50 protein-coding genes and 1 tRNA gene (1 of these 51 cut by a window edge) are annotated in these 57480 nt (G+C 72.5%); 21 read left to right on the top strand and 30 right to left on the bottom strand.

All coding sequences use genetic code 11. The annotated features are described in order from the left end of the window. Positions 1-3819: the 5' portion of a beta-ketoacyl synthase N-terminal-like domain-containing protein gene (locus QSK21_RS16635; RefSeq protein ID WP_285696775.1), read on the bottom strand. The gene continues 501 nt to the left of window position 1, outside the view; 3819 of the gene's 4320 nt are visible here — the first part of the coding sequence; the start codon lies at positions 3817-3819; its stop codon lies beyond the left edge, outside the window. Next, positions 3816-10553 carry a type I polyketide synthase gene (locus tag QSK21_RS16630; protein WP_285696774.1) on the bottom strand — a complete coding sequence of 2246 codons (6738 nt, stop codon included), beginning with the start codon at positions 10551-10553 and terminating at the stop codon, positions 3816-3818. The genes QSK21_RS16635 and QSK21_RS16630 overlap by 4 nt, the downstream gene beginning before the upstream one ends. Positions 10554-10837: 284 nt before the next feature. Here QSK21_RS16630 and QSK21_RS16625 point away from each other — a divergent pair, with 284 nt between their 5' ends. Then, on the top strand, positions 10838-11293 hold the full coding sequence (locus tag QSK21_RS16625; protein WP_285696772.1) for a universal stress protein: 456 nt from the start codon (positions 10838-10840) through the stop codon (positions 11291-11293). A gap of 26 nt (positions 11294-11319) precedes the next feature. Here the strand turns inward: QSK21_RS16625 and QSK21_RS16620 are convergent, their stop codons facing one another. Together QSK21_RS16620 and QSK21_RS16615 are read right to left on the bottom strand one after the other, a co-directional pair. Then, positions 11320-11886: a hypothetical protein gene (locus tag QSK21_RS16620; protein ID WP_285696770.1), complete on the bottom strand. Its 567-nt coding sequence runs from the start codon at positions 11884-11886 to the stop codon at positions 11320-11322. A 138-nt stretch (positions 11887-12024) separates the two neighbouring features. After that, positions 12025-12321, bottom strand: coding sequence for a hypothetical protein (locus QSK21_RS16615; RefSeq protein ID WP_285696769.1), 297 nt, complete (start codon positions 12319-12321; stop codon positions 12025-12027). Positions 12322-12518: 197 nt separating this feature from the next. Here QSK21_RS16615 and QSK21_RS16610 point away from each other — a divergent pair, with 197 nt between their 5' ends. Then, positions 12519-12890 carry a DUF2203 domain-containing protein gene (locus QSK21_RS16610; RefSeq protein WP_285696767.1) on the top strand — a complete coding sequence of 124 codons (372 nt, stop codon included), beginning with the start codon at positions 12519-12521 and terminating at the stop codon, positions 12888-12890. An 85-nt stretch (positions 12891-12975) separates the two neighbouring features. On the opposite strand, the gene glnII is transcribed toward QSK21_RS16610, so the two are convergent. The 6 genes from glnII to QSK21_RS16580 form a co-directional block, all read right to left on the bottom strand. Continuing rightward, a complete protein-coding gene (glnII, locus tag QSK21_RS16605) occupies positions 12976-13989 on the bottom strand; it encodes a glutamine synthetase (protein ID WP_285696765.1) in 1014 nt (337 codons plus the stop codon). 185 nt (positions 13990-14174) lie between these two features. After that, positions 14175-14246 (bottom strand) — tRNA-Val (locus QSK21_RS16600). A 63-nt stretch (positions 14247-14309) separates the two neighbouring features. Next, entirely contained in the window at positions 14310-15221 is a 912-nt protein-coding gene (locus tag QSK21_RS16595) for a proteasome assembly chaperone family protein (protein ID WP_285696763.1), read from the bottom strand. 88 nt (positions 15222-15309) lie between these two features. Next, positions 15310-16275 carry a CbbX protein gene (gene cbbX / locus QSK21_RS16590; protein WP_285696760.1) on the bottom strand — a complete coding sequence of 322 codons (966 nt, stop codon included), beginning with the start codon at positions 16273-16275 and terminating at the stop codon, positions 15310-15312. Then, positions 16272-16691, bottom strand: coding sequence for a ribulose bisphosphate carboxylase small subunit (locus QSK21_RS16585; RefSeq protein WP_285696759.1), 420 nt, complete (start codon positions 16689-16691; stop codon positions 16272-16274). Before QSK21_RS16585 ends, cbbX begins: the two co-directional genes overlap by 4 nt. Next, positions 16691-18124: a form I ribulose bisphosphate carboxylase large subunit gene (locus QSK21_RS16580; protein WP_285696758.1), complete on the bottom strand. Its 1434-nt coding sequence runs from the start codon at positions 18122-18124 to the stop codon at positions 16691-16693. Before QSK21_RS16580 ends, QSK21_RS16585 begins: the two co-directional genes overlap by 1 nt. Before the next feature lie 105 nt (positions 18125-18229). Between QSK21_RS16580 and QSK21_RS16575 the strand changes: the two genes are divergently transcribed. Next, complete coding sequence (locus QSK21_RS16575) at positions 18230-19102, top strand: LysR substrate-binding domain-containing protein (RefSeq protein WP_285696757.1); 873 nt, start codon at positions 18230-18232, stop codon at positions 19100-19102. On the opposite strand, the gene QSK21_RS16570 is transcribed toward QSK21_RS16575, so the two are convergent. Beyond that, a complete protein-coding gene (locus QSK21_RS16570) occupies positions 19099-19254 on the bottom strand; it encodes a hypothetical protein (protein WP_285696756.1) in 156 nt (51 codons plus the stop codon). The two genes, QSK21_RS16575 and QSK21_RS16570, sit on opposite strands and share 4 nt — an antisense overlap. A gap of 78 nt (positions 19255-19332) precedes the next feature. On the opposite strand from QSK21_RS16570, the gene QSK21_RS16565 reads away from it, so the two are divergent. Together QSK21_RS16565 and QSK21_RS16560 are read left to right on the top strand one after the other, a co-directional pair. Beyond that, entirely contained in the window at positions 19333-20250 is a 918-nt protein-coding gene (locus QSK21_RS16565) for a helix-turn-helix domain-containing protein (RefSeq protein WP_285696755.1), read from the top strand. Positions 20251-20329: 79 nt separating this feature from the next. Next, positions 20330-21520: a saccharopine dehydrogenase family protein gene (locus tag QSK21_RS16560; RefSeq protein WP_285696752.1), complete on the top strand. Its 1191-nt coding sequence runs from the start codon at positions 20330-20332 to the stop codon at positions 21518-21520. Here QSK21_RS16560 and QSK21_RS16555 read toward each other — a convergent pair. Both QSK21_RS16555 and QSK21_RS16550 read right to left on the bottom strand, forming a co-directional pair. Continuing rightward, positions 21486-22640, bottom strand: a complete 1155-nt coding sequence (locus tag QSK21_RS16555) for a GAF domain-containing sensor histidine kinase (RefSeq protein WP_285696751.1) — start codon at positions 22638-22640, stop codon at positions 21486-21488. The two genes, QSK21_RS16560 and QSK21_RS16555, sit on opposite strands and share 35 nt — an antisense overlap. Continuing rightward, positions 22637-23293 (bottom strand): response regulator, encoded by a 657-nt coding sequence (locus tag QSK21_RS16550; protein ID WP_285696749.1) that lies wholly within the window; start codon positions 23291-23293, stop codon positions 22637-22639. Before QSK21_RS16550 ends, QSK21_RS16555 begins: the two co-directional genes overlap by 4 nt. A 159-nt stretch (positions 23294-23452) precedes the next feature. Between QSK21_RS16550 and QSK21_RS16545 the strand changes: the two genes are divergently transcribed. Further along, positions 23453-24418, top strand: a complete 966-nt coding sequence (locus QSK21_RS16545; RefSeq protein ID WP_285696747.1) for a phosphoribulokinase — start codon at positions 23453-23455, stop codon at positions 24416-24418. A gap of 188 nt (positions 24419-24606) precedes the next feature. Here the strand turns inward: QSK21_RS16545 and QSK21_RS16540 are convergent, their stop codons facing one another. The 6 genes from QSK21_RS16540 to QSK21_RS16515 form a co-directional block, all read right to left on the bottom strand. Further along, positions 24607-25722 carry a potassium channel family protein gene (locus tag QSK21_RS16540; protein ID WP_285696746.1) on the bottom strand — a complete coding sequence of 372 codons (1116 nt, stop codon included), beginning with the start codon at positions 25720-25722 and terminating at the stop codon, positions 24607-24609. A 193-nt stretch (positions 25723-25915) separates the two neighbouring features. Next, the gene (locus QSK21_RS16535; RefSeq protein WP_285696745.1) at positions 25916-26272 is read right to left on the bottom strand and encodes a hypothetical protein; all 357 of its coding nucleotides are present in this window, start codon (positions 26270-26272) and stop codon (positions 25916-25918) included. Between the two features lie 74 nt (positions 26273-26346). Continuing rightward, positions 26347-26826, bottom strand: coding sequence for a peroxiredoxin (locus tag QSK21_RS16530; protein WP_285696743.1), 480 nt, complete (start codon positions 26824-26826; stop codon positions 26347-26349). Positions 26827-27128: 302 nt separating this feature from the next. Continuing rightward, positions 27129-27557 carry a DUF3052 domain-containing protein gene (locus QSK21_RS16525; protein WP_285696741.1) on the bottom strand — a complete coding sequence of 143 codons (429 nt, stop codon included), beginning with the start codon at positions 27555-27557 and terminating at the stop codon, positions 27129-27131. Positions 27558-27762: 205 nt separating this feature from the next. Continuing rightward, entirely contained in the window at positions 27763-28170 is a 408-nt protein-coding gene (locus QSK21_RS16520) for a secondary thiamine-phosphate synthase enzyme YjbQ (RefSeq protein ID WP_285696740.1), read from the bottom strand. A 168-nt stretch (positions 28171-28338) separates the two neighbouring features. Further along, a complete protein-coding gene (locus tag QSK21_RS16515) occupies positions 28339-28551 on the bottom strand; it encodes a DUF1918 domain-containing protein (RefSeq protein WP_285696813.1) in 213 nt (70 codons plus the stop codon). Between the two features lie 345 nt (positions 28552-28896). Here QSK21_RS16515 and aceE point away from each other — a divergent pair, with 345 nt between their 5' ends. Continuing rightward, positions 28897-31683: a pyruvate dehydrogenase (acetyl-transferring), homodimeric type gene (gene aceE, locus QSK21_RS16510; protein WP_352231286.1), complete on the top strand. Its 2787-nt coding sequence runs from the start codon at positions 28897-28899 to the stop codon at positions 31681-31683. A 512-nt stretch (positions 31684-32195) separates the two neighbouring features. Here aceE and QSK21_RS16505 read toward each other — a convergent pair. From QSK21_RS16505 to QSK21_RS16495, 3 genes are all read right to left on the bottom strand, one after another. After that, the gene (locus QSK21_RS16505) at positions 32196-32573 is read right to left on the bottom strand and encodes a VOC family protein (RefSeq protein WP_285696739.1); all 378 of its coding nucleotides are present in this window, start codon (positions 32571-32573) and stop codon (positions 32196-32198) included. Positions 32574-32790: 217 nt separating this feature from the next. Continuing rightward, a complete protein-coding gene (locus tag QSK21_RS16500) occupies positions 32791-33495 on the bottom strand; it encodes a helix-turn-helix transcriptional regulator (protein WP_285696738.1) in 705 nt (234 codons plus the stop codon). A 37-nt stretch (positions 33496-33532) separates the two neighbouring features. Next, positions 33533-34480, bottom strand: a complete 948-nt coding sequence (locus tag QSK21_RS16495; protein WP_285696737.1) for an alpha/beta fold hydrolase — start codon at positions 34478-34480, stop codon at positions 33533-33535. Positions 34481-34616: 136 nt separating this feature from the next. Between QSK21_RS16495 and QSK21_RS16490 the strand changes: the two genes are divergently transcribed. Continuing rightward, the gene (locus QSK21_RS16490) at positions 34617-35408 is read left to right on the top strand and encodes a 3-hydroxybutyrate dehydrogenase (protein ID WP_285696735.1); all 792 of its coding nucleotides are present in this window, start codon (positions 34617-34619) and stop codon (positions 35406-35408) included. 22 nt (positions 35409-35430) lie between these two features. Beyond that, positions 35431-37311, top strand: a complete 1881-nt coding sequence (locus tag QSK21_RS16485) for a helix-turn-helix domain-containing protein (protein ID WP_285696734.1) — start codon at positions 35431-35433, stop codon at positions 37309-37311. 79 nt (positions 37312-37390) lie between these two features. Here the strand turns inward: QSK21_RS16485 and QSK21_RS16480 are convergent, their stop codons facing one another. From QSK21_RS16480 to QSK21_RS16460, 5 genes are all read right to left on the bottom strand, one after another. Beyond that, complete coding sequence (locus tag QSK21_RS16480; RefSeq protein ID WP_285696732.1) at positions 37391-38386, bottom strand: branched-chain amino acid ABC transporter permease; 996 nt, start codon at positions 38384-38386, stop codon at positions 37391-37393. Continuing rightward, positions 38383-39246, bottom strand: a complete 864-nt coding sequence (locus QSK21_RS16475; protein WP_285696731.1) for a branched-chain amino acid ABC transporter permease — start codon at positions 39244-39246, stop codon at positions 38383-38385. Before QSK21_RS16475 ends, QSK21_RS16480 begins: the two co-directional genes overlap by 4 nt. Before the next feature lie 9 nt (positions 39247-39255). Continuing rightward, positions 39256-40494 carry an ABC transporter substrate-binding protein gene (locus QSK21_RS16470; protein WP_285696730.1) on the bottom strand — a complete coding sequence of 413 codons (1239 nt, stop codon included), beginning with the start codon at positions 40492-40494 and terminating at the stop codon, positions 39256-39258. Between the two features lie 71 nt (positions 40495-40565). Continuing rightward, positions 40566-41258: an ABC transporter ATP-binding protein gene (locus tag QSK21_RS16465; RefSeq protein WP_285696729.1), complete on the bottom strand. Its 693-nt coding sequence runs from the start codon at positions 41256-41258 to the stop codon at positions 40566-40568. Continuing rightward, the gene (locus QSK21_RS16460) at positions 41245-42027 is read right to left on the bottom strand and encodes an ABC transporter ATP-binding protein (protein ID WP_285696728.1); all 783 of its coding nucleotides are present in this window, start codon (positions 42025-42027) and stop codon (positions 41245-41247) included. The genes QSK21_RS16465 and QSK21_RS16460 overlap by 14 nt, the downstream gene beginning before the upstream one ends. A gap of 297 nt (positions 42028-42324) precedes the next feature. Between QSK21_RS16460 and QSK21_RS16455 the strand changes: the two genes are divergently transcribed. After that, positions 42325-43713, top strand: coding sequence for a tannase/feruloyl esterase family alpha/beta hydrolase (locus QSK21_RS16455; protein ID WP_285696726.1), 1389 nt, complete (start codon positions 42325-42327; stop codon positions 43711-43713). 6 nt (positions 43714-43719) lie between these two features. Here the strand turns inward: QSK21_RS16455 and QSK21_RS16450 are convergent, their stop codons facing one another. Next, the gene (locus QSK21_RS16450; protein ID WP_285696725.1) at positions 43720-44541 is read right to left on the bottom strand and encodes a helix-turn-helix transcriptional regulator; all 822 of its coding nucleotides are present in this window, start codon (positions 44539-44541) and stop codon (positions 43720-43722) included. Positions 44542-44625: 84 nt separating this feature from the next. Between QSK21_RS16450 and QSK21_RS16445 the strand changes: the two genes are divergently transcribed. After that, on the top strand, positions 44626-45042 hold the full coding sequence (locus tag QSK21_RS16445) for a DUF2000 family protein (RefSeq protein ID WP_285696724.1): 417 nt from the start codon (positions 44626-44628) through the stop codon (positions 45040-45042). A gap of 22 nt (positions 45043-45064) precedes the next feature. On the opposite strand, the gene QSK21_RS16440 is transcribed toward QSK21_RS16445, so the two are convergent. Together QSK21_RS16440 and QSK21_RS16435 are read right to left on the bottom strand one after the other, a co-directional pair. Beyond that, on the bottom strand, positions 45065-46309 hold the full coding sequence (locus QSK21_RS16440; protein WP_285696723.1) for a hypothetical protein: 1245 nt from the start codon (positions 46307-46309) through the stop codon (positions 45065-45067). Between the two features lie 20 nt (positions 46310-46329). Continuing rightward, complete coding sequence (locus QSK21_RS16435; RefSeq protein WP_285696722.1) at positions 46330-47391, bottom strand: PHP domain-containing protein; 1062 nt, start codon at positions 47389-47391, stop codon at positions 46330-46332. 83 nt (positions 47392-47474) lie between these two features. On the opposite strand from QSK21_RS16435, the gene QSK21_RS16430 reads away from it, so the two are divergent. The 10 genes from QSK21_RS16430 to fabF all read left to right on the top strand — a co-directional run bounded on the left by QSK21_RS16430 (position 47475) and on the right by fabF (position 56967). After that, positions 47475-48764 carry a sensor histidine kinase gene (locus tag QSK21_RS16430; RefSeq protein ID WP_285696721.1) on the top strand — a complete coding sequence of 430 codons (1290 nt, stop codon included), beginning with the start codon at positions 47475-47477 and terminating at the stop codon, positions 48762-48764. After that, positions 48761-49471, top strand: coding sequence for a response regulator transcription factor (locus tag QSK21_RS16425; RefSeq protein WP_285696720.1), 711 nt, complete (start codon positions 48761-48763; stop codon positions 49469-49471). The genes QSK21_RS16430 and QSK21_RS16425 overlap by 4 nt, the downstream gene beginning before the upstream one ends. A 120-nt stretch (positions 49472-49591) precedes the next feature. Continuing rightward, positions 49592-50572 (top strand): alpha/beta hydrolase, encoded by a 981-nt coding sequence (locus QSK21_RS16420; RefSeq protein WP_285696718.1) that lies wholly within the window; start codon positions 49592-49594, stop codon positions 50570-50572. Next, entirely contained in the window at positions 50547-51785 is a 1239-nt protein-coding gene (locus QSK21_RS16415; RefSeq protein WP_285696717.1) for an acyltransferase family protein, read from the top strand. Before QSK21_RS16420 ends, QSK21_RS16415 begins: the two co-directional genes overlap by 26 nt. A gap of 41 nt (positions 51786-51826) precedes the next feature. Further along, positions 51827-52060: a hypothetical protein gene (locus tag QSK21_RS16410; protein WP_285696715.1), complete on the top strand. Its 234-nt coding sequence runs from the start codon at positions 51827-51829 to the stop codon at positions 52058-52060. Positions 52061-52169: 109 nt separating this feature from the next. After that, complete coding sequence (locus QSK21_RS16405; RefSeq protein ID WP_285696714.1) at positions 52170-53351, top strand: PucR family transcriptional regulator; 1182 nt, start codon at positions 52170-52172, stop codon at positions 53349-53351. Between the two features lie 90 nt (positions 53352-53441). Beyond that, entirely contained in the window at positions 53442-54359 is a 918-nt protein-coding gene (locus QSK21_RS16400) for an ACP S-malonyltransferase (RefSeq protein WP_285696713.1), read from the top strand. Next, positions 54356-55318, top strand: a complete 963-nt coding sequence (locus QSK21_RS16395) for a beta-ketoacyl-ACP synthase III (protein WP_285696712.1) — start codon at positions 54356-54358, stop codon at positions 55316-55318. Before QSK21_RS16400 ends, QSK21_RS16395 begins: the two co-directional genes overlap by 4 nt. Before the next feature lie 35 nt (positions 55319-55353). After that, positions 55354-55605, top strand: coding sequence for an acyl carrier protein (locus QSK21_RS16390; RefSeq protein ID WP_285696711.1), 252 nt, complete (start codon positions 55354-55356; stop codon positions 55603-55605). Positions 55606-55674: 69 nt separating this feature from the next. Beyond that, a complete protein-coding gene (gene fabF / locus QSK21_RS16385; protein ID WP_285696709.1) occupies positions 55675-56967 on the top strand; it encodes a beta-ketoacyl-ACP synthase II in 1293 nt (430 codons plus the stop codon). Positions 56968-57480: the final 513 nt, after the last annotated feature.

The following is a 57480-nucleotide window of genomic DNA, read 5'->3' as shown; positions in this document are numbered from 1 at the left end:
TCCGTCCCAGTGCCGGCGCGCCAGGCACCAGCCGCCCGGCTGCGGCTCGCCGACGCCGGACAGCTCGGGGGTCAGTTGCATGCGCCAGGTCGCCTCGTCGGTGGTGAAGCGGCGCGCGGTCCAGCCTTCGACGCGTCCCCACAGGGCGCCGCCGGGCACCCGGACCAGCTCGATGTCGTAGGTGACGCCCGTCTCGGACATGGTCCGGTTCCAGACGGTGGCCTCCAGGCGGTCGCCCTCCGGAGGGGGCGGCCCGTAGAGGGTGACGCGCCCGATGCCCGTGGGGAACACCGTCTGGTCCTTCTCGCCGTAGACCTGGATCCAGTGCCCGCACAGTTGCCCGGCGCCGTCCAGCACGGCCCCGGGCGCGCCGGACGAGGTCACCACGCCGCGCAGCCCGTCGCAGGCCATCGCGGTGATCTCCGAGACGCTCTGGAAGCGCGGCCCCTGGAACATCCAGCGCTCCCCGTAGAGCTGCCGGGCGGTGACCGGTGGCGGCCCCTCCCCGTCCAGCGGCGGGCGGTCGTCCAGGCGGCGGAGCGGGACGGCGGGGTAGCGCTCGGCGAGCAGGACGGTCCCGTCGGCGTGCCCGCGGATCGACACCCGCACCCGCCTCGGCCCGCCGTCCGGGCCGCTTCCGTTCTCGTCCCGGACGAGGTGAGCGTGGATGGAGGCCGTCGAGGGAGGGCAGGCCACCACCCACTTCGGCGCCCGCACGTCCTCGTACCCCACGACCACCAGTTCGGGCAGCAGTTCCCGCGCCGTCTCCGCCATCACCTCCAGAAGCGTGGCCAGCGGCACCACCGGGAAGCGGTCCGACATTTCGGGCCATCCGGCGGGCTGCTCGATGACGCAGTGGTCGGCGAGGTAGGGCATCGCGTCCAGGGAGAACGTGCGGGTCGTCGTCAGCTCCTCTTCGGCCACCGGCGCGGGGTCCGCGATCCGCGGGTCGGTGCCCGTGCCACGGCCCGAGCCGTAGGCGTCCACCACGCTCTGCGCCCCGGCCGTGGCCTCGCGGAGCAGCGCGTCCAGCTCGGCCATGACGGGATCGTGGGAGGGAAGTCCGGGCCGGCGTTCCTCACCGCCGGACGCGCCCTCCAGGTTCAGCGGCGGCACGGCGCCGTCCAGGCGGACCAGCGGCGTGCCCAGGTCGAGCCGGACCCCGGTCGGCCCCCGGTGGCCGTCGCCACGGCCGACCGTGGCGGACGGCGGGGCGCCGTACCCCTCCGCCCACAGCGCCGCCACCACCCGGCGGAGCTGCCCCATCCCGTCGCGTTTGGGGACGTTCACGGCGAGCGCCAGATGGTCGCGGTCGCCCAGCCTGTCGCCGGTGAACCCGGGCAGGCTGCCGGGTCCGACCTGCACGAACGCGCGGACACCCGTCCCGTACAGCTCCTCCACCAGCTCGCTGAACCGCACCGGCTCCACCAGATGCCGGACGATCAGGTCGCGCACCGCGTCCGGGTCGGAGGGGAACGGGGCCGCCGTGGTCGCCGACCACACGGGCACGCGCGGTTCGCGGACGGCCAGCGCGCCGAGCGAGCGCCGCGCGGCCCCCAGGTACGGGACGGCCAGCGCCGTGTGGAAACCGGAGCGGAAGGGCAGTTCCTGGCCGATCACGCCCTCGGCCGCGAGCCGCCCCAGCACCTCGCGCACCGCGCCCGGCGGCCCGCAGATCACCGACTGGTGCGGGCAGTTGTCGTGGCTCACCGCGACGCCCGAGCCGTCCCCGATGATCTCCTGTGCGCGGTCGGCGCCGCAGCCGAGCGCCGCGTACACCGCGTCGGGACCACCGTCCGGGCCGTGGTCGAGCGCGGCGGCGGCCACCGCGGCCATGCCCTCGGGCGAGCACAGGCCCGCCACGATCATCGCGGTCCACTCGCCGACGCCGTGCCCGGCGGTCACGTCGGGCTCGATGCCGAGCCTGGTCAGCGCCTCGGCCAGCAGCCGGCCGGTCGCGATCACGTCGGTGGCGTGGCCGTACGGGTCGAGGCGCCCGGTGAGGCGGGGCGGGTCCAGCCCGAACCGCCGCGCGATGTCGTCGATCTTCGGCTCGAAGGCCGGCTCGAACCCGGGGAACAGGAAGGCGGTGCGCGCGCCGCGCCCGCCGCCGAGCAGGGGACGCGGAGTGAACCAGATGTCGCTGCGGCCCCGCCACGGGGTGCCGCGCGCCACGACGGCGCGTGCCAGGTCCACCTTGCGGGCCGTGGGCTCGACGATCGCCACCCGGCACGGCCCCTCCGACACGGCCGTGGACGGCGGCGCGCCGCGCTCGGCGACCTCGGCGAGCAGCTCGCCGAGCGCGTCCGGCGAGTCGGCGGACAACCGCAGCACGGCCTCGGTGTCGAACGCGGGCTGGACGACGGTGCGAGCCCGGACCCGCGACGACGTCCGGTGCTCTTCCAGGACGACGTGCGCGTTCGTCCCTCCGAAGCCGAAGGCGTTCACGACCGCGCGGCGCGGCATGCCACCCGGCGGCGCCTCCCACTCCGCGGCCTTGCGCACGAGGCGCAACCCCGTCCCCGACAGCGCGGGATGCGGATCCTCGATGTGCAGGGTCGGCGGCAGGACGCCGTCGCGCAGCGCGCAGGCCGCCTTGATCAGCCCGGCGATCCCGGCGGCGGGCATCGCGTGCCCGATCATCGACTTGACCGTGCCCAGCCACAGCGGCGGGCCGCCGGGCGCCGCGGCATCGGCGAAGACGCGGCGGAGCGTGGCGAGCTCGGCCTCGTCCCCCGCGGGCGTCGCGCTCCCGTGCGCCTCGACCAGCCCGGCCGCGCCCGGCGCGGACGGGTCGAGCCCGGCGTCCCGCCAGGCCCGTTCAAGGGCGAGCACCTGGCCGTCCACGGCCGGGCTCAGCAGGCCGCCGGCACGGCCGTCGCTGGACGACCCGACGCCGCGGATCACCGCGTGCACCCGGTCGCCGTCGCGCTCGGCGTCCGCCAGCCGTTTGAGCAGGACGATGCCCGTGCCCTCGGCGAGCAGGGTGCCGTCGGCGGCGCGGTCGAACGGGCGGATGCGCCCGCTGCGGCTCAGCGCCCGCAACCTGCTGAACATGCTCCACACGGTGGCGTGGTGTGCGTGGTGCACCGCCCCGGCCAGCATGGCGTCGCACTGGCCGCCGCGCAGGGTCCGGACCGCGTGCTCCACCGCCAGCAGCGCGGACGCGCACGCCGCGTCCAGCGTGTACGCGGGGCCGCGCAAATCCAGCCGGTCGGCGATGCGGGACGCGGCGAAGCTCGGCACCAGGCCGCCGGAGTCCTCGCACCGCCCGAGCCGCGCGCGGAACGCCGCGCCGATCTCGGCCAGCCGGTCCTCGCCCAGTTCGGGCAGCAGTTCGGCGAGGACGCCGGTGAGCTGATGGGCCGCACTCACCCGCTGGTCGAACCTGGCCATGCCCGGGGAGAGGTAGCCGGCGCGGCCGAGGACCACGCCGACCCGGTCCGCGGCGGGCAGCCGGTCCATGCCGCCCGCGTCCTCGATCGCCTCGGCGGCGACCCGCAGCGCGAGGAGCTGGTCGGGCTCCATGCCCGCGACCGCGGACGGCGCGAGCCCGAACCTGGCCGGGTCGAACGTCGCCAGCTCGTCGACGAACCCGCCACGGCGGCAGTAGAACCGGTCGCTGTCGGGCGCCCGCTCGTAGCACCCGGGATCGAAGTAGACCTCCGGATCCCAGCGGCCGGGCGGGACCTCGCCGATCGCGTCCACTCCGCCGCGGATGTTGTGCCAGAACGCGCCCGCCGAGCCGGCCCCGGGGAAGACCGCGCCCATCCCGACGATCGCGATCGGCTCACCGGCGCCGGCCGGGGCCGCCCTCATGTGGGAACCGCCGTGAACACGACCTGCGGCTCGTCCCCTTGCGCGATCTCGTCGAGCAGGGCCGCCACCGCCGCGTCCGGGTCCAGCGGCGGGACGTCCCCCGGCACGGCCTGCGGTTCGCCCGCCCACGGGCCCCAGCCCGCCACCAGGATGCGGCCGCGTAGCGTCGTGCGCCAGACGTGCGCGAGCGTGGCGCAGGCGTCTCCGGCGGCGGCGTGGCCGATCCGGTACGGGCCGCCGTACGAACCCGTGGCGCTTCCCAGCACCACGAAGAAGCCCAGATCGGGCCGTACCGAGGCGGCCAGCGCGCGGGCGCCGTCGACCTTCGTCCGGTAGATCCGGGCAAAGGAGCCGGGATCGTCGCCGTCGACGGGTAGATCGTCGGGGTTCCCCGCTCCGTGGACGACGCCGTCCAGGCGGCCGTGGCGCTCATAGACGTCCTCCACCAGGGCGCTGACCGCCTGCAAGTCCCGCACGTCCAGGGAGTGGCGGCGGACGGAGGCGGCGTGGCGGCTCAGCTCGTTCATGTAGTCCGGCAGGGAGTTCGGCAGAGAGTCCGGTGTCGCGCCCACCAGTTCGAGGTGGCAGCCGGTCCTGCGGGCCAGTTCGAGCGCGACCCGGCCCGTGACGCCGCCCGCTCCCCCGGTGAGCAGGACGACGCCGTTCGCGTCCAGGGCGAACGTCCCGGCGGGGCTGATCGTCTGGGCGGGGACGACGGTGAGCGCGCACCGGGTGCCGCCGTCGTGCCCCACCTCGACCGGCGCGTCCGGGTCGGCCATCTCCGCCAGGATCCGCAGCGCGATGGCGCGCGGGCTGTCCTTGGTGTCGACGTCCAGCGCCCGCACCAGCGCCTCCGGATACTCCCGTGCCAGCGTGCGGGCCAGCCCACGCAGCCCCGCTCCGGGGGTCGGGTCGCCGATGCCGCTGCCATCGTAGCGGCGTCCGAACGTCCCGCCCGAACCGGTCGCCAACACCACCCAGCGCGCGCCCCCGTTCAGCGCGTCCCGGATGCCGCCGTAGGCGCCGGGCAGCACCGGCCCGCAGCCCTGCCGGAGCGCCGCCAGGTGCACCAGGCCGTCGCAGGGCCCCTCGGGCTCCATCGGGGTCCGCACCTGCGCGCCCATGCGCTCCAGCAGGGCCCCGAGTTCGAGGGCGACGCCGCAGCCGTCGTCCACGATCACGAACCGGAGGCCCGCGTAGCGCCGGGACTCGGCCTCGAGCTCCAGGCCGGCGGGCGCGTCCGGGAGCCGGGTCATGCGCACGACCTGGCGCAGCGGCCTGGTGGCTTGCGCCTCGGTCACGTCCGGGACCTTCGGCGGCTCGGTGGACGACGGCACGGGGTCGCCGTCGGCCTCCGGCGCGCGGGGCGGTTCGATCGCGGCGTGGACGACCTCGCCGGGCAGGGCGCGCCGCGGCCCCGGAACCGGGAGGGGAGGGACGCTCTCGGCGGGCGGGGGCTCGTCCGCCGGTCCGGTGTCCTCGTCGGCGTGCCGCCCGTCGTCCGGAACGGATCCGGACAGGTAGTTGAGGAGCACTTCACGTTGCGCCGCGACCAGCTCGCGCCCGGCGCGCAGGTACTCCAGAACCGCCTCCTCCGCGGCGCTGTCCTGCAAGGTCTGGTGCGCCGTCATCCCCGCGGGCAGGTGGACCGCCTGACCGTCCCCGTGCTCGGGCACGTGCTCGGGGAACGGCGAGATCCGCTCGGCGGGCCGCAGGCCGTTCCTGAGCGGGGCGCCGTCGGCCGTGCGGACCAGATGGCCGTCGACGATCCAGCCGGGCACCGGTTGCTCGTCGCCCGCCGCGATGGGGCGCGCGTCCCGTCCCGAGAACAGCGGGAGCGGATCCACCGGGACGCCCGCCACGGCGAGCCGGGCCAAGGCGGGAAGCAGCCGTTCCAGGCCGCCCGCCTCCCCCTCTTCGGGAGGCGCGTCGACGGCGACGGCGGTGTGCGGGCGGTCGGCCAGGATCATCCTGACGAGCTGCGTGAGCGCCCGCCCGGGACCGGCCTCGACGAAGACGCGGGCGCCCGACTCGTACATCGCCTCGATCTGCTCCACGAACCGGACCGGCACGGCGACCTGGCCCGCCAGCGTGCCGCGCAGCTCGGCCGGGTCGGTGTCGTACGGGACGGCGCCCGAGTTCGACCACACCGGGTAGGCGGGCGAGCGGAGGTCACGGCGTTCCAGCTCGGCCCGCAGCACCGCCGACGCCCGCGCGACCAGCGGGCTGTGGAATGCGCACGCGACGGGCAGCCGCTTGGCGCGGATGCCGTGCTCGTGCAGGACGCCCAGGGCCGTGTCGACGCCCGCCGACGAACCGGAGATCACCACCTGGCGGGGCGCGTTGTGGTTGGCGACCACGACCTCGCCGACACCGGCGAGGACGGTGCGGACCTCCTCCAGCCGCGCCGCGACGACGGCCATCGCGCCCGCGTCCCCGGCCGCCGTGCCGTCCGCCGTGCCGGCCGCCGCGAGCACGGCCTCGGCGCGGACGGCGCTGAGGGCGACCAGATCCTCCTCGCCGAAGACGCCGGCGGCGCACAGCGCGACGAGCTCGCCATGGCTGTGCCCGGCGGCCAGGTCCGGGCGGACGCCGAGCGCGGTGAGCAGCCGGTGCACGGCGAGCCCGGCGATGCCCAGCGCGGGCTGCGCCACCCGGGTGTCGGTGAACGCGATCCGCTGCCGTTCCGCGTCCTCGGGGGTGAACGCGGCGGGCGGGAACATCGCGTCCGCGTACCGGCCGCCGTCCAGCCGCAGCAGCCGCTGGAGCCGGGGGAACGCCACGAACAGGTCGGCGAGCATGCCGGGCCGCTGGCTGCCCTGCCCGGGGTAGAGGAACGCGACCTGCCCAGGGTTCTCGGGCCTGTCCTCGTCCGCGACGTACACGCCCGGGATGGCGCGGAACTCGCGGGCGGCGGCGAGCTTGCGTTCCAGGTCGTCCAGGCCGGTCGCCACCAGCGCGACCTGGACCGGCCCCTCGCCCTCCGCGAACGTCCTGGCCAGGTCGCGCAGCCGCGGCCGGGAGGCGGGCGATCCGGGGGCCAGCAGCACGCCGAGCCGGTCCAGCTCCGCGCGGGCCGCGGCGCGCCCGGCGCCCCGGATCAGGAACAGCTCGGCGGGCCACGCGCTGATCCCCGACACCGGCTCGGGAGCGCCGTCGTACCCGGCCAGGACCGCGTGGAAGGCGGCGCCGCCGGAACCGGGGCCGCGCAGCCCCGCGTAGCGGCCGGCCGGCGGCGCCGCCCAGGGACGCGTCGTGCGCCCGAAGGCGAAGGGGCTGGTCGCCGCGTCCCAGTCCGGTGTGGGAGCCGTCAGGTGGAGGGTTCCGGGGAGGGTGCCGGTGTGCAGGGCGAAGGCCGTCTTGATCAGCCCGGCCAGCCCGGCGGCGCCCCGGGTGTGGCCGATCTGCGACCGCACCGAGCCCAGCGTCGTGCCGCCCGGCCGCGCGCCCGCGGCGGTGAACGTCCGGGTGAGCGCGGCCAGCTCGGCCCGGTCCCCGTCCGGCGTTCCGGTGCCCTCCGCCTCGACCAAGCCCACCCTGGCCGGGGAGACACCGGCCCGCAGGTACGGGCTCTCGCCGTCCGCCGCGGCGCCCCCGACCACGGACTTGATCACCGCGTAGATCCGGTCGCCGTCGCGTTCGGCGTCGGCCAGCCGCTTGAGCGCCACGCAGGCCACGCCCTCACCGGGCACGAAGCCGTCGGACGAGGCGTCGAACGGCGCGCACCGCCCGCTCGGGGACAGCTCACCGGCCGCGGCGGCGAGCAGGTAGTCGTGGATGCCGTTGCGCAGGTCGGAGGCTCCGCACAGCACCAGGTCGCTGCCGCCCGACAGCAGTTCCTTGCACGCGGCGTCCAGCGTGGCCATGCCGCTGTCACCGGCGATCGCGCAGGCCGTGCCGCCGAGGCCGAGCCGTTCCGCGATCCGCCCGGCGATCATGCCGGGGAGCGCGCCGGGCAGGGAGTCCTCGGTCGGGCGCGGGAGCTGGGCGTCCAGGCCGGGCGGGACGTCGCCGTAGTACATCGGGAGCAGCGCCCGCATCGCGTACGCGGCGCCGAGCCCGGTGCCCGTCGCGGCGCCGAAGAACACCGAGGCGCGTGAACGGTCGAACGGGCGGTCGCCGTATCCCGCGTCCCGCAAGGCCCGCGCGGCGACCTCCAGGCCGAGCAGGTGCGCCGGGTCGATGCTGCCCAGCGACTTCGGCGGCACGCCGTGCGCCAGCGCGTCGAACGGGATGCCGGGGATGAAACCACCCCATTTGCACGGTGTCGTGCCCTCACGCCCGGCGTCCGGGTCGTAGTAGAGCTCCGGGTCCCAGCGCTCGGCGGGGACCTCGGTGACCGCGTCCACGCCGCGCACGATGTTCGCCCAGTACGACGCGGTGTCGGGGGCGCCGGGGAACACGCAGGCGACGCCGACGATCGCGATGTCCATCGGGCATGGCGCGGCGGGCTCGCGGCGGGGCTCGGGACCGGCCAGGCCCAGGGTGGCGGCACGGGTGGCGAGGAAGAACGTCGCGCCCGTGCTGACCTGCTCGTGCAGCCCCGTGATGCTGGTGGTGGCCCAGCGCAGCGCCGCCACCTGGCCCAGCATGAACATCCCTTCGCGGCGCTGCTCCGCCGAGTCCACCGAGATCAGCCCGTGCGTCTCCTCCCCCGCGGTGCCGGCGGGCGGGGGCTCGCCGCCGGGGACGCGGCGCAGCCCCTTGCTGGCGATGCGCAACCGGCCCAGGTTCAGGTCCTCCAGCCGCCGCCCCATCTCGCTGGGCGGTGTCCCCAGCTCCTCCAGGCGGCGGCGCTCGTCGGTGAACGTCTCCACGTACGGGGACCACGCGCACCGGGTCACCTGGCCGGGCGAGGTCTCCAGGAGGGCGGTCCCATCGCATTCGACGGCGGCCTGCTGGTACCCCGGCGTGATCGCCCCGGACGCGACCGCCTCGTAGGTGAACAGGTACGCGGTCCCCATCAGGACGCGGATGTCGGCGCCCCGCTCGGCCAGCGGGCCGGCCAGCGCCGCCACCATCGCCGCCGAGCGCTCGTCATGGATGCCGCCCGCGAACATCACCGACAGCTCGGCGGCGACACCCCGGCCGCCGTCGGCGTCCCGGTTCGCGTCGCAGAAGGCCAGAAGCCGTTCGACCTGCGCCTCCCAGAGGGCGAAGGAGCCGCGCGGACCGATGTGCCCGCCGCACTCGGCGCCCTCGAAGACGAACTTGCGGGCGCCCTCGGCCAGGAGTCGCTCCAGCCTCGCGGGCGAGGACACGTGCAGGTAGGTGCTGATCCCGGCCGCCTCGAGGGACGCCGCGTGCGCGGGACGTCCCCCCGCGATCAGCGCGTACGGGGGCCGGACCGCGCGGATCGCCTCCAGTTGCGCCTCGCGCACCTCGGGCGGGACGAAGCCGAGGATCCCCACGCCCCACGGCAGGTCGCCGAGCCGTTCGGCGGTGTCGCGCAGGAGGGACCGTGCCTCCTCGCCGTCCATGAGCGCGAGCGCCAGGAACGGGAGCCCGCCGTCCTGCGCGACCGCGGCGGCGAACACCGGCCGGTCGCTGACGCGGGTCATCGGGCCCTGGGCGATCGGGTAGCGGCGGCCCGCCTCCGGCGCGTCCCGGACGTCCTTCGGGGCGAGCGGTTCCGCGCGGACGGCGGCCCGGATATGGGCGGCGATCTCCGCCCGGATGGCCTGCACCACGCCACCGGCCGTCTTGTACCGGGCGGCCAGCGGGCGGGCCAGCGCTCCGTCCTGCCCGACCGGCAGCGGCCTGCCGCCCGAGCCCGCGTAGACGCGCCGGCCCTGGACGATCCGGGTCTCGGCGCCGTCCATGGAGGCCACGGCGGCGGCGATGTCGGCGGGCGCCTCCACCTCGCGGACCAGCGCGAGCTGGGAGTCCAGAACGACGCCCGCGGCGCCGCCCGCGACCGCGGCGGCGGCCGTGTGCGGGCCGATCCCGCCGCACGCCCACACGGGGACGTTCACCTGGGCGTCCCCGAGCAGCCGCTGGAGCAGCACGAACGTGGTCAGGTGCCCGACCCGGCCGCCGCCCTCGAAGCCCCGCGCGACCAGGCCGCCCAGAACGCCGCTTCCGCCGAACCTGGCGAGCGCCGCGATCGCCTCTTCGGGGTCCACCACCTCGATCAGGACGCGGCGGCCTCCCACCGCGAACGCGAACGCGTCGATCAGGCCGTCGTCGGCCTCGTACCCCTGGGGCGCGCTCGCGGTGCCCGGGACGCCCTCGATCCTCTGCACACCGGGGACGGCGCCGGGGGGAGCGATGCGCACCGTCCAGTCATCGTCGTACGGGTCGCCGCCCGGCGCCGACCAGGCACCCGCCTCGTCGACGGGACGCGCCTCCTGCACGGGCTCCGGGCGCTCCGGGCGCTCCAGACGCGGCGGTTCGGGACGGAGCGCGGCGGCGTCGATCAGGACCGTGCGGACCGCGTCCGGAAGGTCCTCGGGGCGGACCTCGCAGCCCGCGGGGACGCGGACGCCGAACGCACCCCGCCACCAGCGCATGACGTCGGCGAGGGCCGCCAGCGCGGCGGCCCGGTCCGTCCCGAGGTCCAGGACGCCGAGGCCACCGGCCCGGCACACCGCCGTGACCAGCCGGGGCGCGGGCCGCCCGAACGGGCCGATCCCGATGATGTCGGCGGGTGGAAGATCGCGTGCGGCGTCCGTACCACCCCCAGCGTTCCCCGTACCGACCTCGGTGCCGTCCGTGCCAACCTCAGCCGTCATTCACTGCCCCCTGGACGCTGGTGCCTCATCGGCGAGCACACTACGGTCGGTGATATGCCGGGCACTCCGGCGACACACCCAGGGCATGGTTGTCCAAGGACACCGCAAAGGTTCTCTGGGGACTCCCTTTACCAAGGCGGGCCAAGGGTGACCGACGATCTCCTTTCCACCAGGCGCACGGCAAACCAGGAGAACGAGTGGCGAACGAGTGACGACGTACCGCCTCGTTAAGCTGGCGGGCAAGGGGCGGGGACAAGAAGGCTCGGCGCGGCGTCGGAGGCGCGATGAGTGAGGAGCGGCCGTTCGAGCCGGTCAGCGATGGTCCGCGGGTGATCGTGGTCGGCGTCGACGGCTCGGAGACCTCGCTGCGCGCCGGCGCCTACGCCTGGGGGCTGGCCAGGCGGAGCGGCGCGCGGCTGATCCTGGTGCAGGTCACGCCGATGACCACGATCTCCACGCTCACCGCCGGAGGCGCGGCGATCATGCGCGAGACCGCCGAGGAGCTCGCCGAAGAGCTGCGGGCCGAGCTGCGCCGGGTCGCCGAGCAGATGCCCGGCGTACGGTACGAGGTGGTCCTTGAGCACGGGGACGCGGTCACCGTGCTGGCACGGATCGCCGACGAGGTCAAGGCCGACGCCGTGGTCGTCGGCGCGTCCGCCAAGGCGGGGCACCGGTTCGTCGGCTCGGTCGCGATACGGCTGGTCCGCGCCGGGCGCTGGCCGGTCACCGTCGTCCCCTGAAGGCGTGAGCAGCTAGGGCGGGCGCGTCAGCGGTTGCGGTGTCGGCGGCGGCGCTGCGGTGGAGGCTCCGGCCATTGGAGGCAGGCGTTGGCGACCGCGCCCAGCAGCACGATGGCGGCCGCGCCCCCCGCGAGGTCGAGCCCGGCCGTCGCCAGCGCGACGTCCGGTGGGATCCGCAGGCTCAGCGGCAACAGCGTCGCCAGCGACACGGCCGCGGCTCCGACCCACGCGAAGGTCTTCACCGGGGTCTCGGCGACGACCAGAAGGACGTGCAGCAGGGCCGTGGCCTGCAAGACGGCGGCCGCCCCGCACAGGGCGGTGGTGAACGCCGCCGTCATGGTCGGGATATCGTCCGGAATGAAGGCCGGGGCCTCGATGCCGAACAGCCCCCTCAGCAGGCCCACGCCACCCAGCATGAGCGCGGCGACCGTCAGGGCGGCGCCGAACCCGCAAGCCCAGAGGCGCGTCACCCGCACCTGAGGCCGCTCCGACATGGCCTCGTGCAGGCGCACGAACTCCTGGTATCTCGACATCGACGCCACGGCGGGGCCGCGCACCGAAGACCGGCAGCGGAACGTCCGTTCCAGCGGCATCCGGCGCGATCCCCGGCGCCCGCGGCGGCGTTCCGGCGGACCGTGGAAAAAGGGCTCGAACGGCGTCTCCCCCATGCGGAGGTAGCTACCCGGTCCCAATGGCGGGACTCCAGGTCAGATCAGATGTTTTGTGGACTTTTACGGGACGCCCGCCGCGTAGGGCGGTTCCGGCTCCATTTCCACCTGCGTTCCATTGGGCTGCGCCTGCGCCGCGTAGGCTTGGGCGACCGCACGCAGAGCCCACCGCATCCGCGGCAGGTAGATCTCCGGATGGTCGCCCGCCTCCTGGGCCACGCAGGCCATACAATTTCCGGTCCCGGCGGCCAGCTCCGCCTCCACCACGGCCCTGACCTCCCCGGCACTGGGACACCGGGACGCCTGGAGCCGGGAGACGAACAGGGCGCTCGCCCGTTCGGGCACGGTCGGATCGCTCATCGTCGCGCGCCTTCCCCTCCGGGCGGGGCACCCCCGTTGCGGTGGACGCCGGTTCCCCGCCCTGCGTTCACATTGTCCCCGGGAACGATCCCTACATATCGGGAAAAACCCTGACAAGTGGGATACCGTCTGGCGGCCGTCCTGCCACACCTGAGTAACGTTGCGGACGGTCGTCACCACCGAGCCCGGGAGCGAGCATGAACGGCGCCGAGCGTGAGTTCACCGTGGAGGAGGCGCGCGCCATGATCCCCGAGGTGCGCGAGCACGCGGCCGAGATCGTCCGGCTGCGCGCCGACCTCGCGGAGCTCACCCTCGACCTGCGGGTGCGCGGCACCTCGGAACGCGGCGGCATCCCGGAGGTCAAGGCCACCGAGGCACGGCTGGACGAGGAGATCGCCTGGTTCACCGAGCGGGGCATCGAGGTCAAGGGGCTGACCCCTTTCCTCATCGACTTCCCGTCGGTCCTGGACGGCCGCTCGGTCCGCCTGTGCTGGCTGGAAGGCGACACGGAACTGGCCTGGTACCACCGCACCGACCTGGGCTTCGCCGGACGCCGTCCACTCCCCTGAACTGGTCAGGGGATCCCGGAAGCGCCCCGCCCCGGGATCCCCTGGGTCCGTCCCGCACCGGCGACGACCGGCGCGGCGGCTCGTGCTAGACCTGCCCGGCCTTCTCCAGCGCCTCGCAGCAGGTGCCCGTGATCATGCGGGTCACCACGTACGGGTCCACGTTGGCGTTCGGACGGCGGTCCTCGATGTAGCCCTTCTTGTCCAGCTCGACCTGCCACGGGATCCGCACCGACGCGCCGCGGTCGGAGACGCCGTAGCTGAACTCGCTCCACGGGGCGGTCTCGTGCATCCCGGTCAGGCGGCGCTCGATGTCGGCGCCATAGGCGGCCACGTGCTCCTGCGCCTTCGCGGCCAGCGCCTCGCAGGCGGTGATGATCGCGTCGTAGTTCTCGCGCATCGCCTTGGTGGAGAAGTTGGTGTGCGCGCCGGCGCCGTTCCAGTCGCCCTCCACCGGCTTGGGGTCGAGGGTCGCGGCGACGTCGTACTCCTCGGCGATCCGGTACAGCAGCCAGCGCGCCGTCCACAGGTGGTCGGCGACCTCCAGCGGCCCCGCCGGGCCGATCTGGAACTCCCACTGGCCGGGCATGACCTCGGCGTTGATGCCGGAGACCTTCAGGCCCGCCTCCAGGCATGCGTCCAGGTGCCGCTCCACGATCTCGCGGCCGAACACCTCGTCGGCGCCCACACCGCAGTAGTAGAAGCCCTGCGGCGCGGGGAAGCCGCGCTCGGGAAAGCCGAGCGGGCGGCCCGCCTTGAAGAAGGTGTACTCCTGCTCGATGCCGTACCAGGAGTCCTGCGCCGCGTACCGCTCGGCGACCGGACGCAGCTTCGCCCGCGTGTTGGTCGGGTGCGGGGTGCCGTCCACCAGGAAGACCTCGCAGAGCACCAGCTTGGCGTCGCCGCCGCGGATCGGGTCCGGGCAGATGAAGACCGGCTTGAGCACGCAGTCCGAATTGTCGCCGGGCGCCTGGTTGGTGCTGGAGCCGTCGAAGCCCCAGTCCCCCGGCTCGGCGCCATCGGCAAGGATCTTGGTCTTGGAACGGAGCCTGGCGGTGGGCTCGGTGCCGTCGATCCAGATGTACTCGGCCTTATAGCTCAACGTCAGGTCCCTTTCCTCGAAGATCGGCCGCTACGAGCGTTCCAACCAGGCATTTCGGACCTGTTGCCCTTGTGTGAACGGCACGTTACATAACCCCTGACCAGCCAAAACACGGCGAGACCCGGCTCACACCCCACATGCGTAGAGCCGTGGCCTGGGTGTGCTGGCCACGGCTCTGAGCTGGGTGGGCGCGGCAGGGCTCGAACCTGCGACCCCTCGCTTGTAAGGCGAGTGCTCTACCCCTGAGCTACGCGCCCGTCTTGACCGGGAAAGCGTACCCGGTTCTTGGGTGGGTGCGCGAAGCGGTTATGGGGGCGGGATCAGGGCTGGGTCGAGTCGGGGCCGTCCTGTTCGGCCAGGAAGCGTTCGAACTGGGCGGCCAGTTCCTCGGCGGTCGGCATGTCCTGGGATTCGGCGAGGAGGCTTTCGCGTTCGGCGGCGCCGGCGAAGGCGTCGTACTGCTGTTCCAGGGCGCGGACGACCTTCTCGACCTCCTCGTTGCCGGAGACCTGCTCGGCGATCTCCGCGTCGGTCTTGGCGGAGGCGTCCCGCAGGGCCGCGGTGGGCAGGACGAGGCCGGTGGCGTTGACGACGGCGTCCAGGGCGGCGAGGGCGGCGGCCGGGTAGGCGGACTGCGACAGGTAGTGCGGGACGTGGACGGCGAAGCCGATCGCGTCGTGGCCGGACTCGCCGAGCCTCAGTTCGAGCAGGGCCGCGGCGCTGCCGGGGACCTGCACCTTGTCGAACCAGGAGCTCTTGGTGACCAGCTCGGGCCGGGTGGCGTGCGAGGTCATCCCGACCGGACGGGTGTGCGGCACGCCCATCGGGATCCCGTGGAAGCCGACGACCAGGCTGACGTCCAGCCGCTTGACCAGGGTGCGGACGGCCGCGGCGAAACCCTCCCAGAGCCGGTCGGGCTCGGGGCCGGTGAGCATCAGGAACGGGCTGCCGGCCTCGTCACGCAGCAGGTGGACGACCAGTTCGGGGGCGTCGTAGGAGGCCCAGTGGTCGCGGTCGTAGGTCATCAGCGGGCGGCGGGCCCGGTAGTCGATCAGTGAGTCCACGTCGAAGCGGGCCACCACCCGATGTTCCAGGGAGTCCAGCAGGTGCTCGCGGACGAGCCTGGCGGTGGCGCCAGCGTCCACGAAGCCGTCGAGGCTGTGCAGCAGTACCGGCCCGGCCAGCGGGGGCAGGTCCGGGTCCAGCTCGTACAGATCCTCAGGGTTCAGCACCGTCTCCCCCACATCGTCAAGTAGGCAGTCTCCAGACTAAAGCCTTTGTTCTGCCTTCCGATTCCCATGCGGGGCGGCGGACGGGGGTTCAGTGGGCGAAGACCCGGCTGTGCTGGAAGTCCTCGGGGTGCAGGGTGGTCAGTTCTTCCCTGGTCACCTCGCCGCCCCGGGCCATCAGGCGCTCGGCGTGGCGCAGGCGGGCGCGTTCGATGGCGTTGCGGACGGACCGGGCATTGGCGAAGCGGGGCCGTGCGCGGCGCCGTTCGAGGTAGTCGCGGAAGACGGGTTCCGTCTCGGGCGCGAGGCGGTAGCCGTCGCGGGACATCATCAGGCGGCCGATCTCCTCCAGTTCGCCGGGCTCGTAGTCGGGGAAGTCGATGTGGTGGGCGATGCGGGAGCTCATGCCGGGATTGGACGAGAAGAAGGCGTCCATCCGGTCCTTGTAGCCCGCCAGGACGACCACCAAATCGTCCCGCCGGTTCTCCATGACCTGGAGCAGGATCTCGATGGCCTCCTGCCCGTAGTCGCGCTCGTTCTCGGCCCGGTACAGGTAGTACGCCTCGTCGATGAACAGGACGCCGCCCATGGCCCGCTTGAGGACCTCCTTGGTCTTGGGAGCGGTGTGGCCGACGTACTGGCCGACCAGGTCGTCGCGGGTGACGGCGACCAGGTGGCCCTGGCGGATGTGGCCGAGGCGGTGGAGGAGTTCGGCGAGCCTGGTGGCGACCGTGGTCTTGCCCGTCCCGGGGCCGCCGGTGAAGCACATGTGCAGGTTGGGCCGTCCCGAGTCGATGCCGAAGCGGGCGCGGGCACGGTCGACCAGGAGGAGGGCCGCGATCTCGCGGATCCTGGTCTTGACCGGGCGCAGGCCGACCAGCTCGGTGTCCAGGGCGTCCAGGACCTCGTCGATGCGCGAGTCGGCGCGCTCCCTCCCCAGGTCGATCCGGGCGCCGGGGGGAAGCGGCGCCGGGCCCGGCAACGGCTCCGCCACAGCGGGGACGGACCCGTTGCCGGACGATCCGCGACGCATGCCGAATCCGGGGCGTTCGCTCATCGGTGGCGGTCACCTTGCGGACGGTCGAGGGCGTACGGGTGGAGGCGGAAGCGGACGCGCCGGTCGGAGGTCTCCTCGCGGTCCAGCCGGAAGCCGGGCTCCTCGGCCGGGCGCTGGACGATGAACGACAGCGCCGTGGTCTGCCTGCCGTAGCCGGCGTCGTAGGCGTTCAACCGGATGTAGTGGTCCGGGTAGGCCCTCCGGCATTCGTTCAGCTCGTACAGGACGCCCGCCGGGTCGGTGAGGTCGAACATCGGCAGCCCCCACATCTCCCAGTACGAGTTGCGCGGATGCGGGTCGTCGGTGAACTCGATCGAGCACGGCCAGCCCTTGCCGAGGGCGTAGGCGACCTGCGCGGCGATCTCCTCGTCGGTGAGGTCGGGCAGGTAGGAGAAGGTCCCTTGGGTGATCCGCATCAGCTGCTCACAGGGGTCTCGACGACGTCCGGCGTGTCGGTGGACTCGTAGGTGAAGGTGATGTCGCCCCAGGTGGAGAGGGCCACGTCCAGCTCACGGCTGTGCTTGGCGGCGGCCCGCAGGATGTCGGGGCCCTCGGCGAGGAAGTCGCGCCCCTCGTTCCGCGCCTTGATCATGGCCTCCAGCGCGACCCGGTTGGCCGTGGCGCCCGCCGCGATCCCCATGGGATGCCCGATGGTGCCGCCGCCGAACTGAAGGACCACGTCCTCGTCCAGATAGTGCAGGAGCTGGTGCATCTGACCGGCGTGGATGCCGCCGGACGCGACCGGCATACAGCCGGGCAGGGACGCCCATTCCTGGTCGAAGTACAGCCCCTTCACAGGATCGGCGGCGATCTTGTCGAGCCGGAGCGTGTCGTAGAAGCCGGCGACGCTGTTGGGGTCGCCCTCCAGCTTGCCGACGACCGTCCCGGCGTGGATGTGGTCCACCCCGGCCAGCCGCATCCACTTGGCGATCACCCGGAAGCTGACCCCGTGGTTCTTCTGCCGCGTGTACGTGGAGTGCCCCGCGCGGTGCAGGTGCAGCAGCACGCCGTTGGCCCGTGCCCAGCGCGCCATGGACTGGATCGCCGTGTATCCGACCGTCAGGTCGATCATCACGATGACGCTGCCGAGCTCCTTGGCCAGCTCGGCCCGCTCGTACATCGCCTCCATCGTGCCGGCGGTCACGTTGAGGTAGTGACCCTTGATCTCGCCGGTGGCGGCCTGTGCCTTGGTGACGGCCTCCATGCAGTACAGGAAGCGGTCGCGCCAGCGCATGAACGGCTGGGAGTTGATGTTCTCGTCGTCCTTGGTGAAGTCCAGGCCGCCGCGCAGCGCCTCGTACACGACGCGCCCGTAGTTGCGGGCCGACAGCCCCAGCTTCGGCTTGACCGTGGCGCCGAGCAGGGGGCGGCCGAACTTCCCCAGGTACTCGCGTTCCATGACGATCCCGTGCGCGGGGCCCTGGAACGTCTTCACGTAGTGCGGCGGGATGCGCATGTCCTCCAGCCGCAGCGCCTTGAGGGCCTTGAACCCGAACACGTTGCCGATGATCGACGAGGTCAGGTTCGCGATCGACCCCTCCTCGAACAGGTCGAGGTCGTAGGCGATGGAGGCGATGAACTGGTCGTCCTGCCCCGGGACGGGGTCCACGCGGTAGCACTTGGCCTGGTAGTTCTCGTACGAGGTGAGCCGGTCGGTCCACACCACCGTCCAGGTGGCGGTGGAGGACTCGCCCGCCACGGCCGCGCCCGCCTCCTCCGGCGGGACGCCCGGCTGCGGGGTGATCCGGAAGGCGGCCAGGATGTCGCTGTCCTTCGGCCGGTAGTCCGGGCGCCAGTAGCCCATCTCCGCGTACGGGATCACGCCCGCCGCCCATCTGCCCGCGCTCATCGTCCCCTCCGTCCTGTCGACGCTTCCAGCGTGCCGGGCGGATACTTGCCATGTCCATCAAGTGTTCGGCGCCTATAATCAAGTAATCACTCAAGAATCGGGACCATGACCGAGGCACGACTCCGCACCTTCACCGCGCTCGCCGACACCGGTTCGGTACGGGAGGCGGCCCGCCGTCTCTACGTCACCGAGTCCGCGGTCTCGGCGTCGGTGGCCGCGCTCGCCCGCGAGCTGGGCGTCACCCTCGTTCGGAAGGAGGGCCGCGGCCTGCGCCTGACACCCGCCGGAACCGTCTACGCCGCGTACGCCCGGCAGGTCCTGGGCCTGCTCGAACAGGGGCGCGCCGCGGCGCGCGGCGCGGCCGATCCGGCCCGTGGGACGCTCCGCCTGGCCGCCGTCACCACCGCCGCCGACCAGGTGCTCCCCGAGTTGCTGGCCGCGTTCCGAGCCCGCTTCCCCCACGTGGAGCTGGCCCTGGAGGTGGGCCCGAGCCGCCAGGTCTGGGGCAGCCTCGCCGCCCACAAGGCCGACCTCGTCCTGGCGGGACGCCCGCCCGCGGGCTCGGCGACCACGGTCCTGGCCCGGCGGCGCAACGAGCTCGTGGTCGTGGGCTCACCCGCCCTGGCGGCGGGGTTCTCCCTGGCCACGACCCCGTGGGTGATGCGCGAACCGGGGTCGGGCGTCCGCGCGACGGCCGAGACCTACCTCGCGGAACGGGACGCGACCCCGCCCAGCCTGGTCCTGGGCTCGAACGGCGCCGTCATCGCGGGCGCCGCCGCCGGGCTGGGCGTGACGCTGGTCTCCCGGGACGCGATCGGCACCGAACTCGCCACCGGCCGCCTGGTCATCGTGGACGCGCCCGGAACGCCCCTCGACCGGCCCTGGCACGCGGTGTCCGGCGCGACCCCCACGCCCACCACGCTGCTGTTCGTCGAGCACCTGCTGGACGCCCCCGGCTGGACCGCTCCACGCCCCTAGCCGGACGCGAGCCAGACGGCCACCGAGAGCAGCGCCAGGCTCCCCGCGACCATGAACAGCCCGGTCCGGCTCCACACCCTGGGCGGCGCGACCCGCGCCCACCCGGCCACCAGCAACGCCGCGACGTCCAACGACACGGCCAGCACGCCCATGCTCCACCCCCGATGACCGGAAGTCTACGCGGGCTCCGGCTTGAGTCTCCGGCCACCGGAAGGTCCACACTCATCGGCATGACCGATCCCGACGTCGCCCTCACCATCGGCCAGTTCTCGCGGCGGACCGGGCTGCCGGTACGCACGATCCGGCACTGGTCGGACGTCGGGGTGCTGCCGCCCGCAGGGCGCAGCGAGGGCGGTTACCGCCTGTACGACGCGGAGTCCGTGGCACGGGCCGAGCTGATCAGCACGCTGCGCGAACTGGGCCTCGGCCTGGACGACGTGCGGCGTGTGCTGGAACGGGAGGTCGCGGTCGCCGATGTGGCGGCCGTCCACCTCAAGGCGCTGGACGCGCAGATGCGCACGTTGCGGCTGCGCCGGGCCGTGCTCGGCGCCGTCGCCAAGAGAAGATCACCACTGAAGGAGATGGCCCTGTTGCACAAGCTCGCGCGGCTGTCGGCGGAGGAACGCCGGCAGATCATCGAGGACTTCGTCCGGGACGTGTTCGGCGACGTGGACGCCGACCCGCGGCTTCCCGAACGCATGCGGGTGCCGGTGGACCTGCCCGACGACCCCACGCCCGAGCAGGTGGACGCCTGGGTGGAGCTCGCCGACCTGGTGGCGGACCCGGACTTCCGGGCCACCGCGCGCCGCGTGGCCGAGCAGAACGCGGCGGGACGTCCGAAGGAGGGGCCGGGGAGCGAGCCCGGCGCCTTCCTGTGGTTCGCCAAGAAGGTCACGGGCCTGGTGGGTCCGGCGAGGGAGGCCGGGGTCGCCCCCGGATCACCGCAGGCCGCGGAGGTCGTCGACCGGCTGCTGGGCCCTTCCGCCGACCGCGAGGCGGTCCTGGAGCGGCTGGAGGCGTCGTCGGCACCGGCGATGGAGCGGTACTGGCGGCTCCTGGCCATCGTCGCCGGGAAGCCCGTGCCACCCTCGCGTTCCGCCGACTTCGCCTGGCTCGCCGAGGCCCTGCGCGCCCAGGCGCGCCGCTGACGCGCCCCTGACGCGCCGCTGAAAGGCACGGCTCCGGCTTCCCCTAGAATCCGGTTCGAGTCCATCGAGAGGGCCGAGAGTGAGTGCCGACCGTCCGTACGACATCGTGCTGTTCGGGGCCACCGGGTTCACGGGCGGCCTGACCGCCGACTACCTGGCCCTGCACGCGCCGCCGGGCACCCGCTGGGCGCTGGCGGGACGCAATCCGGCGAAGCTGGAGGCGACCCGCCGGCGGCTCGCCGCCGCCGACCCGACGCTGAAGGAACTGCCGCTGCTGCACGCCGACAGCACCGACGTCGCGTCGCTGGAGCACGTCGCGCGCGCGTCCAGGGTGGTCGTCAGCACCGTCGGGCCGTACGTCAGGTACGGCGAGCCGCTGGTGGCCGCGTGCGCGAAGGCGGGCACCGACTACCTGGACCTGACCGGCGAGCCCACGTTCGTCAACCGGATGTACGTCAAGTACCACGCGGAGGCGGTACGGAGCGGGGCCAGGCTCGTGCACGCGTGCGGGTTCGACTCCATCCCCGCCGACCTGGGCACGCTGTTCACCGTCCAGAAGCTGCCGGAAGGTGTGCCGCTGCGCGTGGAATGCTTCATGCGGCTGAGCGCGAGCTTTTCCGGCGGGACGGCGCATTCGGCGCTCGCCGTCGTCTCCGACCTGCGCGGGATGGCGCGGGCCGAGCGTGAGCGGCGGGAGATCGAGCCCCGGCCGGAGAACCGCCGCATACGCCTCGCGCGGCGTCCCAGGCCCCGCACGCGGGTGAAGGGCTGGACGCTGCCGATGAGCACGGTGGACCCGCAGGTGGTGGCCCGCTCCGCCGCGGCGCTGGACCGCTACGGTCCCGACTTCACCTACGGGCAGTATCTGGCGACGCGGCGGCTGGCGTCCGCCGCGGGCCTGGCCGCCGGCGTAGGGGTCGCCGCCACCCTGGCGCAGCTACCGCCCACCCGCGCGCTGCTGGAACGCCTGGCCACCGCGCCCGGCGAGGGTCCGTCGGCGGAACAGCGCGAACGTAGCTGGTTCCGCGCGACGTTCGTCGGCGAGGGCGGCGGCGAGAGCGTCGTGACCGAGGTCGCGGGCGGCGACCCCGGATACGGCGAGACCGCGAAGATGCTGGCCGAGTCGGCGCTGTGCATGGCCCACGACGACCTGCCCGAGACCGCGGGCCAGGTCACCACCGCCACCGCCATGGGCGGCGCCCTCATCGGACGGCTTCAGCGCGCCGGGATCACCTTCAGGGAGATCGTTCCGCCGGAGCCGGGGGACTAGCCGAGGGGACGGGGACCACCGCCTCGACGGTCGTCCCGACGCCCGGACGGCTGCTCACGGTGACCCGGCCGCCCAGCAGCTCGGCCCGCTCGGCCATGCCCCGCAGCCCGTAGGTGTCGGGGCGGCGCCCCCGGGTCCGGGTGAAGCCCACGCCGTCGTCCCGCACCACCAACCGCACCCTGTCGTGGTCGTGCTCAAGGAGCAGGTCGACGGACGAGGCGGACGCGTGCCGTACGCAGTTCCCGACCGCCTCCTGCGCGATCCGGTACAGCGCCGTCTGGACGTGGTCGGGCAGCGCCTCCTCCAGCTCCCCGGTCACGGCGACCGTGACGTCCAGGTCCCCGGCGCGTCCGCCGACCTCGCGGGCGAGCGTGGCCAGCGCCGCCGACAGGCCCAGGTCGTCCAGGACGGGCGGGCGCAGCCCGCCGATCGCCGCGCGGGTCTCGGCCGCGGCCAGCTCGCACAGCCGCCGCGCCTGCCTGATCTGCTCCCGCGCCTCCGGGTGGTGGTCGGGCAGCGCGCCGTCCGCCGCCGACAGGTGGAAGCCCAGCCCGGCCAGCCGCTGCGCGATGCCGTCGTGGATCTCCCTGCTGAGCCGGGACCGCTCCGCCTCCTGCACCTCGACGGCCCGCTCGGCGAACCGCTCGGCGGCGCGCTCACGTTCCCGCGCGGCGCGCAGCCGGCGGCACGAGCACAGCACCGGCGCGAACAGGTCCGCCAGCGCGGTGACCAGGGCGGCGTCCCGCGGGTCGCAGGGGCCGGCCGACCGCACGTCCAGCACCGCGATCGTCTGCCGCCCGCCGCGGACCGGCACCGCCACACCGCGGCCGTCGGCGTGCTCGCGCGGGCGCCCGTGCGCGGCGACCCAGCCCGCGTCGCCCTCCCCCAGCGGGACGGGCGGCCCGGCCGAGCGGGTCAGCGCCCGCTCGTCGCCGTCCAGGACGTACACCTCGCAGGACACCAGGTCCCGTGCCGAGCCGACGACCAGCCCGGCGATCTCGTCGGCCATGCCCGGAAGCTCCCGGTCCGAGCAGGCCACCGCCACGATCCGTACCAGCAGCTCCCGGTCCATGAGCCGCACCGGCAGGCGCACCTCGCCGGGAGAAGGGCGCGTGGTCACCGGAACAGCCCCTCGCGGAGGGCGACGGCCACGGCCGCGGACCGGTCGGTGACCTCCAGCTTCCGGTACAGCGCCCGCAGATGGCTCTTCACCGTCTCCTCGCTGAGCACGAGCCGGGCCGCGATCGCCTTGTTGGACAGCCCGCCGACCAGCAGCGACAGCACCTCGCTCTCACGCTGGGTGATGCCCCGTCCGGCGCCCGGCCAGAACTCGCCCCGCGTCAGCCGGGCCGCGGTCGCCGCCATCCGCCCCGCCAGGGTCGGATCGACCACGGTCTCCCCCCGCGTGACCTCCTCCAGCCGCCGCACCAGCTCGGCCCCGTCCACCCGCTTGAGCAGGTAGCCGCCCGCCCCGGCACGCAGGGCCTCGAAGACGTACTGCTCGTCGTCGTACACCGTCAGGAACACCACCCGCGACTCCGGCACCCGAGCCGTGATCACACGGCACAGGTCGAGGCCGCTCTCGGGACCGAGCCGCACGTCCAGCAGCACCACGTCCGGGCGCAACGCCGTCACCAGCCGCGTCGCCTCGGCGCCCGTGCCCGCCTGCCCCACGACGCGCACGCGCCCCGCGAAGCCGGCCAGCATCGCCTGTAACCCGGCAAGGATCATCTCGTGGTCGTCGACGACGACCACGCGCACAGGGGCTCCCACCCAGGCACGATAACAATCGCAAACTACCGGTGAGTAGGTCGGGTCGCCGCCCGTCTCCCCCGGATCACCCGCGAACTCCCCTGATCGGGGGACGCGTCGCCGGAACGGCCGTCCTACCGTCGTCCCGGACAACCGAAGACCGCCGGACGGAGGACTCGGATGCCCCATCGGATCGTGCACATGCTCCGGGCGCGGGGATCGGCGCGGCGCCCCGTCATGCTCGCCATCGCCGGCGACAGCGCGGCGGGCAAGACCACCCTGACCCGGGGCCTCGTACGGTGCCTCGGCGCGGACCGGATGACGGCCGTGTGCGTGGACGACTACCACCGCTACGACCGCGCGGAACGCAAGGGCAAGCCGTTCACCGCACTCAACCCCGCCTGCAACCACATCGACATCATGGAGCAGCACCTGCAACTGCTGTCGATGGGCGAGCCGATCCTCAAGCCGGTGTACGACCACGCCACCGGCGAGCTGGTCCGGCCCGAGCTGGTCGAACCCCGCGACTTCGTCATCGTCGAGGGCCTGCTGCCCCTGCACACCCGCCTCTCCCGGGCCTGCTTCGACATCACCGTCTACCTGGACCCGCCCGAGCCGCTGCGGCACAGCTGGAAGATCCGCCGCGACTGCGACAAGCGCGGCTACACCCCGGAACAGGTCAAGGCCGAGCTGGCGCGGCGGGAACCGGAGAGCGCCGCCTACATCCGCCCGCAGCGGCGCTGGGCCGACATCGTCGTCAGGTTCGCGCCCGTCGAGGGACGGCACGACCCGCCCGGAACCCCGCTGTCGGCCGAACTGCTGCTACGCCCCACCATCGACCATCCCGACCTGGCCACGGTCGTCGGCGAACCGGGCGGGGAGACCGCGATGCACCTGCGCCTGCACCGCGACACCGACGGCCGTCCCGTGGACGCCCTCCACGTCCACGGCTACGTGTCACCCGAGGAATCACAGGTCGTGAAGAAGGCCATCTGGGAGCGCCTGGGCCCCCACGCCGGCGACGGCGCCCTCAACCCCGAGGCGCTGGGACGGCTCGGCGAGCACGGCACCAGCGACCCCCTGGCCATCACCCAGCTCCTCCTGCTCTATCACCTGCTGGACGCGGACACCCGCCAAGCCGCGTGATCCCGCCGGGCGGGGTGTGCCGTCGGCTCCACGCGCCATCCACCGTGACGGCACATCCCGCGCGGCGTCCGTAGAGAACCCCGATTTCCGCGGTCGGCGCGGGGAGGCCCCGGGCAACGTCTCCGGGCCGCGCGGCCGCGGCGAGCCGGGGGGCCGCCTCGGTGGGCGCCAGAGGGCGGCACCCCGGCTCATCCCCTGACGGCGGCCTGCTGGTCCTTGTCCGTGGGGGTCGAACCTGTGGACGGAAGTTCGCTCCAGGGGATCTGCGGGCGGTCGCGGGCGACGATGGCCAGGGACTGGCCGCCTCTGACCGTTTCGCCGGGCGTGGCGGCGAGGCGGAAGCGGGCGTTGGGGCGGTGGGACTCGCCCACAGCGAGCAGCGTGCTTCCGCGGTGGAGCAGGAAGATCGCCAGGTCCAGGCGGAGCCATTCGCCGGCGTTCTCGGGGATGTCGACGCGGAACAGGGTGGAGTCGCTGTCGAGCGTGCTGGCCAGGTTGTGGTAGATCTGCGCGACCCCGGGGTTGCGGATCGCGACCGCCACGACGGCGGGATCGTCGATGTCGACCGGCTCGATGTCGGGGTCGACCAGCGCCAGCGCCTCGTTGATCTCCATCCGGGAGCCGCCGTCGTGAACCCCCGCCAGCAGGTGCTGCGCCGGGTGCGCCCCGTTCCTGCGCAGGAACGCGTTCACGCTGAGCATGACCCGGACGGTCTCGTCGTCGTTGTGCCCGATGACCAGCACGGTGCGGGCCTCGGCCATGGCCGCCCGATCGAAGGCGGTGTCGTCGAAGAGCACCACGTCGTACACGTCCGGATCGGGGTTCTCACCGGACAGCTGGTCCGGCCAGAAGACGGCGACCACGGGGGTCCTGGCGAAGTGCGGGTCGGCGCGCAACTGCCCGATGATCGCGCGCAGCCCCTCCCGCTCGTAACCGATGATCACGATATGGCCGCGGTGGTGGAGCGTGGCCCGGCCGTTGGCCTTCATCGTCCTGCCCTTCGCCATCCAGAGGGTGAGCTCCGCGAACAGCATCAGCCCCGCGGTCAGGCCCGCCATGATCACCAGTACGCCGCCGACGCGGCCGCCGGTCGTCTCGGGGTAGAGGTCGCCGTAACCGACGGTGGTGGCGCTGATGAAGAAGTACCAGACGTAGTGCAGCGGGTCCCTGATCTCGGCGTCCGGCTTCTCGAACGCCACGATGAGCAGCCAGCCCACGATCGCCGCGCCGAACATCACCAGCGCGGGGAGGCGCCAGGAACGCGCGGCGACCCGGTGGACCAGCCGCTTCAAGACGATCGGCATCGTCCGCCCCCCGTCGTCACCCGCTTCGTCATCCACGACCGCCCGACGTCTCCGCTGCGACCACCGATCCGTCGCTCGCGAATGTTGCGTCGCAGGCTGGCAGGCTGCGAACGGCACGTCAACCCCGCACCGGGGCGCAGAGGGCGGGCGCGGCGGCCGGTTGAGGCCGGTCGGGGCGCCGTGCCCTTGACGATCAGCTACCGGGAGCCCTCTTGAAGAAGCGGGTCAGTGCCGCCGCGACCTCTTCGGAGAGGCCGGTGTCGGACGGAGGGGCCCCTGAACGCACCAGGTCGACCGGGCGTCCCTCGTCACCCTCGTCCCGTACCGCCTCGCGGGTGTGCCCGCAGTCGCGGCACTCGATCTCGCCCAGCCGGCAGCCCAGCGCCAGCGAGCCGCACGCGACACAGCGGTCGAGGGCCGCCGCCGTCTCGGGGACCTGCTGGCAGTCAGGGCAGATCAGAACCTGCCGGTCGGCGCGGACTCCGCGCTTCCACGGGCTCGCGCCGCGGACGGGGTCGGTCTGCCGCGCCCCGCATCGGAAGCAGGGCATCACACCTCCCACGGTGCATGGGCCACGCTGGCCGGGCCGGGACCGCGCACGACGGGCGGCCCCGGCCCGCGGGCTCACAACTCGGCGAGCGCCTTGCGGTACTCGTCGAGGTCGCGCGCGTCCGGGACGGCGTTGACCACCTTCCACCGGACGGTGCCCTCGGTGTCGATGATGAAGGTGCCGCGCAGCGCGACCCCCCGCTCCTCGTCGAAGACCCCGTACCGCTGCGCCGTGCCACCGTGCGGCCAGAAGTCCGACAGCAGGGGGAACTGGTACTTCTCCTGGTCCGACCAGGCCCGCAGCGTGAACACCGAGTCGACGGAGACGGCCAGCACCTGGACGTCGTCCGCGCTCCCCGCCTTGGTCGCCGCCCCCAGGGTGGGCAGTTCGTCGCGGATCGCGCAGAGCTCGCCCGTGCACACGCCGCTGAACGCCAGCGGGTAGAACACCAGGACGACGTTCTTGGCGCCGCGGAAGTCCGCGAGCTTCACCGGCGTCCCGTGCTGGTCCTTCAGTTCGAAGTCCGGCGCGACGTCGCCTACCTCAACCGCCAATGCCTCTCCTTGAAACCGGGCGTAGCCCCGGGGGTCTGGGCAGCGCCCCCGCGGGCGACGCTGTTCGGTCCCCGCCGCGAGCGGGGCGAACGTTCACCCCCCACGGCCGTGCGGGGCGGGCGCCGGCCGGCGCCACAGCGGCCAGTCTGCCACCTCGTCCCGTCGCCGCGGCGGGCGCGTGCCGGTTACGGGACGGCCGAGGGCGACCGTGCCTCCGGCCGCGGCCCGCCCGGTGTCCGGCGCGAGCCACCCTCCCGGCATGTCGGGCGCGCCGGTGGCCTACCGGACGCGCCCGGACGGGACTACTTGCGGACCTTCGGGGCGACCAGGCGGGTGCCCGACCATTCGCGGGCGGCGCTGACGCTGCTGGTCTGGGCCAGCCCGGCGGTACGGGCCGCCTCACCGATATCGCTGGGCTCCACATGGCCCTCCCGCCCGGCCTTGGGCGTCAGCAACCAGATGTGGCCGCCACCGGTCAAGGGCACCATCGCGTTGGTGAGTTCGTCGAAGAGGTCGCCGTCGTCCTCGCGCCACCACAGCAGCACGACGTCGACCACATCCTCGTAATCCTCATCGACGAGCTCGTTCCCCGTGACGGACTCGACGGATTCGCGCAGTTCCTCGTCGACGTCGTCATCGAAGCCGATCTCCTGCACCACCTGGCCCGGCTTGAGGCCGAGCCGTTCGGCCAGGCTGCGCTCAGACTGCGCCTGACCAGCGGTCGCGCTCACGAAAGTCCTCCCATGGTCGGTAGCCCGTCGGATGCGGTTCCGGGCCGCCGGCGGGACGTCCCGGACACGCAGGTTCGTGTTTTGCGGGACAGTCCACACAAGTAAGTGGCCCCAGCGCAAGTGTCTTCACGGCTTTTGGTGGCCTCATGGGCCCTGAAACGGTCCTGGCGGTCACTGCGCACACGTCGAGCGTAACAATGCGCGCTCATCCCGCAAGAAACGTCAACCGTACCTGACGATCGGGATTGTCGATATTCAGATCGACCAAAGCCACCGATTGCCAGGTTCCCAACGCCAGCCGCCCGTCCACCACGGGCAGCGTCGCGTACGGCGGCACCAGCGCCGGCAGCACGTGGGCGCGGCCGTGGCCGCGCGAGCCGTGGGCGTGGCGCCACCGGTCGTCGGGGGGCAGCAGGTCACGCAGCGAGGCCAGCAGGTCGTCGTCGCTGCCCGAGCCCAGTTCGATCAGCGCGATGCCGGCGGTGGCGTGCGGGACGAACACGTGCAGCAGCCCGTCCCCGCCGGCCGACGAGGCGAAGTTCTCGCACTCGGAGGTGATGTCGTGGACGACCTCCCGGCTCCCGGTGGTCACTCGGACAACGGTGCTCTTCATACTTCCGAGGTCTACCCCATCGGGGATCGCGGATTCACGCCCTTCCGCCGGGCGCGGCCGGCCCCGGCGCGCTCCCGCGCCGGCGTTCCCCGCGGAACGCTCCATGGACGCGCGGCACTCCATGGACCGGCGGCCCGGCGGCTCCTGCGGTTCCCCACGCGGGGCGGGTCAGGAGTCGGCGCGGGAGCCCTGCGCGGAGGCCGGGGCCTCCACGACGGCGTCCGGGCCGGGGAACACCATGCCGGTGTGCCCGTCGTCGAAGCGGACCACGTACGGCGGCCCGCCGTCACGGCCGCGCACCTCGACGATCTCTCCGGACCTGTCGGGCGCGCCCACCGTGTTGCCGTGGACGTGCAGACGATCTCCGACCGATGCGTTCATCATTCCCCCAGGCGCGCGCGTGGCCGCGGCTGACCGTCCGCGGCCGTCCGGGTGGTCTTGTCCGCCTTCTACCTTCGTACGAGTTGACTGCTCGGCCAAGAGGGGTTCCAAACCCGGACGGAATACCCGTCCCGATGTCCCCACACGGAACGCGCCGGGCACGCTTGCACCCCCTGTGACCGGGGAGAATGGTTACTGGTTGGTAGAGATGCGTTAGCCGTCATAAACGGCGACGATGGGGATCACGTACCACCACGACGGCCAACGGTCGTGCGGGACCGCCGCCGGCTCACCGGGCGGGCGACGGTCTCACCAGGAGAGAACGGTAAGCGCAGAGGGGACCCCGTGGCTTCCGGACGTCAACGCTATTCGATCATCAGTGACGGCCTGCCCAGCCAGCTTCCGGACATCAATCCGGACGAGACCAGGGAATGGCTGGAGTCGCTGGACACGGTGATCAAGACCGAGGGCCGCAGCCGGGCCCGCTACGTGATGCTCCGGCTCCTCGAACGGGCCCGCGAGCAGCAGGTCGGGGTGCCCGGCCTGCGCAGCACGGACTACATCAACACCATCCCGCCGGAGAAGGAGCCCTGGTTCCCCGGCGACGAGCACATCGAGCGCCGGATCCGCGCCTACATCCGCTGGAACGCGGCGATCATGGTGTCCCGGGCCAACCGCCCCGAGCTGGGGGTCGGCGGCCACATCGCCACCTACGCCTCCGCCGCCTCCCTGTACGAGGTCGGCTTCAACCACTTCTTCCGCGGCAAGGACCACGGCGAGTCCGGCGACCAGGTCTTCATCCAGGGCCACGCGGCCCCGGGGATCTACGCCCGCGCGTACCTGGAGGGCAGGCTCCCGCAGGAGAAGCTCGACGGGTTCCGGCAGGAGATATCGCACCCCGGCGGCGGCCTCTCGTCCTACCCGCACCCGCGGCTGATGCCGGACTTCTGGGAGTTCCCCACCGTCTCGATGGGGCTCACCGCGATCAACTCGGTCTACCAGGCCCGGTTCAACCGCTACCTCTACAACCGCAAGATCAAGGACACCTCGCGCTCGCACGTATGGGCGTTCCTGGGCGACGGCGAGATGGGCGAGCCCGAGTCGCTCGGCGCCATCGGCCTGGCCGCCCGCGAGGAGCTCGACAACCTCACCTTCGTGGTGAACTGCAACCTCCAGCAGCTCGACGGCCCCGTCCGCGGCAACGGCAAGATCATCCAGGAGCTGGAGTCGTTCTTCCGCGGCGCCGGCTGGAACGTGATCAAGGTGGTGTGGGGCCGCGACTGGGACCCGCTGCTCGCCCAGGACGCCGACGGCGTCCTGGTCAACAAGATGAACACCACGCCCGACGGGCAGTTCCAGACCTACACCGTGGAATCCGGCGCCTACATCCGCGACCACTTCTTCGGCGACGACCCGCGGCTCCGCAAGATGGTCGAGCACCTCAGCGACGACGACCTGCGCAAGCTGTCGCGCGGCGGGCACGACTACCGCAAGGTGTACGCGGCGTTCAAGGCCGCCCGCGAGCACGTCGGCCAGCCGACCGTCATCCTCGCCCACACGATCAAGGGCTGGACGCTCGGCCCCGACTTCGAGGCCCGCAACGCCACCCACCAGATGAAGAAGCTCACCAAGGCCGAGCTGAAGGAGTTCAGGGACCGGCTCTACCTGGACATCCCCGACTCCGCCCTGGAGCAGGAACTCCCGCCGTACTACCACCCGGGCGAGGACTCCGACGAGATCGAGTACATGCGCGAACGGCGCGCCGCCCTGGGCGGGTTCCTGCCGAAACGCGTCGTACGGGCCAAGCCGCTCAAACTCCCCGGCGACCCCGTGTACGCCGAACTGAAGAAGGGCTCGGGCAAGCAGAACGTCGCCACCACCATGGCGTTCGTCCGGCTGCTCAAGGACCTGATCAAGGACTCCACCATCGGCGCGCGGTTCGTCCCGATCGCCCCGGACGAGTACCGGACGTTCGGCATGGACTCGCTGTTCCCCACCTCGAAGATCTACTCCCCGCACGGGCAGACCTACGAAGGCGTCGACCGCAAACTGCTCCTCGCCTACAAGGAATCCGAAAGCGGGCAGATGCTCCACGAAGGGATCAGCGAGGCCGGCTCGATGGCCTCCGTCATCGCCGCCGGCACCTCGTACGCCACACACGGCGAACACATGATCCCCGTGTACATCTTCTATTCGATGTTCGGCTTCCAGCGGACCGGCGACCAGATGTGGGCCCTGGGCGACCAGATGGGACGCGGCTTCCTGCTCGGCGCCACCGCGGGCCGCACCACCCTCACCGGCGAGGGCCTCCAGCACGCCGACGGCCACTCCCCCCTGCTCGCCGCCACCAACCCGGCCTGCGTCCACTACGACCCTGCCTGGGCGTTCGAGCTGGCCCACATCGTGCAGGACGCGCTTCGCCGTATGTACGGGGCCTCCGAGGAACACCCGCAAGGCGAGAACATCTTCTACTACCTGACCGTCTACAACGAGCCGTACCAGCAGCCCGCCGAACCCGAGAACCTCGACGTCGACGGGCTCCTCAAGGGCCTCTACCGGCTCCGCCCGGCCCCCGAGACCGACAACGACCAGGCGCCCAAGGCCCAGATCCTGGCGTCCGGCGTAGGCGGCCGATGGGCCCTCGAAGCACAGCGCCTGCTCGCCGAGGACTGGGGCGTCGCCGCCGACGTCTGGTCCGCCACCTCCTGGAACGAACTCGCCCGCGAAGCCCGCGCCTGCGACGAATGGAACCTGCTGCACCCCGACTCGGAACAGCGCGTCCCCTACGTCACCAGGGCCCTGGACAACGCGCCAGGCCCGATCATCGCGGCCTCCGACTTCATGCGCGCCGTACCCGACCAGATCGCACCCTGGGTCCCCGGCGACTACACCTCACTGGGCACCGACGGATTCGGCATCTCCGACACCCGAGCCGCCGCCCGCCGGTTCTTCCACGTCGACGCCCCCTCCATCGTCCTCGCCGTCCTCACCCGACTCGCCAGGCGCGGCGACATCAAACAAGAAACCCTCCAACAAGCCATCGAACGCTACCGACTCAACGCCGACGTCAGCACCGTCTTCGCCGGCGGCGTCGGCTCCCCGGAAAGCAACACCGGAGGAGAAGCTGAGTAGTTTTGCAAGCGAGAGCTGCGCTCGTCGCTGGCGCTCCTCTGTGTTTGTTGGCGGTGCCTGCGGCGTCGGGCGCTGGGCGCCCTCCTTCTCCGGCACCGCGTGCGATCGCTGCATCGCTCCGACTCGCCTTGGCGGCTCGCTGCGCGATCAGGTTCCTCGCAGGCTCGGAACCTGCCTCCGGACGCGATCGCAACGCGTGCTTATTGGCGGTGCCTGCGGCGTCGGGCGCTGGGCGCCCTCCTTCTCCGGCACCGCGTGCGATCGCTGCATCGCTCCGACTCGCCTTGGCGGCTCGCTGCGCGATCAGGGTCTCGCTGGCGCTCGCCCCTGCCTTCGGACGCGATCGCAACGCCTGGGCGACCGTTCGGGGCTGGGGCGGTGGCTGAGGTGGTCGATTAACAGGTGAGAGGTGCCGGACGGTTCGTGATCACGGAGGTGTAGGCCGTGATGACGACCACCGGCAGGGGGGCTTCCGGAGCCCTTGGCTCCGGAAGCCCCCTTCGTACTCTCTGTCAGGGTTGGACGGGCGGGGGTGTGAAGACGCCGAAGCGGTTGCCTGAGGGGTCTTGCAGGTAGGCGAAGACCAGGCCGGTGGGGCCGGTCGTGGGTTCCAGGGCGACCTTGCCACCCAGCTTCTCGGCCTGTGCACAGGCGGCGCGGACGTCCTTGACCACCACCAGGAACATGGCGTGGTTCTCACCGGCCGGCTCGTAAGAGATGCCGCCGCTGGGGGTCTCGGCGCCCGGGTAGTTGATCAGGTCGTAGCCGTCGCCGTCCGGGTCGAGGGTGAACTTCCAGCCGAACATGCCGCCGTAGAAGCGCCGTGCGCTCTCGGAGTCGTCGGTGCCGATCTGGAACCAGCTCACGGTGTCGTAGGGGGGTGCCTGCATGATGTCCTCCGTTTCAGATGACTCAGGTGATCGCCACCCGGAGCGGTGAGCCCCGTGGCGTACGACCACCACGATCCGGCACTCCCGCGACAACCCCCTGTCGGTGTTTACGAACGGATCTTCGATGTAGCGATCAGCTCTGTCTCCAGACCGGGCGTACCAGCGCTGGCCCAGGATGGGCGCGGGCCTTCGGTGTAGGTGGGCGGCTTTTGGCGGGTCAGATGAACTCCAGGGGGCGGAGGACGTGGTCGGGTGGGGCGGCGCAGTGGTCCTGGACCTGGCGGTCGGGGGCGGTTTCTTCCAGGAGGCAGGCGCGGCGAACTCGGTCTACGCGGAAGACTCGGGAGTCGCGGCGTAGGCGGCACCAGGCGATCAGGTACCAGTTGTGGGTGGTGCCGTTGAAGGCGACCGGTTCGACGTCGCGTTCGGTTTCCGCGCCGTCCTTGTCGACATAGGTCAGACGCACGACGCGGCGGGCCGCCATCGCCTGCTCCAGGACGGCGGGGACGGAGCTGGGGCGGTCGGAGTCGGGGTCGGTGAGGAACCCGATGCGCCCGGCCAGTTCGCGGGCGGACTCGCCGTCGGCCGCCGACATCACGCTGAGGATCTTGTGGAGGGCGGTGCGGGCGGAGCGGGAGAACGGGGTGCCGTCCGCGCGGCCCAGCATGATCGCGATGGCGACGGCCTCGGCGGGGGTGAAGTTGAGCGGTGGCAGCGTGCGGCTCCGGTCCAGGGTGTAGCCGCCGTTCCGGCCCACGTCGGCGAAGATCGGGACGCCGGCCTGCTGTAGCGCGGCGATGTCGCGTTCGATCGTTCGCAGGCTCACCTCGTAGCGGGCGGCGAGCTCGCGCGCGCTGACCCGGCGCGGCGCGGCGGCCCGGAGCTCCTCCACCAGGGCGTACAACCGGTCTGTACGGTTCACCCGGCGACCGTACGCCCCGCCACCGACAGTTTCCGTCTCACAGGCCGCCGAGGAAGTCCAGCAGGGCCTTGTTGACCTCGGCGGGGCGTTCCTGCTGGGTCCAGTGGCCGCAGCCGGGCAGCCAGACGGTGCCGCGGAGGTTGGGGACGAAGTCGGCGAGGCGGTCGGCCGCGGCCCGGCCGCCGCCGGTCAGGACGGGGTCGCGGTCGCCGCCGATGAAGAGGGCGGGCGGGGTGATCGGGGCGCGGTGCCAGGCGGCGGTGAGCTCCCAGTTGCGGTCCAGGTTGCGGTACCAGTTGAGGGGTCCGGTGAAACCGGCGTCCTCGTACTCGCGGACGAAGACGGCGATGTCGTCCTCGGTGAGCCAGCCCGAGAGCTCGCCGGGTGCGACGTCCGACAGCATCCCCCCGCCTTCGGGGACGGACGGGAGCACGCCGAGGTCCCCGGACGCGGCGTACAGCATGCGGCGGAACGTCTCGGCCCTGTCGCGGTCGAACTCGGCCTCCGGGACGATCGGCTCCTGGAAGTACACCATGTAGAAGTCGTCCCCGTACAGTTCCCGCATGGCCTGGACGGGCGGGCGCGACGACCGGGGGCGGTGCGGCACCGACAGGCAGGCGACGCCGCGCACCCGGTCGGGACGGAACTGGGCGGCGCCCCATGCCACCGGCGCTCCCCAGTCGTGCCCGACGACGACGGCCTGTTCCCGACCCAGGGCGTCGATCAGGCCGATGGCGTCGCCGACCAGGTGGTGGATCGTGTACTGGTCGGCCTCCGCGGGGCCGCCGGTACGGGCGTAGCCGCGCTGGTCGGGTGCGACGGCGTGGTAGCCCGCGTCGGCGAGGGCGGTGAGCTGGTGCCGCCAGGAGTACCAGCATTCGGGGAAGCCGTGCAGGAGCAGCACGAGCGGGCCGGATCCGGCCTCGGCGATGTGCATGCGCAGCCCGCTGGTGGACTCGACGAAGCGATGGGTGATCTCGGCCATGGGAAGGACGGTAGCGCCTGTACGCCATCGCCGGTGGCCCCAGTATGCGACGCGGTTCCCGTCCACATGGAAGGTGGGCGGATTATGTCGGCTCACTCCATAGGAGGGGACGCCTCACTCTCCGTAGGTTCGGCCCATGACATCCCAGTTGGACGGCAGCCCGGACCTTTCGGGCCGCACGGCGCTGGTGACCGGGGCGGCGGGCGGGATCGGCCTGGCCTGCGCGCGCCGGCTCGCGTCCGCGGGGGCCGATGTGGTGGTGACCGACATACGGGCGGCGGCGGCCGAGGAGGCGGCGAAGTCCATCGACGGCGAGGGCGGGGGCCGCGCCCGGGCGGTCGTGGCGGACCTGGCGGATCTGGACGCGGCGGAGGCGCTGGCCCGCGAGTGCTCGCCCGACATCCTGGTGAACAACGCCGGGATGCAGCATGTGGCGCCGCTGGAGACGTTCCCGCCGGAGGTCTTCTCGCGGATGCTGCGGGTGATGTTGGAGGCGCCGTTCCGGCTGGTCAGGGCGGGGCTGCCCGCGATGTACGAGCGGGGCTGGGGGCGGATCGTCAACATCTCGTCCGTGCACGGGCTGCGGGCCTCGCCGTACAAGGCGGCGTACGTGGCGGCCAAGCACGCCCTTGAAGGGTTCTCGAAGGTGGTGGCACTGGAGGGGGCGGAGCACGGGGTCACGTCCAACTGCGTGTGTCCCGCGTACGTCCGCACGCCGCTGGTCGAGGGGCAGATCGAGGATCAGGCGCGGGTGCACGGCCTGCCCCCGGACCGGGTGACCTCGGAGGTGCTGCTCGCGAGGGAGGCGGTCAAGCGGCTGATCGAGCCGGAGGAGGTCGCCGAGCTGGTCGCCTACCTGTGCGGCCCGGCGGCGGCGATGGTGACCGGCGCGTCGGTCTCGATGGACGGAGGGTGGACCGCGCATTGACGGCATGCCGAAAATGACCCGCATGTCCTGCACCGTGTTCCTTGAGCTGCTGGCACGCGAGGCGTCTCCCGTGGAGTTCGAGGGGCCGCTGGTGGAGGCCCGCGCCGCGGGCGCCTCACCGGAGACGCTGGCGGAGCTGGAGGCCGCCAAGCTCGCCGCGCTGCGGGTCCGGTCGATCATGAATCGGCACGCCCGCCGGGAGGCGGAGCTGGAGGCGCTGTTCGACACGGCCAGCGACCTGGCGGGGCTGCGCGACCACGACGCGGTGCTGGAGGCGATCGTGCGTCGCGCACGGCGGCTGCTGAACGCCGACATCGCGTACATGACGCTGAACGACGACGAGCGCGGCGACACCTACATGCGGGTGACGGACGGGTCGGTGTCGGCCGCGTTCCGCAAGCTGCGGCTGCCGCTGGGCGCGGGCCTGGGCGGGCTCGTGGCGCAGACGGCGATGCCGTACACCAGCGCGCACTACCTGGAGGACCCGCAGTTCAACCATCGCGGTTACATCGACGAGGCGGTGGCCGAGGAGGCGCTGGTCGCGATCATCGGGGTGCCGATGAAGCTGGGCAGCCGGGTGATCGGGGTGCTGTACGCGGCCAACCGCAGCGAGCGCCCGTTCGGCCAGGAGGAGGCGGCGCTGCTCAGCTCGCTGGCCGCGCACGCCGCGGTGGCGATCGACAACGCCCGGCTGCTGCAGGAGACGCGCACCGCCTTGGAGGAGCTGAGCGCGGCCAACGCGGTCATCCAGGCGCGCAGCGCGGCCGTGGAGCGCGCGGCGCAGGCGCACGACCGGATGACCGCCCTGGTGGTACGGGGCGGGGGCGCCGCGGACGTGGCGGCGGTGGTCACCGGGATCCTCGGCGGGACGCTGCACGTCCTGGACGCCGACGGCCGTCCCCTCGCCACGTCGGGTCCGCCCGCGCCGTTGGAGGGCGAGGAGCTGTCCGGGGTGCTGGCGTCCGCGTACTCCTCGCGCGCCCAGGGACGTACGGTACGGCGCGGCGACCTGTGGATCGCGTCGGTGTCCACCGGCGACGAGGTGCTGGCCACGCTCGTCCTGCGCACGGCGGACGAGGTGTCGGACGCCGACCAGCGCATCCTGGAACGCGGCGCGCTCGTCACCGCGCTGCTCGTCCTGCTGCGCCGCAGCGTCACCGAGGCCGAGGGCCGGGTACGCGGGGAGCTGCTGGACGACCTGCTGAACGAGCGCGTCACCGACGCCGACGCGTTGAAGACCCGGGCGCGCCGCGTCAACGTGGACCTCGAGACCCCGCACGTCATCCTGTCGGCTCGCTGCCCGGCGCCCGAGCATCGTGGCCGGGCCGCGTTCTGGGCGGCGTCGCACGCCTCGATAGCGCACGGCCTGTCGGCGGCGCGCGGCGAGGAGATCGTCCTGTTGCTGCCCGGCGACGATCCCGGCGACACGGCCCGGCGCGTCGCCAAGGAGCTGAGCGCGTCGCTGGCCGCGCCCATCACCGTGGGCGCGGCGGGACCCGTCGGCGGCCCGGCCGGGGTCGCCTCCGCGCACCGGGAGGCGCAGCGCGCCGCCGACGCGCTCATCGCGCTGGGACGCGCCGGCGACGGCGCGAGCGCGGGCGAGCTGGGCTTCGTCGGTCTCCTGATCGGGGACGACCGGGACGTGTCAGGCTTCCTGGCCTCCGCGATCGGCCCCGTCCTCGACTACGACGCGCGCCGCGGCACCACCCTCGTCCGGACGCTGGAGGACTACTTCGGCACCGGCTGCAGCCTTTCCAGGACGGCCGAACGCCTGCACATCCACGTCAACACCGTCACCCAGCGCCTGGACCGGGTCGCCCACCTCCTGGGCGAGGACTGGCAGACCCCGGACCGGGCCCTGGAGATCCAGCTCGCCCTGCGCCTGCACCGCCTGGCCCAGTGACCTTCGAGATCCAAGCCAAGGGCGTCAGCTATCCGGCGTACATCCGCAGCGGGCGGCGGTGACCGCGGCGGATGGGCGTTCAGGTTTTGGCGTCCACCGCCTCACGTTCGGGGACCGCGTCCGCTTCGGGTTGCTTGCGGGTTCGCCGCGCGGCTATGAGGGCTTGGGCGGTGCCCCAGATGCCCCGGCGGAAGAGCAGGACGATGAGGATGAAGATGCTGCCGGTGACGATGCCGGTCTCCTGGAAGCCGGCTGTGGCCAGATAGTCGTTCAACTGGACGATGAGGGCCGCGCCCACGGCACCACCCCACAGCGTGCCTATGCCGCCCAGGACGACCATCATCACCGCCTGCCCCGAGGTGGTCCAGTAGACCTCCTGCAAGGACGCGAAGCCGTGGCTTATGGCGAACAGGCCACCGGCCACACCGGACAGGGCGGCCGACAGGATGAACGCCAGGAGCTTGTAGCGGTCCACCGGGTAGCCCAGGGCGCGGGCACGGGACGGGTTGTCGCGGATCGACACGAGCACCCGCCCGAACGGGGAGCGCACGATGCGCCAGGCCACGAACATCCCGGCGAGGATGAACGGCAGGCCCGCGTAGTAGAAGAAGAACGGGTCGGACAGGTCGACGCCGAAGAACTCGCGCGGGATGCTCTGCAGGCCGTTCTCGCCACCGGTGACGCTTCGCCACTGGTTGGCGACGAAGTACACCATCTGCGCGAAGGCCAGGGTGACCATCGCGAAGTAGATGCCCTGGAGCCGTACGGCCAGGAACCCGATCGGCACGGCCAGCACCGCCGCGAACGCGGCGCCCCCCAGGATCGCCAGGGGGAACGGGACGCCGACGTGCACGGCGATCAGGCCCGTGCAGTACGCCGAGCCGCCCCAGAACGCGGCGTGCCCGAAGGACAGCAGGCCGGTGAAGCCCAGCAGCAGGTCGACGGCCGCAGCGAACAGCGCCCAGCAGATGATGTCCAGCGCGATCGGCGGATAGATCATCCAGGGCAGCGCGAGGGCCAGGAACAGACCGACGGCCGGCAGGACCGGGCGCCCGGCGAGCCGGGAGAGGATCATCTGAACGCCTCCTCGCGTCCGAACAGGCCGGCCGGACGCCACAGCAGGACGGCGGCCATCAGGATGAACACCAGGGTCTGCGACAGCGCCGGAACGTAGAAGTTGCCCAGCGCCGACACCACGCCGACCGCGAACCCGGCGGCGACCGAGCCGAACACCGAGCCCAGGCCGCCGATCACCACCACCGCGAACACCACGATGATCAGATCGGCGCCCATCAGCGGGTTGACCGCGCGCATCGGCGCGGCCAGCACCCCGGCGAACCCGGCCAGCGCGACGCCGAACCCGAACACCGGGGTGACCCAGCGGCCCACGTCGATGCCCAGCGCCCGGGTCAGCTCGGGACGCTCGGTGGACGCGCGGACGATCATCCCGACCCGGGTCCGGGTGAGGACGACCCAGACCGCCCCGCACACCAGCAGCGACACGGCCAGCACGAACACCTGGTAGGCGGGGTAGGTGAACACCACCAGATCGATGGAGCCGGAGAGCTGCGACGGGCGCGGGTACGGCTGGGAGTTGACCCCGTACTCGCGCCGCACCAGGTCCTGAAGGATCAGCGCCAGGCCGAAGGTGAACAGGAAGTTGTAGAGCGGGTCCAGCGGCGTGAGCCGCCGGATGAACAGCCGCTCCAGGACCACGCCCACCGTCCCCAGCACCAGCGGCACCAGCGGCAGGGCGATCCAGAAGTTCACCCCGAAGGAGTCGAGCAGGATGAAGGCGCCGAAGGCGCCGAGCATGTAGAACGCGCCGTGGGCGAAGTTGACGACGCCGAGCATGCCGAAGATGACGGACAGACCGAGGGCGAGCAGGGCGTAGAACGCCCCGCTCACCAACCCGTTGAACGCCTGCTGAAGCACGTGTCCCGCCTACAGCGCGCAGGCCGAGTCGGGCTGCGGCTGGAACGCCTCGACCGCCGGGATCGTCTTGACCACCTTCAGGTAGTCGTACGGCTCCTTGACCTCGCTGGACGGCTTGACCTGCACCAGGTAGGAGTCGTGGATGAGCAGGTGGTCCTTGGCGCGGATGCTGCCGCCACGGGCGAACATGTCGTCGATCTTGCGGCCTTCGAGCTGCTTGACCACGGTGTCGGAGTCGTCGGTGCCGCCGCGCTGCACCGCCTCCAGGTACTGCAACGCCGCCGAGTAGTTGCCCGCGTGCGAGGCGGTGGGCCGCTTACCGGTCTTGGCCTGGAAGCGGTCGGCCCACGCCCGGTTCCGCTGGTCGAAGTTCCAGTACCAGAAGTCGGTGTACTGCGTCCCGGCCATCGCGTCGGGGCCCAGCGAATGCACGTCGCTGAGGAAGACCAGTCCGGCCGCCAGGCCCACGCCCTTGTCCCGCAGCTTGTACTCGTTGTACTGCTTCACCACGTTCACCAGGTCACCGCCGGCCTGCATGGTGCCCAGCACCTGCGGCTTGGGGTTCAGCGTCGGCGCCTTGAGCAGGAACGTGGAGAAGTTGTCGTTGGGGAACGGGGTGGGATCGGACTTGACCACCGTTCCACCGGCCGCCTTCACCGCCGCGCTGAACGTCCGGTTCATGTCCTGCCCGAAGGCGTAATCGGGGTAGACGATGTACCAGGTCTTGGCGCCGCCCTGGGTCACCACGGTGCCGGTGCCGTGCGCGAGCATGTACGAGTTGTACCCGTAGTGGAAGGTGTACTTGTTACAGCTCTTGCCCTCCAGCTCGGTGGTCGCCGCACCCACGTCCATGAAGATCTTCTTCTTGTTCTTGGCGACCGTCGCCACGGCCAGCGCGGCCGAGGAGGTCGGCACGTCCAGGATCACATCGGCGCGCTGCCTGTCATAGAGCTGCTGGGCCTGGGTGTTGGCCACGTCCGGCTTGTTCTGATGGTCGGCGGCGACCACCTCGATCTTCTTGGCGACGGCCTTGTCACCGTACTTGGCCTGGTAGTCGGCCACCGCCAGCCGCACCGACTCCACGGAGTTGCGGCCGGACACATCGGCGTAGATGGCGGTCTGGTCGTTGAGGACCGCCAGCACCACCTTGCCGTCACTGATCGCCCCGCCCGAGCCGCCGGGTCCCCCACCACAGCCGGCCAGCAGCACGCCCGCGGCCATCAGGCCGCCCCATCTCCACAACCTCATCGGGGGGTTCTCCTTCATTGCCGATCGGACGCCGATGCAAGATCTGTCATCGCACCGGCCCGGATGCCGGTTCAGATTCCGAGGTATTCCAAGAGCTCGTGTTCGCGCCGGCGGACCTGGTCGTTGTCGAGCGACTCCACGACCCGGCCTTCGGCCAGCAGGTAATGCCGGTCGGCCACGGTGGCGGCGAAATGGACGTTCTGCTCGATGAGCAACACCGTGATCCCCGCCGCCTTCACCTCCCGCAGGATCTCCCCGATCCGCTCGACGATCAGCGGCGACAGGCCCTCGGTCGGCTCGTCGCACACCAGCAGCCGCGCGCCCATCCGCAGCACGCGGGCCAGCGCCAGCATCTGCTGCTCGCCTCCCGACAGCTTGCTGCCGGCGAAGCGGCGGCGTTCCTTGAGCACCGGGAAGGTGTCGTAGACGCGTTCCAGCGACCACGGCTCGGGCCCCACCCGCGGCGGGAGCAGCAGGTTCTCCTCCACCGACAACGTGGCGTAGATCCCGCGGTCGTCGGGCACGTACCCCAGCCCGCGGGCCGCGCGCCGGTGCGGGCCGAGCCGGCCGATGTCCTCGCCGAGGAAGGTGACCGAGCCGGTGGCGTGGGTGTGCAGGCCCATCACGCAGCGCAGCAGCGTGGTCTTCCCCGCGCCGTTGCGCCCCACCAGCGTGACGATCTCTCCCTTGCCGACCTGCACGGACACGTCGCGCAACGCCTGCGCCTGCCCGTACCAGGCCGACAGTCCCTCAACGCTCAGCATGCGCATCCCCCAGGTAGGCGGCCACCACGCGCGGGTCGTGGCGGATTTCGGCGTACGGCCCCTCGGCCAGCACCCGGCCGTGCTGGAGCACCGTCACGGTGTCGGCCAAACTGGCGACCACGCTCATGTTGTGCTCCACCAGCACCACCGTCCGCCCGGCGCGGATCCGCTGGATCAACCCGATGGTGCGGTCGATGTCCTCCACCCCCATCCCGGCGGTGGGCTCGTCCAGCAACAGCACCTTGGGGTCCAGCGCCAGGGCGAGGGCCAGCTCCAGGGCCCGCTTGCTCCCGTACGAGAGCGACCCGGCGGGCACGTCGGCCAGCGCTTCCAGCCCGACCTGTTCCAGCAGGTCGTCGGCGCGGCCGGTGAAGCGGCCCAGCGCGCGGTCCGACCGCCAGAACCGCCATCCCAGCCCCGACGACGAGGCCAGCGCCAGTTCCACGTGCTCACGGGGCGACAACCCCGCGAACAGGCTGGTGATCTGGAACGACCGCGCGACCCCCCACCGCGCGATCTCCTCGGGGCGCCGTCCCGCCAGCTCCCGCCGGCCCGCCAGCACCACGCTGCCCGACGTCGGCTTCACGAACCCGGTGAGCAGGTTGAACAACGTCGTCTTCCCCGCACCGTTCGGGCCGACCAGGGCGTGCACGCCACCCTCGGCCACATCAAGATCGACACCGTCCACGGCACGGAACCCACCGAACTCCCGCACCAGACCCCGCACGCGCAAGACGGGAGCCGGACCGTCACCGCGCCGATCACTCATCCGACCTCCTCGCGGTCATGGCGTGACCCGGACCACATCCGGACGCCATGACCGTGAACGCTAGGTCGCGCCCGGTGACCCGGCCATGTGAGGAGCGCACATAATCGATCGCCTGGATAAGGGCTCGGACCACACCGCATGCCGGACGGCCTGGGCATCCATGTCTTGACCTGCGGGCATGGTGGCCGGCCTGCCGCCTGTCGCACCCCGGCATGGAGGATCCGCCCACACCGGCAGTGTGAAGAGTGGAGCCCGCCAACGTGGCCCGCGTCGCATCCTGCCGGGAGCATGCAGGCCATGCTTCGCCGAACAACGATCGTCCTCGCCGCCGTGCCCGCCGCCCTCGCCCTGGCGGGGGTGGACGCCGCGGCCGGAGCCACGTCCACGCGGGCGGACGCCGACCGCTGCGCCCACGCGGAACGGATCCGCGTCCCGGGCGCCGAGCGGCAGGTCGCCGCCTGTCTGGACGACCTCACCACCGCCGGCACGGTCGCCTCCGGCCACACCGTGCCGGCCGACTACGCGGGCCTGCATGCCGCGGGCACGCGGAACCCCAGCGGCGTCCCGGGTGTCCAGATCGACGGCTACTTCCCGGACACCTCCACGTTCAACACCACCCACGGCTGGAACCACGACTCGCAGTTCGTGATCCGGCTCCCCGAGCGATGGAACGGCGGCCTGGTCGTCTCCGGCTCTCCGGGGACGCGACGCCAGTACGCCAACGACGTGACCATCTCCGACTGGGTCCTGGCCAAGGGGTACGCGTTCGCGTCCACCGACAAGGGCAACAGCGGCGCCGAGTTCTACCGCGACGGCGACCGGCCGGGCGACGCCATAGCGGAGTGGAACCACCGCACAACGCAACTGACCCGCGCGGCGAAGGCGGTCGTGGCGCAGCGCTATGGGCGCGCGCCTCGCCGTACATACGCGGCCGGGATTTCCAATGGCGGCTACCTGGTGCGCTGGCAGTTGGAGAACCGTCCCGAACTCTACGACGGCGGCGTGGACGCCGAGGGCACCCTATGGCGGCCCGATGGCCCCAACCTGTTCACCTACCTGCCGCCCGTTCTGCGCGCCTACCCGTCGTACGCGTCCACCGGTAGCCCTGCCGCACACCAGGCCATCTTGGACGCGGGCTACACGGCCGGGTCCGAGTTCCTCTGGGAGTATCACCACACGGTCTACTGGGGCCTCACCCAGCGCATCTACCGTGAAGAGCTTGACCCCTCCTATGAGGGCGAGGACGCGGACTACGACTACTTCGCCCGTCCCAAGGAAGTCCGCAAGGCGGTGGCGCGCATTTCCCTGACCGGACGCATCCGCAAGCCGATGCTCACGCTGCATGGCACGTACGACTCGCTGCTGCCCATAGGGAAGAACTCCGACCTCTACGCGCAGATGGTCCACTCCAAGGCCAAGGGAAAGTCGAAGGGAAAGGGCAAGGGGAAGGGCTCGGCGTCCGCGCACAGCTACTACCGCTACTACCGCCTGGAGACCGGCAACCACGTGGACGGGCTCTATGACGCCTATCCGGACAAGCTGCGTCCGCTGCTCCCCTGTATGCGGGCGGCGTTCACGGCCCTGGAGCGCTGGACCGCCCCTAAGGGCCAGGCCCCTCCGCCCAGCGCCACGCTCCCGCGTCCGGCGACCGGGGATCTGGTCAACACCTGCTCCCTGACACGCTGAACGGGCCTAGGCGGACCGCAGATGGCGGGTGGCCGCGAAGCGTGCGGGGGTGATGCCCAGGTGGCGCCTGAAATGCCGCGTCATGTGCGCCTGGTCGTAGAATCCCACCTCGGCCGCGACCTGTCCGGGCTGATGCCCCTCGATGAGAAGCCGCCGCGCCCGTTCGATACGGCGCCCGGTCAGATAGAGGTGCGGCGGAAGGCCGAAGGTCTGCTTGAAGCACCGTACGAGATGGGTGGGGTGAGCGTGCAGCAGCGCGCCGGCCTCACGCAGGGAGATGCCCGTCTCGACCCGGGCGTCCAGCAGGTCGCGTAGGTCGCCTGCCAGCCGCGCGGCGTCCCGTCCGCTCCGGGACGCGGCGGGGACGCTGCCCAGCCGCCGGACGAGACGATCGTTGATCAGCGCCAGCCGGGACTCGGCCTCGAACTCCTCGCCCGGCTCGTCCAGCGCGCGATGCAGCTCGTGGACGCGGCGCCGCAGGAGCCGGTCGGCGAGGACGGGCGCGTCCACCGCCGGGCCGATCATGCGTTCGGGCAGCATGCCGCCGTCGAGGTACACCACCCGCTTGCGGAAGCCCTCGGGCGTGGCGGCCCGCCCGTCGTGCGAGACGCCCGGCGGCAGGAGCACCACCTCCCGGCCCCCAATGTGGTGGCGGCGCCGTCCCAGCAGGAACTCCACGGCCCCGGTGTCGACGATCAGCAGCGTCCAGGTACCGTGGGTGTGCGCCGGATAGGCATGCCCCACGAAGCGCGCGTGGAAGACCTCCGCGATCCCGTGGACCTCGGGCCGCCAGGCGAGCATCTGGACGGCCCGGTCGTCACCGGCCATGCCAACAACGTACAAGACGCCGCCCGGCGGTCCCGGCAGGCTGCTCAGGGAACCGAACGAGCCGAAGAGAAGGAGCCGGCACCCTTGGCACCGGTCTGGGATACGAAGATCGCCGTCGTCGTCCGGGAGGATCTGGCGGTCTGGCAGAAGCTCAACGTCACCGCCTTCGTCGTGAGCGGCGTCGCCGCGACGGTGGACGGCGTCGTGGGCGAGAACTACAGGGACGCGACGGGCAACGAGTACCTGCCCATGTTCCGGCAGCCCGTCCTGGTGTTCGCGGCGAGCGCGGACCAGTTGAAGAAGGTCCACGAGCGGGCCCTCACCCGTGAGGTCCCCATGGCCGTCTACACCGAGGAGCTGTTCGCCACGGGCCACGACGACGACAACAGGGCGGCCGTGGCCGCGGTCGAGGCCGAGAAGCTCAACCTGGTCGGCGTCGCCCTGCGCGCCGACCGCCGGATCGTCGACAAGATCGTCAAGGGTCTCGCCCTGCATCCCTGAGACGACGGACGGCCGCGCGACCTCAGGTCAGCGGTATCTCCTCGTGGGGCGCGCCGGAGTGCTGGAGCCTCGCGATCCCGAGGGCGCCGTGGCGGCGGACGACCTCCGAGATCAGCGCCACCGCGCGGGGCAGGTCGTCGCGGACCAGGACGTCGATCAGGGACGTGGTCTCCACGAAGCCGCCCCCCGGATCCTCTCTGCTGACCATGCCGCCGGCCTCCGCCCTGCCCAGGCCGGCCTCCTTGAGCGCGCCGCTCAGCTCCGCCGCCACGACGCCCCCGAGGGAGCCGGGACGGCCCTCCACGTCGAGGCTCAGGCTCAGCTCCCAGGAGCGGGCGTCCGCCAGCGGGCTGCGCCCGAACCACCGCTTGACCAGCGTTCCCTGGCCGAGACCGGCCAGCGTCTCCACCGCCCAGCACGCTTCGGCCCGGCTCACCGGGTCCTCCAGGGCGCGCGTCAGGACCGGGTGGCGGAACCCGGCGGCACGGAGCGCTTCGGCGAGGGACGCAAGGTGGGCGTGGCCATCGGCGGTCACGGTCCGTTCCAGGGCCGATCGGACGGCCGGTTCCCGCAGCGCGGGGTCGTCCACGGTGACGAGCCGCCCGGCCCGCTCCAGCAGGCCCGCCCATTCGGAGAACGGGAAGGAGTCGGAATCCGGAGTGCGCGTGGAATACAGGGGGCGCCTGACGTTGAGGTCGTAGGGCTGGTCCACGGCCAGGTGACCGTCGGGCCTGGTCGTCCAGTTCAGGCCGGTGCCGCCGAGGTCGCGCAGCTCGTACCAGTCGCGGGTCTCCGGACGGGGGCCGCCGTCGCCCCGGCCCGGCCTGACGAGGTGGAAGGCCGCGTCGACCAGCGGCGTCATGACGTCCACGTCGTCGTGGTCGTCCAGCACCGCGAAACGGGCCAGCAGCGCCAGCATCGGGCCCGGGTGGCGCAGCGAGGGATCGTGCAGGGCCACGGCCCGGCACAGCAGGTCCAGCTCCGGCCAGCGCATCAGGTGCGGGTGGAAGTGGGCCTGGTCGTCCCAGGCCACCTGGACGGCCTCCGCCAGCCCCGGGGCGACGAGGCACAGCCCGTAGTAGCCGAAGAAGTCCAGCGTGAGAACGAGCCCGTACCCGTCGCCGACGGCGAACTGCGCCTGGAGGTCCTCCTCCTCGTCGTCGAAGGCATCGTCGAAGGCGTCGTCGGCGACGTCCTCGTCGAAGAGGTACACGGGCCAGAAGTCGGGCTCGGCCATGCGGGCTTTCAGCGCGTCGTCGAGCGGCATGGCCAGCAACCTAGACGATTTCAGGACGCGGCGGACCAGACGAGCAGTTCCTCGGCGGTGAAGGTGTTGACGACGCGCTCGGGCGGGACGCCGCAGCGGGCGGCGCGTTCACAGCCGTAGGGCTGCCAGTCGAGCTGGCCCGGGGCGTGCGCGTCGGAGTCGATGGAGAAGTGGCAGCCGGCTTCGACGGCCAGGCGGAGGAGGCGTTTGGGCGGGTCCAGGCGTTCGGGACGTGAGTTGATCTCGACCGCCACGCCGTAGGCGGCGCAGGCGTCGAACACCAGGGCCGCGTCGAACTCCGACTCCGGGCGCAGGCCGCCCCGCCTGCCGCCCGCCTTGACGATCCGGCCGGTGCAGTGGCCCAGGACGGTGACGCGCGGGTTCGCGATCGCCGCGACCATCCGCCTGGTCATCGCGACCCTGTCCATGCGCAGCTTGGAGTGGACGCTGGCCACGACGACGTCCAGCCGGTCGAGCAGATCGGGGTCCTGGTCGAGGGAGCCGTCCTCCAGGATGTCGACCTCGATGCCGGTGAGGATCCGGAACGGGGCCAGCTCCTCGTTCAGCTCGGCGACGACGTCGAGCTGCGCGCGCAGCCGGTCGGCGGACAGCCCGTTGGCGACGGTCAGGCGGGGCGAGTGGTCGGTCAGCGCGATGTAGTCGTGGCCGAGGCTCCGCGCGGTCTCGGCCATCTCGCGGATCGGGGATCCGCCGTCCGACCAGTCGCTGTGGGTGTGCAGGTCGCCCTTGAGCGCGGTGCGCAGCCGCGCGGCCGACTCGTCCGGCGACGAGCCCTCCGTGGCCTCCAGCCGCCGCAGGTAGACGGGGACCTCGCCGCGCAGCGCCTCCTCGATGACCAGGCCGGTCACCTTGCCTATGCCGTCCAGCGCGGTCAGCGTCCCCTCGCGGGCGCGGGACTCCAGTTCGCCGGGCGGCAGGCCACCGGCGACATCGGCGGCCTTGCGGAAGGCCCGCACACGGTAGGTCGGCTCGTGCGCGCGCTCCAGCAGGAACGCGATCCGGCGCAGTGCCTCGACGGGCCCGAGGCGTGCGGAGTCGTCCCCCCGCGATGGTTCGTCCACGGTTTCGACCGTACCCAGGTATTACGACGGCGTGGCACTCCAGTGGCATTCGCACATGCCCGCACCCGCTCTAGCCTGGGCGCATGGCGGGTGAAGGCAAAGGGGAAGGAAGCCTCCGGGACACGCTGGGACTGCTGGTCATCCCCCTATGGGAGGCGCTTCTCCGTCCGGCGGCGCCCCGCGACCCGGACCGGCCCTGGCCGCCCCTGCCGCGCTGGGCGCGCCGCCGCGTCGAGGGACGGGTCCCGTTCGCCGCGGCCGTGCAGGTGATCGACCTGCTCATCGCGCTGGCCTGCTACTTCGGCACGTACTCGCTGCTGATGACCGAGGTCGCGAAGCGGGACCTGCACCCCTGGAACGGCGAGCTGATCCTGTCGGCGCTGGTGGCGTCGGTGCCCCTGGCGCTGCGCGAGCGGCATCCGATGGCCGCCTGGCGGATCTTCCTCGTCGGGATGGTCCTGGTCGGCCCCTACCGCTGGACGGACGTCACGTTCGCGGGCGGCACCGGTGTCACCGGGCTGCTCGTCCTCTACACGGTGGCGGCGCGCTGCTCCCGGTCGCTCACCATCGGGGTGGGCCTGCTGTCGATGGCCGGGATCCTGATCATCGCCCCGGAGAACGACGCGGGCACGTCCTTCCTGGTCCCGCTGCCGCTGGTGGTGGGGTACGCCGTCCAGTACCGCAGGAACGCCCGCCGCGAGCTGGCCGAGCAGGAGAAACGCCACCAGGAGGCCGAGGCGGTGCTGACCGAGCGGCAGCGCATCGCCCGCGAGCTGCACGACGTGGTCGCGCACCACATGTCGATGATCGCGATCCAGGCGGAGGCGGCCCCGCTCAAGGTGGCCACGGTGCCCGACGAGACCCGCGGGGACCTGGCCGAGATCCGCGCGACCGCGCTGGCCGCGCTGACCGAGATGCGGCGGATCCTCGGCGTCCTGCGCACCGAGGACGGCTCGCAGACGGCGCCGCAGCCCGACCTGGGAGGGCTGGAGGAGCTGCTGGAGGGAGGCCGCGGCGCCGGCCTGACGATCGTCACCAGGCTGGACGCGGGCCTGGCCGGGCTGCCCTCCGGCGTCGGCCTCACCTCGTACCGGATCGTGCAGGAGGCGCTGAGCAACGCCATGCGGCACGCCCCGGGCTCGAAGGTGGAGGTGGCGATCCGCCGCGAAGGCGGGATACTGCGGCTGGACGTCGTCAGCGGCCCGCCCGCCGACGGCCGCCGCCCCACGCCCTCACCGCCAGGCGCCGGGCACGGACTGGTCGGCATGCGCGAACGGGCGGCCATGCTGGGCGGCGACCTGGTCGCCGAGCCCACGCCGGAGGGAGGATTCGCCGTGCGCGCCACGCTGCCGATCACCGGAACTGCCGCATGACGGACTCCCGCATCCGTGTGGTGATCGTCGATGACCAGGGAATGGTGCGGACGGGGTTCGGGGTGTTCCTCAACTCCCAGCCCGACATCGAGGTGGTCGGCGAGGCGTCCAACGGCGAGGAGGCGCTGCGCGTCATCGCCGGGCTGAGGCCCGACGTCGTCCTGATGGACGTGCGGATGCCGGTCATGGACGGCCTGGAGGCGACCCGCCGCCTGCTCGCCGGCGAGCCCGCGGAGCCCGGCGCCTCCGGGGAGCCCGGGAAGAACGACGACCGGCCCAAGGTGCTGATGCTGACCACCTTCGACCTGGACGACTACGTGTACGAGGCGCTGCGCGCGGGGGCCAGCGGGTTCCTGCTCAAGGACGCCTCGGCCGCCGAGCTGTCCGACGCGGTCCGGATCATCGCGGCCGGGGACGCGCTGCTCTCCCCCTCCGTCACCCGGCGGCTGATCGCCGAGTTCTCCCGGCTGGGCGCGCCGCGCTCCCCGTCCCGGACGAGGCTGGAGGAGCTGACCGAGCGGGAGACCGAGGTGCTGACCCTGGTCGCCCGCGGCCTGTCCAACACGGAGATCGCGACCGAGCTGGTCGTCGCCGAGCAGACGGTGAAGACCCACTTCGGCCGCATCCTGATGAAGCTGGGCCTGCGCGACCGGCCGCAGGCGATCGTCTACGCCTACGAGACCGGGCTCGTCCGGCCGGGCGGCTAGCACCCCTCGTACCGGGGTCGTACGGGACGAGACGGCTCCCCGGGTTGATCCGCGCGACGGCCCCCGGCTCCTAGCTTCCTGACTCAGCCGAACCACGCTGAGCAGGAAGGACGCGCCGCCGTGCGTACAGCGCACCGCACGATCGCCACCGCCGCCCTGGCCGTCGCGGCGGCCGGTTCGACCGCGGCCGCCGCCCCCGCGCGTGCCGCGCCCTACCGGGCGCCCGAGGCCGTGCCCGCGCTCGCCGCGCCGGCCCTCACGGTCCGGTACGCGGCGGTCGAGCGGAACATCCGCACGGCGCTGGAGGCCGCCGAGCGGGCCGACGACGGCGACCGCCGGGCGGCGCTGGCGGCGTTCCTCTCCCCCGGACGTCGGTTCCTGGCGTTCGACGCACGCGGGAACGGCCGGGTCGTCGAAGTGATCGGCGACCTGGCGCGGGCGGACCGGGTGGCGGTCGTGGTGCCGGGAGCCGACGGGCGGCTCACCAACTTCGACTCCTGGAAAGGGGCGGGCGGCGGCGCGCGTGCCCTTTACCGCCAGGCCCGCGTGAGCGCGCCGTCCGCACGCCTGGCCGTCGTCGCGTGGCTCGGGTACGACTCGCCGTCCACGCGGAGCACGGCCGTCCTCACCGACGGCCGGGCGGACGACGCGGGCCGGGAGCTCGTCCGCTTCCTGACCGGACTGCGCCATGTCAACGGCCGGGCGCGGGTCGCGTTGCTCTGCCACAGCTACGGGTCGGTTGTGTGCGCGAAGGCGGCGCCCGGCCTCGGCCGCCGGCGCCTGCCCGTGGACGAGATCGCCCTGTACGGCAGCCCCGGCGTCAACGCTGGCACGGCCGGCGCGCTGAGGACCGGCGCGCGGGTCTGGGCGGGACGGTCGGACGGCGACTGGACGCGGTTCGTCCCCAAGGTGCGCGTCGCCGGGATCGGCTTCGCCCACGACCCGGCCGCTCCCTCGTTCGGTGCGCTCCGCTTCGACGCGGGACGCGGGCCGCACAGCGCCTACCTGCGTCCTGGGTCGGTCTCGCTCCGCAACCTCACCCGTATCGCGCTCGGCCATCACTCGGAGGTCACCATTGCTCGCCACAGCCGAACCCCCTGAGGCGGCACCGCCCGGCCTGGCCGCGCGCATCGACGCCGCCACGCCCCCGGGACGTGACCGCGCCGTGGACGCCCTGCGCGCCTTCGCCATCCTCGGCGTGGTGCTCGGGCATTGGCTGGTCACGGCCCTGATCGTGACCGGCGGCGGCGAGCTTCGGGCGGCGAGCCCGCTGGCGGCGATGCCCGCGTTCACCCCGATCTCCTGGGCGCTTCAGACCCTCGCCCTGTTCTTCCTGGTCGGCGGCTACACCGCCGCCAAAGGGTACAGGCCGGGGGACCCGTGGGCGTCCTGGGCGCGGCGCCGGCTCGTCCGGCTGGTGCGTCCCGTCCCCTTCCTCCTGGCGGCATGGGTGCCGATGGCGGGCGCGCTGCTGTGGGCGGGCCTCTCCCCCGGCACGATCCACGCGCTGATCAAGCTGGTGCTGAGCCCGCTGTGGTTCCTGGCGGTGTACGGGACGCTGACCGCGCTCACCCCGCTGATCGTGGGGTTCCACCGCCGCGCCGGGACCCTCTGCGCCCTCGCGGTCGTCCTCGCCCTCACCGCCGCGATCGACCTGGTCCGCTTCGGGCTGGACGGGCCGGAGTGGATCGGCTGGGCCACCGTCCTCACCGGCTGGCTGGTGCCCTTCCTCCTCGGGATCGCCTGGGCGGACGGAACGCTCGGCTCCCGGCGCGCCGCCGCGTCCCTGCTGGCCGGGGGCGTGGCCGCCACGGCCGCGCTGGTGGCGTGCGCGGGCTATCCGGCGAGCATGGTCGGCGTCCCGGGCGCCGAGGTGTCCAACCTGAACCCGCCCACCCTGGCGGCCGTCGCCTTCGGCATCGCCCAGGCCGGCCTCGCCCTTCTCGTCCGTGACCGGCTGGCACGCTGGATGCGCCGTCCCCGGGCCTGGGCGCCGGTGGCGCTGGCCAACCTCGCCGCGATGACGATCTTCCTGTGGCACCAGACGGCGATGATGGCGGTCACGGTCGCCGCCCTCACGGTCACGCGCACGGCGCCGGGGCTGCACACGGCGCCCGACCACCCGGCCTGGGCGCTGGAACGGCTGGCCTGGCTGCCCGCCTTCGCCGCCGCGCTCGCCGGGCTCTTGGCTCTGGCCCACCGTTTCGAGAGGACTTCCAGACGAGCATGCCGCCGCCACGCACGACCACCGGGCGCGCCCGACGGCTACGACGGGTCCTCGCCTGCGCCGCGACGATCGCGGGGGTCCTGCTGACGACCGCCGGGACCGGCCGCTCCGACCCCTACTCCGCGCCCATGCCCCTGCCCGCCCTCACCCCGTCCATGCTCGGCGCCCGGTACGCGATCGAACGCGCGTCCATCCAAGAGGCGCGGCGGACCGCCAGGGACGTCGGCGACCGCGACCGGGCCAAGGCGCTCACCCGCTTCCTGAGGCCGGGCCGCACCTTCCTGTACTTCGACCCGCGCGGGACGGGACGGGCCATCTGCGCAACCTCTCCAACATCGCCCTCGGCAGGGCGTCCCATGTGACCCGTACCTCCCACAGGTGACCATCCTGCGGGCTTCCACCAGGAACATCGCAGACCTTCCCCGGCCGTCGCGGGCCGCCCCACACCCGGAACGGTGGCACCCTGGGGACGTGGACACCATCAGCGACGCCTCGATCAGGGAGCAGACGACCGAACGCCTGGAGAAGGCGATGGGGTCCTTCGGGACCGCCGCGCTGGCTCGGATGGAGGAGCAACTGCCCTGGTTCCGGCGGCTGTCGGCGGACCAGCGCTCCTGGATCGGCCTGGTCGCCCAGGCGGGCATCGCCGCGTTCGTGGAGTGGTTCAAAAGCGCCGAGAAGACCCGCCCCGCGATCGCCGGGGAGGTGTTCGGCACCGCGCCGCTGGAGCTGATGCGCTCCATCAAGCTGCACCACACCATCGACATCATCCGCGTGATCATCGATGTGGTGGAGAGCCGGCTGGACGAGCTGGCCGCGCCCGGCGGCGAGATACAGCTACGCGAGGCGATCCTGCGCTACACCCGCGAGGTGGCGTTCGGCGCCGCCCAGGTCTACGCCCGCGCGGCCGAGACCCGCGCCGCCTGGGACGCCCGCCTCGAGGCCCTGGTCGTGAACGCGGTGATGCGCGGCGAGGTCGACCACGGCATGCACTCCTGGGCCGCCGCCCTCGGCTGGACCGCCAAGCCCGTCACCGTCGTCGCCGGGTTCACCCCCGAGGACGAGGAGCCCGAGGTCACCATCGACCAGATGCAGCGGGCCGCCCGCCGCGCCAAGGTGGACGTGCTGGCCGGCGTCCAGGGACGCCGCGTCCTGGTGATCGTCGGCGGCACCGAGGAACCGCTGCAGGCCGTCCGCCCCATCGCCGCCAAATGCGGACCCGGACCGGTCGTGATCGGGCCGCTCGTGGACGACCTGTACGCCTCCACCGCCTCGGCGCGCGCCGCGATGGCGGGACTGGCCGCCGCCTGCGGATGGCCGGACGCGCCCCGCCCCGTCCTGGCCACCGAGCTCCTCCCCGAGCGGGCGCTGGACGGGGACGAGGCCGCCCGGCGGTACCTGGTGGAGGAGGTCTACAACCCGATGCTCGCCGCGGGCGCCCCCCTGCTGGACACCCTCACGACCTATCTGGAGCAAGGGTCGTCGTTGGAGGCGACCGCGCGGCTGCTGTTCGTCCACCCCAACACGGTGCGCTACCGGCTGCGGCGAGTCGCGGAACTGACGTCGCTCACACCGACCGACGGGCGCAACGCCTTCACCCTCCGGATCGCCCTCGTCCTCGGCCGTTTCTCCAACCGTCCGGCACGCCTCTAGACGCCTTGTAGGTGTCGTACAAAGCCCATCACGCAAACTTCGTGTGGACCGGCATCGAGTCCGATCACCCCTACCGGCAGGCTGGACTGCGTGATTCTGATCGCGTCGCCCGGCCAGGGCGCTCAAACCCCCGGATTCCTGCAACCGTGGCTAGAGGTCCCTGGAGTCGCCGACCGATTGGCCTGGTGGTCCGCGGTCACCGGGCTGGACCTGGTCCGTTACGGCACCACCGCCGACGCCGAAGAGATTCGTGACACCGCCGTGGCCCAGCCGCTGCTGGTCGCCGCGGCCCTCGCCGCCTACGAGACCCTGTACGGCCCCGGCTCCGCGCCCGAAGCGGTCGCGGGCCACAGCGTCGGGGAGCTGGCCGCCGCCGCCATCGCCGGCGTCCTGACCCCCGAGTCCGCGCTCGTCCTGGTACGGGAGCGCGGCCGGGCCATGGCCGAGGCCGCCGCCGTCACCGAGACCGGCATGACCGCCGTCCTCGGCGGCGATCCCGACGAGGTCCTCGCCGCGATCGACAAGCACGGCCTCACCCCCGCCAACGTCAACGGCGCCGGGCAGGTCGTGGCCGCCGGAACCACGGAGCGGCTCGCCGCGTTCGCCGACGAGCCCCCGGCCAGGGCCCGCCTCCGCCCCCTGTCGGTCGCCGGCGCCTTCCACACCGAGCACATGGCGCCCGCCGTCGACACGCTGCGCAGGCTCGCCCCCGGCGTCCCGGTCGCCGACCCCCGCGCCACACTCCTGCAGAACCGGGACGGCGCCGCCGTGAGCTCCGGACGCGAGTTCGTCTCCCGGCTGGTCGACCAGGTCAGCGCCCCCGTCCGCTGGGACGCCTGCATGGCGACGATGCGCGACCTCGGCGTCACCGGCATCATCGAGCTGCCACCCGCCGGAACCCTGGTGGGCCTGGCCAGACGGGAGCTCAAGGGCGTCCCGGCCGTCGCCCTCAAGACCCCCGACGACCTCGGCAAGGCCCGCGAGCTCATCGAAGGAGCGGGCTCATGAAGCTGCGCGTGCCCGCCGCCGTCCCCGGGTCGAGGATCCTGGCCTTCGGCGACTACCAGCCCGCCCGCGTCGTCACCAACGACGAGCTGGCCGAGACGGTCGACACCAGCGACGAGTGGATCCGCACCCGGGTCGGCATCGCGTCCCGCCGTATCGCCGGACCCGAGGAAGGCATCGTCGAGATGGCCGTCCACGCCGCCGGCAAGGCGCTGGCCGGGAGCGGGCTCGGCCCCGGCGACATCGATCTGGTCGTCCTGGCCACCTGCTCGGCCGAGTCGCCGATGCCGGCGCACGCGCCCCAGGTCGCCAGCCGGCTCGGGATCGACGCGCCCGGCGCGTTCGACCTCAACGCCGCGTGCGCGGGGTTCTGCTACGCGCTCGGCACCGCCGACGCGGCGGTGCGCGCCGGCACCGCCCGCAACGCCCTGGTCATCGGCGCCGAGAAGATGTCGGCCTGGCTGGACTGGTCGGACCGCTCCACCAGCATCATCTTCGCCGACGGCGCCGGCGCCGCGGTGGTGACCGGCAGCGCCGAGCCCGGCGTCGGCCCGGTGGTGTGGGGCAGCGACGGCGACCACCACGACAAGATCATCATCCCGGACCGCAACGCGTTCATCCGGCAGGAGGGCCAGGCGGTCTTCCGCTGGGCGACCGGCGCGATCGCCCCGGTGGCGCTGGAGGCGTGCGAACGCGCCGGCGTCGCGCCCTCCGACCTGGCCGCGATCGTGCCGCACCAGGCCAACCTCCGCATCGTGGACGCCATCGCCCGCAAGGTGAAGGCGGCCAACGCCGTCGTGGCCGACGACATCGTCCACTCCGGCAACACCTCGGGAGCGTCGATACCGCTCGCGCTCTCCCGCATGATCGAACGCGGCGACGTGCCGTCCGGCGCCCCGGCCCTGCTCGTGGGGTTCGGCGCCGGGCTGGCCTACGCCGCGCAGGTCATCCAGATCCCGTAGCCAGGGACCCGACCCGGAAGAAGGAGAACGCACACATGGCAGTGGCCAGCGAAAAGGAGATCCTCGAGGGTCTCGCGGAGATCATCGACGACATCGTCGGCATCGACAAGTCGGAGGTGACCCCGGAGAAGAACTTCATCGACGACCTCGACATCGACTCGCTGTCGATGGTGGAGATCGCCGTGGCCGCCCAGGACAAGTTCGGTGTCGAGATCCCCGACGACGAGCTCCGCAACCTGAAGACGGTCAAGGACGTCATCAACTTCGTCCAGAACCTGCAGCAGTAGTACGGGGCGCCGCGGCGGCTGCCGGCGCGCCGCGGCCCCCATCCCCAGCTTTGCGAGGAGCACTCACGAATGACCACTAGCCAGACCACCGTCGTCGTCACCGGGCTGGGCGCGACCACGCCGCTCGGCGGCGACTGGCCGTCGACCTGGTCAGCGCTGCTCGCCGGAAAGTCCGGGGTGCGGACGCTGGACTGGGACGACCTGGACAAGCTGCCGGTACGGTTCGCCGCGACGCTCGCGGTCGACCCGTCCGAGGTGATGCCCAAGCAGCAGCTGCGGAAGCTCGACCGGAACCAGGCGATCGCGCTGATCGCGGCCCGGGAGGCATGGGCGGACGCCGGCTTCGCGCCTCCCGCGCCCAAGAAAGGACGCCCCGCCGAGCCGGCCGAGGGCGACACGGTGGACGGCGACCGGCTCGGGGTGGTGGTGTCCAGCGGCATCGGGGGCCTGCACACCGCGCTCAACAGCCACGACGTCAACCGCGAGCGGGGCTGGCAGCGGGTCAGCCCGTTCACCGTGCCGATGCTCATGCCCAACGGCGCCGCCGGCCATGTCGGCATCGAGTTCGGCGCGATGGCCGGCTCGCACGCCCTGGTCAGCGCCTGCGCGTCCAGCGCCGAGGCGGTCGGCTACGGCATCGACATGATCCGCGCCGGTCGCGCCGACGTGGTGATCTGCGGCGGCACCGAGGCGTGCATCCACCCCCTCCAGCTCGCCTCGTTCGGTTCCATGCGCGCCCTCTCCACCCGCAACGACGAGCCGGAACGGGCGTCCCGTCCCTACGACAAGAACCGCGACGGCTTCGTCCTGGGCGAGGGCGCCGCCGTGATGATCCTCGAATCCGAGGAGCACGCCCGTGCCCGCGGCGCGAACATCTACGGCATCGCCGCCGGCTGCGGCTACTCCGGCGACGCCTTCGACATCGTCCAGCCCGACCCCACCGGCGCCGGCCAGTCCAAGGCGATGCGCCGCGCCATCCAGAACGCGGGCCTGGAACCGTCCGACATCGTCCACATCAACGCCCACGCGACCTCGACCCCCCTGGGCGACGTGGCCGAGCTCAACTCCATCAAGGCCGCCCTGGGCCCCGAGGCCAGCGCCAAGGTCAACATCACCGGCACCAAGTCCATGACCGGCCACCTCCTGGGCGGCGCCGGCGCCCTGGAATCCATCATCACCCTGATGGCCCTCAAGGAACGCCTGGTCCCCCCCACCATCAACCTGGAGGACGTGGACGACGAAGTCGACCTGGACATCGTCCGAGGCGAACCCCGCCCCCTCCCCCCCGGCCCCCTGGCCGCCCTCAACAATTCCTTCGGCTTCGGCGGCCACAACGTCTCAGTAGTCCTAAAAACCGCCTAGAAACCCCAAAAAGGCCCGCCCCAAAGGGGCGGGCCTAACGCATGCCCCAGCAACCGCACGCACCCGCGCAATCGCACACCCACCCCACCCCGCCACCCATCCCCAAACGGCGTCCAAGCATCGCGATCGCGACAAAAGCAGGGGCGAGCGCCGGCGAGCCCCTGATCTCGAAGCGAGCCCCCGAGCGAGTCGAAGCAATCCAGCGATCACACGCAGCCGCGACAAGCGACGAGCGCAGCTCGCGGCTGCAATAAGCAACTCCGCACCCACCCCAACCCCAACCCCGAACGGCGCCCAAGCGCTGCGATCGCGACCGAAGGCAGTTCCGAGCTTGCGAGGAAGTGATCGCGAAGCGAGCCCCCAGGGCGAGTCGAAGCGATGCCAGCGATGGCCGCAAGCACGACAAGCGAGGAGCGCCAGCGACGAGCGCAGCTCGCGCATGCAAATAAACACCTCTCGCAACTACCTCAGCCCGCAACCCCAACCCCGAACGGCGGCCAGCCGTTGCGATCG

Origin of the sequence: Actinomadura sp. NBRC 104412 (assembly GCF_030269515.1) — a bacterium.
In the GTDB taxonomy this organism is placed as follows: Bacteria; Actinomycetota; Actinomycetes; order Streptosporangiales; family Streptosporangiaceae; genus Spirillospora.
Note: the sequence above shows the minus strand (reverse complement) of the source record. Positions and strands in the feature narration are given on the sequence as shown.

Bases quoted from the DNA above. Each gene is read 5' to 3' on its own strand.
- QSK21_RS16630 (WP_285696774.1), bottom strand. From the start codon at position 10,553: ATGACGGCTGAGGTTGGCACGGACGGCACCGAGGTCGGTACGGGGAAC.
- QSK21_RS16625 (WP_285696772.1), top strand. From the start codon at position 10,838: ATGAGTGAGGAGCGGCCGTTCGAGCCGGTCAGCGATGGTCCGCGGGTG.
- QSK21_RS16620 (WP_285696770.1), bottom strand. From the start codon at position 11,886: ATGCCGCTGGAACGGACGTTCCGCTGCCGGTCTTCGGTGCGCGGCCCC.
- QSK21_RS16615 (WP_285696769.1), bottom strand. From the start codon at position 12,321: ATGAGCGATCCGACCGTGCCCGAACGGGCGAGCGCCCTGTTCGTCTCC.
- QSK21_RS16610 (WP_285696767.1), top strand. From the start codon at position 12,519: ATGAACGGCGCCGAGCGTGAGTTCACCGTGGAGGAGGCGCGCGCCATG.
- cbbX (WP_285696760.1), bottom strand. From the start codon at position 16,275: ATGAGCGAACGCCCCGGATTCGGCATGCGTCGCGGATCGTCCGGCAAC.
- QSK21_RS16585 (WP_285696759.1), bottom strand. From the start codon at position 16,691: ATGCGGATCACCCAAGGGACCTTCTCCTACCTGCCCGACCTCACCGAC.
- QSK21_RS16580 (WP_285696758.1), bottom strand. From the start codon at position 18,124: ATGAGCGCGGGCAGATGGGCGGCGGGCGTGATCCCGTACGCGGAGATG.
- QSK21_RS16575 (WP_285696757.1), top strand. From the start codon at position 18,230: ATGACCGAGGCACGACTCCGCACCTTCACCGCGCTCGCCGACACCGGT.
- QSK21_RS16570 (WP_285696756.1), bottom strand. From the start codon at position 19,254: ATGGGCGTGCTGGCCGTGTCGTTGGACGTCGCGGCGTTGCTGGTGGCC.
- QSK21_RS16565 (WP_285696755.1), top strand. From the start codon at position 19,333: ATGACCGATCCCGACGTCGCCCTCACCATCGGCCAGTTCTCGCGGCGG.
- QSK21_RS16545 (WP_285696747.1), top strand. From the start codon at position 23,453: ATGCCCCATCGGATCGTGCACATGCTCCGGGCGCGGGGATCGGCGCGG.
- QSK21_RS16540 (WP_285696746.1), bottom strand. From the start codon at position 25,722: ATGCCGATCGTCTTGAAGCGGCTGGTCCACCGGGTCGCCGCGCGTTCC.
- QSK21_RS16535 (WP_285696745.1), bottom strand. From the start codon at position 26,272: ATGCCCTGCTTCCGATGCGGGGCGCGGCAGACCGACCCCGTCCGCGGC.
- QSK21_RS16520 (WP_285696740.1), bottom strand. From the start codon at position 28,170: ATGAAGAGCACCGTTGTCCGAGTGACCACCGGGAGCCGGGAGGTCGTC.
- QSK21_RS16515 (WP_285696813.1), bottom strand. From the start codon at position 28,551: ATGAACGCATCGGTCGGAGATCGTCTGCACGTCCACGGCAACACGGTG.
- QSK21_RS16505 (WP_285696739.1), bottom strand. From the start codon at position 32,573: ATGCAGGCACCCCCCTACGACACCGTGAGCTGGTTCCAGATCGGCACC.
- QSK21_RS16495 (WP_285696737.1), bottom strand. From the start codon at position 34,480: ATGGCCGAGATCACCCATCGCTTCGTCGAGTCCACCAGCGGGCTGCGC.
- QSK21_RS16490 (WP_285696735.1), top strand. From the start codon at position 34,617: ATGACATCCCAGTTGGACGGCAGCCCGGACCTTTCGGGCCGCACGGCG.
- QSK21_RS16485 (WP_285696734.1), top strand. From the start codon at position 35,431: ATGTCCTGCACCGTGTTCCTTGAGCTGCTGGCACGCGAGGCGTCTCCC.
- QSK21_RS16480 (WP_285696732.1), bottom strand. From the start codon at position 38,386: ATGATCCTCTCCCGGCTCGCCGGGCGCCCGGTCCTGCCGGCCGTCGGT.
- QSK21_RS16470 (WP_285696730.1), bottom strand. From the start codon at position 40,494: ATGAGGTTGTGGAGATGGGGCGGCCTGATGGCCGCGGGCGTGCTGCTG.
- QSK21_RS16465 (WP_285696729.1), bottom strand. From the start codon at position 41,258: ATGCTGAGCGTTGAGGGACTGTCGGCCTGGTACGGGCAGGCGCAGGCG.
- QSK21_RS16460 (WP_285696728.1), bottom strand. From the start codon at position 42,027: ATGAGTGATCGGCGCGGTGACGGTCCGGCTCCCGTCTTGCGCGTGCGG.
- QSK21_RS16455 (WP_285696726.1), top strand. From the start codon at position 42,325: ATGCTTCGCCGAACAACGATCGTCCTCGCCGCCGTGCCCGCCGCCCTC.
- QSK21_RS16450 (WP_285696725.1), bottom strand. From the start codon at position 44,541: ATGGCCGGTGACGACCGGGCCGTCCAGATGCTCGCCTGGCGGCCCGAG.
- QSK21_RS16440 (WP_285696723.1), bottom strand. From the start codon at position 46,309: ATGCCGCTCGACGACGCGCTGAAAGCCCGCATGGCCGAGCCCGACTTC.
- QSK21_RS16430 (WP_285696721.1), top strand. From the start codon at position 47,475: ATGGCGGGTGAAGGCAAAGGGGAAGGAAGCCTCCGGGACACGCTGGGA.
- QSK21_RS16425 (WP_285696720.1), top strand. From the start codon at position 48,761: ATGACGGACTCCCGCATCCGTGTGGTGATCGTCGATGACCAGGGAATG.
- QSK21_RS16410 (WP_285696715.1), top strand. From the start codon at position 51,827: ATGCCCCTGCCCGCCCTCACCCCGTCCATGCTCGGCGCCCGGTACGCG.
- QSK21_RS16395 (WP_285696712.1), top strand. From the start codon at position 54,356: ATGAAGCTGCGCGTGCCCGCCGCCGTCCCCGGGTCGAGGATCCTGGCC.
- QSK21_RS16390 (WP_285696711.1), top strand. From the start codon at position 55,354: ATGGCAGTGGCCAGCGAAAAGGAGATCCTCGAGGGTCTCGCGGAGATC.
- fabF (WP_285696709.1), top strand. From the start codon at position 55,675: ATGACCACTAGCCAGACCACCGTCGTCGTCACCGGGCTGGGCGCGACC.